Source organism: Pseudomonas brassicacearum (genome assembly GCF_003732175.1).
In the GTDB taxonomy this organism is placed as follows: Bacteria; Pseudomonadota; Gammaproteobacteria; order Pseudomonadales; family Pseudomonadaceae; genus Aquipseudomonas; species Aquipseudomonas brassicacearum_G.
Genome location: NZ_MOBI01000016.1, coordinates 171,436 through 229,106 on the forward strand (window position 1 = coordinate 171,436; position 57,671 = coordinate 229,106).

Here is a 57,671-nt window from a genome sequence, read left to right on the forward strand (position 1 = left end):
TTCTTCGTCAGTCATGTCCGGTGCAATCTTGATTGCCAGCGGTACACGCTTGCCGTGGCGTTGAGCCAGATCTTCCTGACGCTGACGCAAGGCTTCGAGCAGTTGCTTGAGCGAATCACCAAATTGCAGGCTGCGCAGGCCCGGAGTGTTCGGCGAGCTGACGTTGACCGTCACGTAACTGGCGTGGGCGTAGACCTTGTCCAGGCAGATCAGGTAGTCGTCGACCGCACGCTCAACCGGCGTGTCGAAGTTCTTGCCGATGTTGATCCCCAGCACGCCCTTGTATTTGGCCGCTGCCACACGTGCCAGCAAATGATCGACGCCGAGGTTGTTGAACCCCATGCGGTTGATGATCGCCTCGGCTTGCGGCAAGCGGAAAATCCGTGGCTTGGGATTGCCCGGTTGCGGACGCGGGGTGATGGTGCCTATCTCAACGAAGCCGAAACCCAACTGCGCAAACCCGTCGATCGCTGCACCGTTCTTGTCCAGACCGGCCGCCAGCCCCACCGGGTTCGGGAAGTCCAGGCCCATGACATTCACTGGCAAATGCGCTGGCGCCTTGCACAGCAAGCCATTGAGACCCAAACGCCCACCTGCGCCGATCAGGTCCAGGGACAGATCGTGGGAGGTTTCCGGGGAGAGTTTGAACAACAGTTGGCGGGCCAGGGTATACATGGGCGGATTTGACTCGATTGGCGGCGAAATTAGGCGGCGATTATAGCCGTGCATCGGGGTCGCAAGCGAGGTGCGCGATGAAATCAGCCATCAGTGCAGGCCGTGTGAAAACGTAGCGAGCGAAGGCAAGACAAGGCAAAAACAGGCGAGGAACGGCTGGGGTCGCACCCGACTTTACGGGTTGTAAATGAGCATTCCGAGCCTGTTTTTAACGCAGGATTGTCGAGTGCAGTAGTTTTCACACAGCCTGCATGGCATATGCCTTGCACTGGTACTCACATCTGCACCCATGCCAATGGCGGGATGCGTGCCAGGTTGCGATTAAAAAGGACAACGGCGTCGTCACCTGGCCTGGTTTGCACATGGGGCCTGGGTACGGCGCTTTTTTCATGCAAGGTGCTTATGTGATGACTGAACCTGAAGCAGGACCGCTGGCCTGGGTCGACGGCAGCGATGCCCCGGAAAAAACCACAATCAACCTTGGCTTCATGGCCCTGAGCGACTGCGCGTCAGTGGTGGTTGCGGCGACTCAGGGCTTCGCCCAACCCTACGGGTTGACCCTGAACCTCAAGCGCCAGTCGTCGTGGGCCAACCTGCGGGACAAACTGGTCAGCGGCGAACTGGATGCCGCCCACAGCCTCTATGGCTTGATCTATGCGGTGCACCTGGGCATCGGCGGCATCGCCGCGACGGACATGGCCGTGCTGATGGGGCTGAACCAGAACGGCCAGAGCATCAACCTTTCTCATGGCCTACAGGCGCTGGGTGTGACCGGTCCTGAAGCGCTGGACCGTCACGTGCACCAAAGTCGCCCAAAACTCACCTTCGCCCAGACCTTCCCCACTGGCACCCACGCCATGTGGTTGTATTACTGGCTGGCGAGCCAGGGCATCCATCCGTTGCAGGATGTCGACAGCGTCGTGGTGCCACCGCCACAAATGGTCGCGCACTTGCAGGCCGGACGGATCGACGGTTTCTGCGTCGGCGAACCCTGGAGCGCCAGTGCGGTGAAGCAAAACCTCGGTTTCACCCTGGCAACGAGCCAGACCATCTGGCCCGACCACCCGGAAAAAGTCCTCGGCTGCACCCGCACCTTCGTCGAGCAATACCCGAACACCGCACGCGCGCTGGTCATGGCAATCCTGGAGGCCAGTCGCTTCATTGAACAAAGCCCGGAGAACCGCCGCAGCACCGCGCAACTGTTGAGCGCTGCCGAATACCTGGACGCCCCTCTCGACTGCATCGAACCGCGCTTGCTGGGCGATTATGCCGACGGCCTGGGCAATCGCTGGCAGGACCCTCATGCGTTGCGCTTTCACGGCGGCGGCGACGTCAACCTGCCGTACCTTTCCGATGGCATGTGGTTCATGACCCAATTCCGGCGCTGGGGCTTGCTGCGCGAAGACCCGGACTACCTGCAAGTGGCACGTCAGGTCCAGCAACTCGGCGTCTATCGCGATGCAGCCGCCGCGCTGGGCATCGCGGCCCGGGATCAGGAAATGCGCAGCAGCCAGTTGATCGACGGTAAAATATGGAATGGTTCGGACCCGGCGGCGTATGCCCGCAGTTTCAAGCTGCACGCCATGGCCGACACCCCCGCCCTTCTCGCCCGCCGCTGACAGGAGGCTGCAAATATGTTGCGTATCCTGCTGATCAACGACACCGCGAAAAAGGTCGGGCGCCTCAAAGCGGCACTGACCGAGGCCGGGTTTGAGGTGATCGATGAATCTGGCCTGACCATCGACCTGCCTGCGCGCGTCGAAACGGTGCGTCCGGACGTGATCCTGATCGATACCGAGTCACCGAGCCGCGATGTAATGGAGCAAGTGGTACTGGTCAGCCGCGACCAGCCTCGGCCGATCGTGATGTTTACCGACGAGCACGACCCGGACGTGATGCGCCAGGCGATCAAGTCCGGCGTCAGCGCCTACATTGTCGAAGGCATTCATGCCGCACGCCTGCAACCGATCCTCGACGTGGCCATGGCACGTTTCGAAAGCGATCAGGCCCTGCGTGCCCAACTCCAGGCCCGCGACCAGCAACTGGCCGAGCGCAAGCGCATTGAACTGGCCAAGGGGTTGCTGATGAAAATGAAGGACTGCAATGAAGAGCAGGCCTACACCCTGATGCGCCGCCAGGCCATGAGCCGCCAGCAGAAGCTGATCCAGGTGGCCGAACAGATCATTGCCATGAGCGAATTACTGGGCTGAAGCCTTCTGGCGCCTGTAGGGGCGCCAATCGCGAGCAGGCTCGCTCCCACAGGGGAATTGCGTCGTACACAAATCAACTGTGGGAGCGAGCCTGCTCGCGATTGGCCGCGACTCGGTTTCGCCTGTTGGCACAAATCTCGCTACGTAAACCACACAGGTAACCAACGGCGGTTGCCCCACCTACGACAAAGACGTCGCATACCCCTTTCGCGCAAGTGCAGCGGGTTGCGGCGTTTTTTCGTTTTGGCCCCACAGCCCGGGGCCGGTGGTGCGGCCGTCGCGGCGCGCCACCGCAAAGCTCATGACTCCCTTCGAGACTCTTCACAGCTGAGGTGCGCGATGAATTCAAGCTTCTGGAAATCCGGCCATACCCCGACACTCTTCTCGGCCTTTCTGTATTTCGACCTGAGCTTCATGGTCTGGTACCTGCTTGGCCCGCTGGCGGTGCAAATCGCCGCTGACCTGCACCTGACTACCCAGCAACGCGGGCTCGTGGTGGCCACGCCGATTCTGGCCGGGGCGTTCCTGCGCTTCGTGATGGGACTGCTGGCAGATCGTCTGTCACCGAAAACCGCCGGGCTGATCGGTCAGGTCATCGTGATCTGCGCCCTGTTTGGCGCCTGGAAGCTGGGCATCCACAGCTACGAGCAAGCGCTGCTGCTGGGCCTGTTCCTCGGCATGGCCGGCGCCTCGTTCGCAGTGGCCCTGCCCCTGGCCTCGCAGTGGTATCCGCCACAGCATCAGGGCAAGGCGATGGGTATCGCCGGCGCGGGTAACTCGGGCACGGTGTTCGCTGCACTGATCGCCCCGATGCTGGCGGCCTCATTTGGCTGGAGCAACGTCTTTGGCTTCGCACTGATCCCGCTGATCCTGACGTTGATCATTTTCGCCTGGCTGGCGAAAAACGCACCTGAACGGCCCAAAGCCAAATCCATGACTGACTACTTCAAGGCCCTCGGTGACCGCGACAGTTGGTGGTTCATGTTTTTCTACAGCGTGACCTTCGGTGGTTTCATCGGACTGGCCAGCGCCCTGCCCGGCTACTTCAACGACCAATACGGCCTGAGCCCGGTCACTGCTGGCTACTACACCGCAGCCTGTGTGTTCGGTGGCAGTTTGATGCGACCACTCGGTGGTGCACTGGCGGATCGTTTCGGTGGTATTCGCACCTTGTTGGTGATGTACACGCTGGCCGCGACCTGCATTGCTGCCGTGGGTTTCAACCTGCCCAGCTCCTACGCTGCACTGGCGCTGTTCGTCTGCACCATGCTCGGCCTTGGCGCGGGTAACGGCGCGGTGTTCCAGCTGGTGCCACAACGCTTTCGCCGCGAAATCGGCGTGATGACCGGGTTGATCGGCATGGCGGGCGGCATCGGCGGTTTCGCTCTTGCGGCGGGCATGGGTGCGATAAAACAAAGCACCGGCAGCTATCAACTGGCCTTGTGGTTGTTCGCCAGCCTCGGTGTTCTGGCCTGGTTTGGCCTGCACGGGGTCAAGCGCCGCTGGAGAACCACGTGGGGCTCGGCCGCTGTAACCGCCGCGCGGGTATGATGCACCGATGAGCCTGCAATTGAGCTTCGCCGAGGCCAGCGCCATCGGCCCACGGGACGAAAACCAGGACGCCCTGCGCCTGGTCACGCCCGCCGCTGAACTGGCGGCGAGCAAAGGGTTTCTGTTCGCCATCGCCGACGGCGTCAGTCAATGCGCCGATGGCGGGCTCGCAGCCAGGGCAACCTTGCAGGCCCTGGCCCTCGATTACTACGCCACGCCGCAAACCTGGGCTGTGGCGCAAGCGCTGGACCGCCTGCTGCTGGCACAAAATCGCTGGTTGCAGGCCAATGGCGGCGGCCAGCCATTGCTCACCACCGTCAGCGCGCTGGTGCTGCGCGGTCGTCGCTTCACGTTGGCCCATGTTGGAGATTGTCGGGTGTATCGCTGGCACGCCGATCAGTTGCAGCGCATCACTGAGGACCACGTCTGGGAACAACCGGGCATGCAACATGTGCTCAAGCGCGCATTGGGACTGGATCAGCATCTGGTGCTGGACTTTCTCGACGGCGAGTTGCGCGCGGGCGAGAGTTTCGTCCTGCTGAGCGACGGCGTTTGGGCAACGCTGGGCGACACCGCCATCGCCGCCATTCTGCGTGATCAACCCGACCTCGACAGCGCGGCGCAAACGCTGATCAACGCCGCTCACCTGGCTGGTAGTCAGGACAACGCCAGTGCGCTGCTGGTGCGAGTCGACGCCCTCGGCGAAACGAGCATCGGCGATACGCTGATCCAGCTGCAGCAATGGTCATTGCCACCGCCGCTCAAACCCGGTCAGGCTTTCGAAGGCTGGCACATCGAGAGGCTGCTCGGGCAGAGTCAGCAGTCGCTGATTTACCGTGTACGTGACGGGCAGCAACAGCCCTGGCTACTGAAGACGCTCCCCTCATCGTTGAACAACGACACCACGGCCGCCCAGGCGCTGCTCTGTGAAGAGTGGTTTCTCAAGCGCGTTGCTGGTCGAAGTTTTCCGGAAGTTCACCCGGCGGCGCAACGTCAGCACCTGTATTACGTGATGCGCGAGTATCCGGGGGTGACCTTGGCCGAGCTGTTCGCGCAAAACGGCCCGTTGCCGCTGCCCCAATGGCAACAACTGGCCGAACGTTTGCTGCGGGCAGTGGGCATGCTGCATCGGCGGCAGATTTTCCATCGCGACATCAAACCGGAAAACCTGCTGCTGGCAGAGGACGGTGAGTTACGGCTGCTGGATTTCGGCCTGGCGTACTGCACTGGCTTATCCGAAGACCAATCGAACGCGCTGCCGGGCACCCCGAGCTATATCGCCCCGGAAGCGTTCAACGGGAGTCCACCGACACCGCAACAGGATCTGTATGCAGTCGGCGTGACGCTTTATTACCTGGCCACCGGGCATTATCCCTACGGGGAAATCGAAGCCTTTCAACGTCCGCGCTTTGGCTCGCCCGTCGCAGCCAACCGCTATCGGCCGGATTTGCCGGACTGGCTCGGGCAAAGCCTGGAGCGCGCGGTATGCGCCGACCCGGCGCAACGCTATGAAACGGCGGAGGAATGGTTACTGCTGTTGGAACAAGGCGAACGGCGCAGTTTGAGTGTACGGCCCAGGCCGCTGCTGGAGCGTGAACCGTTGAAGGTCTGGCGGACCTTGGCGCTGGGGTCGTTGCTGATCAATCTGGTGTTGTTGTATCTGCTGCTCCATTCCTGAGTCAAACACGACTCCCTGTGGCGAGGGGGCTTGTCGGAACGCCGCACCGCCCCGTTGGGTTGCGCAGCGACCCCAAACCTTCAATCGCGGTGTTTCAGGCAGACCATGGTCTCAGGTTTTACGAGTGCTGCGCACTCGAACGGGGCGGTGCGGCGTTCCGACAAGCCCCCTCGCCACAGGCCCTCACCGCGCTATGACTGTGCGTCGCGCCTTGAATTGGTGCAGAAACTCAAGACACACACTGACTGACAGCACCTGCCCCCCAACAAAGCCGCGCCCTCCCCCGATTTGGCACGACCACTGCATTACCTTTTACACCATACATAAAGCCCGGCCTTCAACGACGAAGGGCGTGCTTCCCGATAGAACGGGACCAGGACAAAGGCGTCCTCGCTAGGCAACTAGCGGGACGCCTTTTTTTGTTTGCGCAAAATTTGTCGAGCCAGCCTGACCGCCCTGATGAGGCAAGCCTGAGCTCCCCGGAGAACCTGATGAAAAAACTAAAACTGGTGATGATCGGCAATGGCATGGCCGGGGTTCGCACCCTGGAAGAATTGCTCAAGCTGAGCAGCGAGCTGTATGACATCACGGTCTTCGGCGCCGAGCCCCACACCAACTACAACCGCATTCTTCTTTCGCCGGTGCTGGCAGGTGAGCAGACCTTCGACGAAATCGTGCTCAACGATCTTGATTGGTACCTGGAAAACAACATCAAACTGCTGCTAAACCGCAAGGTGGTGGAGATCGACCGGGTGAAACGCCGGGTCATCGCCGAAGACGGCAGCGAAGCCGAATACGACCGGCTGCTGATCGCCACCGGCTCGACGCCGTTTATCCTGCCGATTCCGGGCAATACCCTGGAAGGCGTCATCGGTTACCGCGACATCGCCGACACCCAGGTCATGATCGACACCGCCAAGACCCACAAGCACGCGGTGGTCATCGGCGGTGGCCTGCTGGGCCTTGAAGCCGCCAATGGGCTGATGCTGCGCGGCATGCACGTGACCGTGGTGCATCTCGGCGAGTGGTTGCTGGAACGGCAACTGGACAAAACCAGCGGCCAGTTGCTGCAAACTGCCTTGGAAGGTCGCGGCTTGCACTTTCGCCTGTGCGAACAGACCCAGGCCCTGCACGACGCCGGCAATGGCCGGGTCGGCTCGGTGCAGTTCAAGAACGGCGACATCATTCCCGCTGATCTGGTGGTGATGGCCGCCGGCATTCGCCCCAACACCGAACTCGCGGAAAAATCCGGCATCCCGTGCAACCGCGGGATCCTGGTCAACGACACCCTGCAAACCTATGACCCGCGGATCTACGCGATCGGCGAATGCGCCAGCCACCGCGGCATCGCCTACGGCCTGGTGGCACCGCTGTTCGAACAGGCCAAAGTCTGCGCTAACCACTTGGCGCAACTGGGGTTTGCCCGCTATTCGGGCTCGGTGACCTCGACCAAATTGAAAGTCACCGGCATCGATCTGTTCTCCGCTGGCGACTTCATGGGCGGCGAAGGCACCGAAACCATCACCCTCTCCGACCCGATCGGCGGGGTCTACAAAAAACTGGTGATCAAGGATGACGTGCTGGTCGGTGCCTGTCTGTACGGCGACACAGCGGATGGCGGCTGGTATTTCCGGCAGATTCGTGAGAACCACGCCATCGGCGAAATCCGCGATCACCTGATGTTCGGCGAAAACGCTCTGGGCGATGTAGGCCACCAAGGCCAGGACAAAGCCATGAGCATGGCTGACAACGCCGAAGTCTGCGGCTGCAATGGCGTCTGCAAGGGCACCATCGTCAAGGCGATTCAGGAACACGGGCTGTTCAGTGTCGACGAAGTCAAGAAACACACCAAAGCGGCCAGCTCCTGCGGCTCTTGCGCCGGACTGGTGGAACAGATCCTGATCAACACCGTCGGCGGCGCGGCGGACGTCAAACCGAAAAGCGAAAAAGCCATCTGCGGTTGCAGCGACCTCAACCACGGACAGATCCGCCAGGCGATCCGCGAAGAGCATCTGCTGACCATCGCCGGGACCATGAGCTACCTGAACTGGCGCACTCCGAATGGCTGCGCCACCTGCCGTCCGGCGCTCAATTACTACCTGATTTCCACGTGGCCAGGCGAGGCCAAGGACGATCCGCAATCACGACTGATCAACGAACGGGCCCACGCCAACATTCAGAAAGACGGCACCTACTCTGTAGTCCCACGGATGTGGGGCGGTGTGACCAATCCTTCGGAGCTGCGGCGCATTGCCGACGTCGCCGACAAGTACAACGTGCCCATGGTCAAGGTCACGGGCGGCCAGCGCATCGACTTGCTGGGGATCAAGAAGCAGGATCTGCCCGGCGTCTGGAAGGACCTCGACATGCCGTCCGGCCATGCCTACGGCAAATCGATCCGCACGGTCAAAACCTGCGTCGGCAGTGAGTTCTGCCGCTTCGGCACGCAAAACTCCACGCAACTGGGCATCGAACTGGAGCATGACCTGTTCAACATGTGGTCACCGCACAAGGTCAAGCTGGCGGTCTCTGGTTGCCCGCGCAACTGCTCGGAAGCCGGGATCAAGGACGTAGGAATCATCGGCGTCGACTCTGGCTGGGAGATGTACATCGGCGGCAACGGCGGGATCAAAACCGAGGTTGCGGAATTCTTCGTCAAACTGAAAACCGCCGAAGAAGTGCGCGAGTACAACGGCGCGTTCCTGCAGCTGTATCGCGAAGAAGCCTTCTACCTCGAGCGCACCGTGCACTACCTGCAACGGGTCGGCATGGAACACATCAAGAAAGCCGTACTGGAAGACCCGGAGCGTCGCAAAGCGCTTAACGACAGGCTGCAATTCTCCCTGTCGTTCGAGCAGGACCCATGGAAAGAACGCCTTGAGCAGCCGTTGCTGAAGAAGGAGTTCGATGTCATCCCCGTGAAAAACCTGGAGGTGTCGGCATGAACTGGCTGGATATCTGCGCACTGGAAGAAATCAACGCTTTGGGCTCGCGCATCATCAGCGGCCCCAAAGGTGACATCGCGATTTTTCGCACCAGCGACGACGAAGTTTTCGCTCTCGACGACCGCTGCCCACACAAGGGCGGACCGCTGTCCCAAGGACTGATCTACGGCAAACGCGTCGCTTGCCCGCTGCACAACTGGCAGATCGACCTGGAGTCCGGTCAGGCCCTGGCGCCTGATGTCGGTTGCGCCCATCACCATCCGGCGCGGGTGGAGAACGGTCGGGTCATGCTGGCTCTGCGGGAAGCAGGCTGATGAGCCGCCAGACGACCGCCTCGACCTGCTGTTATTGCGGGGTGGGCTGCGGCGTACTGATCGAGCATGACGGCGAGCAGATCCTCGGCGTCAGCGGCGACCCGACGCACCCGGCCAACTTCGGCAAACTGTGCAGCAAAGGCTCGACCCTGCACCTCACCGGCGACCTCGCAGCGCGGGCGTTGTACCCGGAACTGCGTCTCGGCAAAGGGATGGCCCGCAGCCGTACCGATTGGGACACCGCCCTCGATCACGCCACCAGCGTTTTCGCCGACACCATCGCCGAGCACGGTCCTGACAGCGTGGCGTTCTATATCTCCGGGCAACTGCTGACCGAGGACTATTACGCCTTCAACAAGTTGGCCCGAGCGCTGGTCGGCACCAACAACATCGACAGCAATTCGCGACTCTGCATGTCGTCGGCAGTGGTCGGCTACAAGCGCAGCCTGGGCGCCGACGCCCCGCCGTGCAGCTATGAAGATCTTGAGCTGAGCGATTGCGTGATGATTGTCGGCAGCAACATGGCCTACGCTCATCCGGTGCTGTTTCGCCGACTGGAAGAAGCCAAATCCCGCCGACCACAGATGAAAGTCATCGTCATTGACCCTCGACGTACTGACACCTGCGACCTCGCCGACCTGCACCTGGCCATTTTGCCGGGCACCGATGTCGCACTGTTCCATGGGATTTTGCACCTGTTGTTGTGGGAAGACTGGGTCGACCGTGAGTTCATCAAGGCGCACACCGAGGGCTTGGCCGAGCTGAAGAACCTGGTGCGCGATTACACCCCACAAATGGTCGCGCAACTCTGCGGGATCAGCGTTGAACAGCTGCAGCAATGCGCCGAGTGGGTCGGCACCTCAACGAGTTTTCTCTCGCTGTGGTGCATGGGGTTGAACCAGTCCACCGCCGGCAGCGCAAAAAACAGTGCACTGATCAACCTGCACCTGGCCACCGGGCAAATCGGCAGACCTGGCGCAGGCCCCTTCTCGCTCACCGGTCAGCCAAATGCCATGGGCGGGCGTGAAACCGGCAGTTTGTCGAACTTGCTGCCTGGCCATCGCGAAGCGGCCAATGCGCAACATCGCGCCGAAGTGGCGGCTTACTGGGGCGTCGAAAAATTACCTGACACCACCGGGCTAACCGCCATTGAACTGTTCGAACAGGTCCAGAGCGGCAAGATCAAAGCATTGTGGATCGCCTGCACCAACCCGGCGCAGTCGTTGCCGGATCAGCAAACCGTGCGCGCTGCATTGCAGGCTTGCCCGTTCGTGGTGCTACAAGAAGCTTTCCGCACCACCGAAACCGCCCCCTTCGCCGACCTGCTGCTGCCTGCCGCCAGTTGGGGTGAGAAGGAAGGCACGGTAACTAACTCTGAACGGCGGATTTCCCACGTTCGCCGCGCCATCAGCGCACCGGGTGAAGCGCGCCCGGACTGGGCGATCACTGTGGATTTCGCACAACGCCTGGAGTGGCGTCTGCGTCCAGGACAGCCCAGCCTGTTTGCTTTTGAACAACCGGCGCAGGTCTTCGATGAATACAAACAACTGACGCGCGGACGCGATCTGGACCTCTGCGGGATCAGCCATGCGCTGCTCGATCGCCTCGGCCCACAGCAATGGCCGTTCCCGGACGGCGCCTTGAGCGGAACGCCACGGCTTTATATGGACGGGATTTTCCCTACCAAGAGTGGCCGCGCACAGTTTGTCGCCGACCCGTATCGCGCCGCCAAGGAGCAACGTGACGCACGCTTTCCGCTGACCCTGATCACCGGGCGCCTGCGCGATCAATGGCACGGCATGAGCCGCACCGGCACGGCTGCACAATTGTTCGGCCATGTCAGCGAAGCCCTGTTGAGCCTGCACCCTGATGAACTGCGTCGGTATCGGCTGCAGACCGGCGACCTGGTCAACCTCAAAAGCCGTCGAGGCAGCGTGATCGTTGCCGTCGGCAGTGATGACAGTGTGCGCCCGGGCCAGGCGTTTCTGCCGATGCACTGGGGAGATCGTTTCCTCAAGGGCGGCGTCAATACGCTCACACAGCCGGCATTCGACCCCTTGTCGAAGCAACCCGAACTCAAACACAGCGGCGTGCGTATCGAACCGGTAAAGCTGCCATGGCATTTGTTCGCACTGGTTGAGGGTGATGTTCAGCAGCATTTCGAGACCTTACGACCGCTCTGCGAGGACTTTGCCTACGTCAGCCTCAGCCTGACCGGCCGTGAACGCCCAGCGCTGCTGATACGCGCTGCCAGCGCCCAGGCACCTGACCCGCAACGACTGCATGACATCGATCAACAACTGGGACTCAACGATGGTCCTGTCCTGGCTTACGACGATCCACGGCGCGCCATTGGCAAACGCGTACGCATCGAACAGGGCCGGATTACCGCCATTCGCCTGGCCGGTGAAACCCTTGCACAACACTGGCTGCAAAACCTCTGGCTGGAAGGTCGGGCCGACGAACAACTGCGGCGCTGGCTTTTGGCGCCGTTGAGCACACCACCCAGCAGTGCGGGCTCATCCGTCAGCGCCACGAAAACTCTGTGCAACTGCAAGAACGTCAGCGAAAGCACGGTGTGCGCCGGCATTCGCAGTGGCCTGGATTTGCAGGGCCTGAAACAACAACTCGGTTGCGGCACGCAATGCGGCTCCTGCGTCCCGGAAATCAAGCGTCTGTTGGCGGCCAGCGTGCAGCCCATCGCAATCACCTCGTGAGGAATAGAACATGAGCGCAAAAGTCTGGTTGGTGGGTGCAGGTCCCGGTGACCCTGAATTGCTGACCCTCAAAGCTGTACGGGCGCTGAACGAAGCCGATGTGGTACTGATCGATGACCTGGTCAACGACGCGGTGCTGGTGCATTGCCCGCAGGCGCGGATCATTGCGGTCGGCAAACGTGGTGGTTGTCGCTCTACTCCGCAGGCGTTCATTCATCGCTTGATGCTGCGTTATGCCCGCCAAGGCAAGTGTGTGGTGCGGCTCAAGGGTGGTGATCCGTGCATTTTCGGACGTGGCGGTGAAGAAGCGCAGTGGCTGCGCGAGCGCGAGATTGAAGTCGAGTTGGTCAATGGCATCACCGCAGGCCTGGCCGGTGCAACGCAATGCGATATTTCCCTGACCCTGCGCGGCGTTGCCCGCGGCGTAACTCTGGTCACCGCGCACACTCAGGACGACAGCGAGCTTAACTGGCGAGCCTTGGCCCAAAGCGGTACGACGCTGGTGATTTACATGGGCGTGGCGAAATTGAGCTCAATTGGCGAGCAATTGCTCGCCGGTGGGATGGCGGCTGATACGCCCGTGGCGATGATTGAAAACGCTTCATTGCCTCACCAGCGCGAATGTCGGAGCAACCTGACGGCAATGCAGGAAGCTGCCCACAGCTTCCAACTGAAAAGCCCGGCGATCCTGGTGATCGGTGCGGTGGCTGCCAGTGACAATGTTAAAAGATCGCAGCCTGCGGCAGCTCCTGCGGAGGAGTATTGGAACGCCAATCTCGCGTAGGAGTTGCCGAAGGCTCGGGCCGCGTTCGGGCGATCTTTCAAAAAGCTAAATCGCAGACAAAGAAAAGCCCGGCCTAAGCCGGGCTTTTCCGAACTACCAGGCTAATTACTTAGCGGTAGCTTCAACCTGCGCTTCTACGCGACGGTTTGCAGCGCGGCCAGCGTCAGTGCTGTTGTCAGCAATTGGGCGGGACTTGCCATAACCAACCGAGTGAACGCGGTTAGCTTCAACACCATCCTTGACCAGAACTTGTTTCACAGCGTCAGCACGACGCTGGGACAGTTTCTGGTTGTAAGCGTCAGGACCGACGTTGTCGGTGTGACCTTCAACAACGGTGGTGGTGTTCGGGTACTGCTTCATGAAGTCAGCCAGGTTCTTCACGTCGCCGTAGCTGTTTGGCTTAACAACAGCCTTGTTGAAGTCGAATTTCACGTCCAGTTGAACGCGAACAACTTCAGCAACTGGTGCTTCTGGAGCTGGCTCTGGAGCCGGTGCTGCAGCTACTGGAGCTGGAGCAACTTTGCCGCCAGTGCCGCCGAAGTTAACGCCCAGGCCGATCAGAGCCTGGTAGTCCCAACGACCGCTGTCCAGCTTGTAGTCGGCTTCAACGCCAGCACGAGCGTACAGGTTGTCGGTCATGTACCACTTGGCGCCAGCACCAGTGGTCAGGTAGGTGGACTTGTCACGACCAGTGTGGCCGTCAGCAGCGACGTTGGTCATGCTGCCGTGTTGAACACCGCCTTCAACGTAAGGACGGATGGCATCGCCAACAGTACCAAAGTGGTACTGGGACTTCAGACCAAAGTGATCGCCACGGATTTTCTGGCTACCAGTGTCGGAGTCAGAACGAGTGTAGTCATCCGAACGGTAGGTGGCATTCACAGAAACGTCGTCGGTCAAGAAGTAACCGATCGAGTAGCCAGGACCAGTGCGGCCGTTCTCGTAAGAGTCAATACTGTGGTTGAAAGTCTTGCCGTAGAACAGCTCACCTTCGACCGCGCCTTGGCCTTGTGCCAGAGCGCCGAACGAAGTAGCGGCAATAAGAGAACCAATGGCAAAGCCCAAGGTGTTTTTCAGTTTCATCCGTTAAATCCCCATCTGGTGATTGTAAAGCAGTCCCGCAAACCGGGGGACAACTCGGCGGCAAGTCTATCAGAACTTGCCTACACGTAAGAAGTATTTGCGCTGAACTAAGTTTCAGCGATGCCTGCAAATTTCTCACGCAATTTGTCAAGAGCGCGTTTGTACCGCATTTTCGTTGCACTCAAACCCATGTGCATGATGTCCGCGATCTCCTGAAACTCCAGCTCTGCGACAAATCGTAGCACCAGAATTTCTCGATCAATCGGGTTCACATACACCAACCAGCGATCAAGTCCACCCTTTTCCTCAGGTTTCGGCGCCTTCTCTTCAGACGCTTCCTCAAGGGGGTCCAGACTCAAAGCGTCCATCAAGCGACGCTTACGCCGTTCCTTCCGATACTGTGTGATGCATTCGTTGTACGTGATGCTGTAGAGCCACGTTTTGAACTTCGATTTGCCCTCGAAGTTCTTCAGGCCGTACAACACCTTCAACATCACTTCCTGACAGACATCATCTGCATCACGATCGTTCCCAAGATACCGTGCACAAACGTTAAATAATGTTCTCTGATAACGCCGCATCAGCTCTTCGTAGGCGCGCGTCACGTGAAACAGCTCCGTGTGCGAGCGCGCGACCAACTCCTCATCAGAGAGCTCGCGGGGGTCGTAGCGCATGGATAGCGATTGGGCTTTATTCAAAACAAGTCGGGCCGACAGTCAGGTCAATGTCCGCCGCAGCCCATCGTATCGGGCATTTTGCGGCGGCATACATTAGCAGGGTTTGCCGGGTTAGCGGCTACTAACATGCTGTTCCAGGAGGATCCGATTGGAAAGTGAGACTAGCTCACCCTCATCGGTCAGCAATGTAGTTTTAACCGTGCCGATCTCTTCGATCTGACCTTCGACCTCACCAACACGCACTTGTTGCCCAACCTGATACAACTCACGCACATAGATTCCAGCAAGAATCTGACCGGCGATATCCCGGCTTCCCAACCCCATGGCCAAGGCAACTGCCAGACCAACGGTAATCAAGACAATCACGATCACATGGTTCAGCAGGTCTGTTTTGACCTCAAGCTGACTGATCGCGACCGAAATACTGATGATGATCACCAGGCCTTGAGCGATACGCCCAAGGCCCGATGCGTAATCCAGGCCTACGCCTTCTGCAGCGCCGCGCACCAGCCCGTTGGCCAATTGTGCGAGCAACACGCCCACCAGCAACACCAGCGCGGCACCAAATACTTTCGGTAAATACAGTGCCAGCATGTCGAGCGTAGCCGAAACTCGCTCCAAGCCAAGGGATTCTGCAGCAGAAACCAGAAAAATAAGCAAAACGAACCAATAAACGATCTTGCCGATCAAGGTAGAGATCGGCACCTGCAGCCCTGCGCGGGACAGCAGCTTGGTCAAGCCGGTACCGCCCATCAAGCGGTCCAGGCCCAGTTTTGCGAGCAATTTCGACAGCAGGGTGTCGAGCAGCTTGGCCACGACAAACCCCAGCAGAAGCACTACCAGTGCGCCAAACAGGTTCGGAATGAAGTTCGCTACCTTGGTCCACAACGCGGTCATTGCCGTGACGAGGCTCTGAGTCCAGAGATCAAGTTCCATATTCAATCAGCCTTATCAGCAGTGCGGGCAGCAGGTTTATGACGGGAAACCGGCATGACATGGGCCGATCCGTTATTCAGGGCGATCATCAGCGCGGGCAGCCAGCGGCCCAGCAGGCTGAACAGATCACCGGCACCAACCTGGCGGTTGGCGGTTTTCAGCACACGCCCCAGACAGGCATCGTCGTCACGGGTGGACGGTGATGCCTTGAGCATGTCGCGCAAGGACTGTTCAAACGGATCGTGCATACGCACCTCTCGTGATATCTGTGAAAGACGCGATCAAAATTCTTCGGGTCACATGGCTCTCCCTCATACCCAGCGCAAACGCCGGAACAACCACCATTGCCCCACCGCCACTGTCACCATCATCAGGCAGGCAATCACGAAGCCATAAGGGTTCCCGGAAAAAGGAATTCCACCGACGTTTATGCCGAGCAAACCGGTCAGAAAACTCATCGGCAAAAAGATCCCGGTGATGATCCCGAAGCGGTACATGATGCGATTCATGCGCACGCTCAAACGTCGGTCTTCGGTCTCAAGCACCAGCCCCACGCGCTCTCGGGTCAATTCCAGCTCTTCCAGATAACGCGTCAGGCTGTTGTTCAATTCATTCCAGTAGTCGCTGTCATCGTCGACAAACCATGGCAGTTTTATCCGCGTCAGCTGACCGAAGATATCCCGCTGCGGTGCAAGGAAGCGCTTCAGTCCTGCCGCTCGCCGGCGGATCTGCAAAATGGCGCCATGCTCCGGAGTATACCGTTCGTCGGAATCCAGCTTTTCTTCTTCATCATCAACGATTTCGGAGAGATCGCTGACCAGATCCTGCACTTTATGGGTGAGGTACTGAGCCATATAAAGGACCAGTTCGGAGGTGGTTTTCGGCCCCTTGCCCTCAGTCAGTTGCACCAGCAACTCATCGGTGGCGCGCAACGGGCGTAAACGCAGGGAAATGACCCGCTGAGCTGAGGCGAAGATCCGCACCGACACCATGTCTTCAGGCTCGGCACCCGGGTTGAGGTTGATTCCGCGCAAAAACAGCAACAACTCGGAGTCCGGCAGCGCCAACAGGCGCGGCCGGGTGTTCTCTTCGAGTAGCAGGTCACAGCTGAACTCACTCAGACCGCTGGATTTACGCAACCAGGTCTGAGTTTGCGGGTGACTACGGTCCCAGTGCAGCCAAAGGCTTTCATGGGGTTGCAGTTGCAGGTCATCCAGTTCAGTCCGGGCAAGCCAACGCGCACCACCTTTACCATCCAGCACCAGGGCATGCACCAGCCCCCACTGCGCGTTTTCTTCCTCGAACATCCTCACCCCTGGCTTGAATCAGCTGTTTATTCTGGCATTTTCAACGGACTTGGCGAGACGATCACGCCGTTATTGTCCGCGTAGATGTATTCACCCGGACGGAAAGTCACGCCGGCGAAGGTTACCGCAATGTTCAGCTCACCGACGCCACGCCTGTCGGTTTTCATCGGGTGACTGGCCAGCGCCTGCACGCCCAGGTCGGTTTGCGCGATAACGTCGACATCACGGATGCAGCCATAGATGACCAGGCCTTCCCACCCGTTTTTCACGGCTTTCTCGGCGATCATGTCGCCCAGCAATGCGCGGCGCAGCGAACCACCGCCATCGACCACCAGCACCTTGCCATTCCCTTTGTGCTCGACCTGCTCCTTGACCAGCGAGTTGTCTTCGAAGCACTTGATGGTAACGATTTCGCCGCCAAAGGAGTCACGGCCACCAAAATTGCTGAACATCGGCTCAATCACCTGCACCAGTTCCGGGTAGGCATCACACAGGTCGGGAGTAAGGTAATGGTTCATCGAGAAACTCCTGTAAGAGAAAGAACAGATCTTGGGCTGTCGAAAATCGCAGGGGTTACGGTACTGAACGGGAAGAGGTACGAACATAAGGTCGACTCAACAACCGTTTGTGACCAGAACAGTTCAATGCGTCATATGTTAGCCGTTCGCTGATCGGAGCGAAACGCTCTTGTCAGAGCATCCGTACTCAAACGGCTGTCGCCAAACTCGGCTTGTCAGCCAACAACGGCGCCTGCGGATCTGTCAGCCAGCGCTGCACCAACGGCCATACTTCGGCCTGAGCAGCTTTGCTGACAAGCATTTCAACATGCCCGAAATTGTCCGAAAAACCCTGCTCGCGCCCTAGGCAGATGAACTGCTTGTGCTCGGAACCGATCTGATCGAACAGCTTGCGACACGCCCAATCCGGGTCCTGATGATCGCTGGTCGCGCTGACGCCCAAGACCGGCACCTGAACCTCGGCCAGCCCGGCCCACCAGTCTTTCTCGGCATCACCAAAGCGCCCGAACAAGCCGTACCAGCGCATGCCCTCCAGCGCCAGGCCTATCGGCTCGTCCTCCGGACCACGCTTGAGGCGAGAGCCCGAAATTTGTGCGAAACGCTTCAGGATGAACCGCCCGCTCCACTCCACCGGGGGAATTTTCAGCGGCCAATAGGTGCGACTGACCTGCGTACCAAAAAATGCCGCAGAGGCCACGGCAGGCTCACCCAGGTACTGACCACCCAGCGCTGCCGCCAGAGTGATGCCGCCCAGTGAATGACCAATCCAGTGCGGAACCTGAGCGCTTTGCTCACGAACGAACGCAGCAATCGCCGGCAGATCGTAACGGGCATAGTCGGCAACGCGGTTCTTTCGATAGTTCTGGTTGCGCTGGGACAAGCCGTGACCGCGCATTTCCGGTATCCACACATCAAAGCCGGCGCGCGCCAGATAGGCGCCCAGACCAAGGCCTTTGGGGGAAAACCAGAAACGCCGGTTGGAAAAGCTGCCATGAAGCAAAATCACCGGAACGCCACGCACGGCGGGCTCATCGGCCATACCCAGGCGGGTAACCGCCAGTTCGACGGTGCCGTCCGGGCTGTTGCCGGGTTTCAAACGATAGACGTCCTCGCTCAGATCGCCGCGACGCTCGGCGCTGATCAAGGCGACAGGAAATAGGTTGCTGCTGCTTTGCATAATGCTCTTGCACAAAAAAGGGCGGGCTCCATCTGGATGCCGCCCTACTCGAATCTTAAAGCCCCGGTCAGCGGCAAGCCTGACCGGGACTTCATTCACGGATCAGACCGCAGCCTGACCTTCAGCCAGGAAGAACCAGGTTTCCAGTACGGAATCGGGGTTCAACGAAACGCTTTCGATACCCTGTTCCATCAGCCACTTGGCCAGGTCTGGGTGGTCGGAAGGGCCTTGGCCGCAAATACCAATGTATTTGCCAGCCTTGTTGCAGGCCTGAATCGCGTTGGACAGCAGCTTCTTGACCGCAGGATTACGCTCGTCGAACAGATGCGCGATGATCCCGGAGTCACGGTCCAGGCCCAGGGTCAGCTGGGTCAGGTCGTTGGAACCGATGGAGAAACCGTCGAAGAACTCGAGGAACTCTTCAGCAAGGATCGCGTTGGACGGCAGTTCGCACATCATGATGACGCGCAGACCGTTTTCGCCACGCGCCAGGCCGTTCTCGGCCAACAGCTCCACAACCTGGCTGGCTTCGCCCAGGGTACGGACGAACGGCACCATGATTTCGACGTTGGTCAGGCCCATCTCGTTGCGCACGCGTTTCAGCGCGCGGCATTCGAGCTCGAAGCAGTCACGGAACGACTCGCTGATGTAACGCGAAGCGCCACGGAAGCCCAGCATCGGGTTTTCTTCTTCCGGTTCGTAGAGCTTGCCACCGATCAGGTTGGCGTACTCGTTGGACTTGAAGTCCGACAGACGCACGATGACCTTTTTCGGCCAGAACGCAGCGGCCAGGGTGCTGATGCCCTCGACCAGTTTCTCGACGTAGAAGCCGACCGGATCGTTGTAACCGGCAATGCGCTTGTCGACGCTTTCCTTGATTTCCGACGGCAGGCCGTCGTAGTTCAGCAGTGCTTTAGGGTGCACGCCGATCATGCGGTTGATGATGAACTCCAGACGGGCCAGGCCCACACCGGCGTTCGGCAACTGCGCGAAATCGAAGGCGCGATCCGGGTTACCGACGTTCATCATGATTTTGAACGGCAGTTCCGGCATGGCGTCGACGGAGTTTTTCTTGATGTCGAAGCCCAGCTCGCCTTCGAAGATGAAGCCGGTGTCGCCTTCAGCGCAGGAAACGGTCACGCCCTGGCCGTCTTTCAACAGCTCGGTGGCATTACCGCAACCCACGACGGCCGGGATCCCCAGCTCACGCGCAATAATCGCCGCGTGGCAGGTACGGCCGCCACGGTTGGTGACGATGGCGCTGGCGCGCTTCATGACCGGTTCCCAGTCCGGGTCGGTCATGTCGGAAACCAGAACGTCGCCCGGCTGGACTTTGTCCATCTCGGAAACGTCTTTGATGATGCGGACTTTACCGGCGCCGATGCGCTGGCCGATGGCGCGACCTTCCACCAGCACGGTGCCGGTTTCTTTCAGCAGGTAACGTTCCATGACGTTGGCGTGGGTACGGCTTTTCACGGTTTCAGGGCGAGCCTGAACGATGTACAGCTTGCCGTCGTCGCCGTCTTTGGCCCACTCGATGTCCATCGGGCACTTGTAGTGCTTCTCGATGATCATCGCCTGCTTGGCCAGTTCGCTGACTTCAGCATCGGTCAGGCAGAAACGTGCGCGCTCGGCCTTGTCGACATCCACAGTCTTGACCGAACGACCGGCCTTGGCTTCGTCGCCGTAGATCATCTTGATGGCTTTGCTGCCCAGGTTGCGGCGCAGGATCGCTGGGCGACCGGCTGCCAGCGTGCCTTTGTGGACGTAGAACTCATCCGGGTTCACCGCGCCCTGTACGACGGTTTCGCCCAGGCCGTAGGCACCGGTGATAAACACCACGTCACGGAAGCCGGATTCGGTATCGAGTGTGAACATCACGCCGGCAGTGCCGGTTTCCGAACGGACCATGCGCTGCACGCCAGCCGACAGGGCAACCAGTTTATGGTCGAAGCCCTGGTGCACGCGGTAGGAAATGGCACGGTCGTTGAACAGCGAAGCAAACACTTCCTTGGCAGCGCGAATGACGTTTTCGACGCCGCGGATGTTCAGGAAGGTTTCCTGCTGACCGGCGAAGGAAGCGTCCGGCAAGTCTTCGGCCGTTGCCGAGGAGCGCACGGCCACAGCCATGTCCGGGTTACCGGCCGACAGCGTGGCGAACGCGGTACGGATTTCGGCGTTGAGCTTCTCCGGGAACTCGGCTTCCATGATCCATTGACGGATTTGCGCACCGGTTTTCGCCAGGGCGTTCACGTCGTCGACGTCCAGCGCGTCGAGGGCTGCGTGGATCTGGTCGTTCAAACCACTTAATTCGAGAAAATCACGATAAGCCTGAGCCGTCGTGGCGAAGCCACCCGGGACCGATACACCGGCACCTGCAAGATTACTGATCATCTCGCCCAGGGATGCGTTCTTGCCCCCCACATGCTCTACATCATGGACGCCGAGCTTATCGAGGGAAACTACGTACTCTACCAAGGTGATCTCTCCACTAACTGTGTTGGAAAAGCTCAGGGCGCCGGCAGCTCATCAGGAGCATTTGCCAGCAATATGGCCTGGACCTGGAAAATAAGTGAGAATGCGGGCCAATCCAGGCCGACAAACCGCGCCTATCATATCCAAGAATCGTCACCAGCTTAAGGCCCAAGGCGCAAATGAAACGATCTGCTTTCTTTATCTCCGATGGCACGGGCATTACAGCCGAAACCCTGGGTCAAAGCCTGTTGGCGCAGTTCGAAAACATTACCTTCAGCAAAGTCATACGACCGTACATCGACAACGTGGACAAAGCGCGGGCCATGGTACAACAAATCAATATGGCCGCCGAAAAGGACGGATTTCGTCCGATCATCTTCGACACGATCGTCAACCAGGATATTCGTGAGATCCTCGCGACCTCCAATGGTTTCATGATCGACATTTTCTCGACCTTCCTCGCGCCGCTCGAGCAGGAGTTGAGCGAACACTCGTCGTATTCGGTCGGCAAGTCCCACTCCATTGGCCACAACTCCAATTACATGGAGCGTATCGAGGCAGTGAACTTCGCCCTCGACAACGACGATGGCGCCCGCACCCACTATTACGACAAGGCCGACCTGATCCTGGTCGGCGTGTCGCGCTGCGGCAAAACCCCGACCTGCCTGTACATGGCGATGCAATTCGGTATTCGCGCGGCCAACTACCCGCTGACCGAAGACGACATGGAGCGCCTGCAACTGCCAACGGCATTGCGTGCCCACAAGCACAAGCTGTTTGGCCTGACCATCGATCCGGACCGCCTCACCGCGATCCGCAACGAACGCAAGCCCAATAGCCGCTACTCGAGCTACGCCCAGTGCGAGTTCGAAGTGCGTGAAGTCGAAAACCTGTTCCGCCGCGAGAACATCGCGCACATCAACTCCACGCATTTTTCCGTGGAAGAGATTTCGGCGAAGATCCTGGTGGAAAAAGGCGTCGAGCGGCGCTTCAAGTAGTTCCTTGTTGCCAGGTCTACCGCCATCGCGAGCAGACGGAACGCCGCCCGGCTGCTCCCACAGTTGATCTTCAGTGAACACGTTACTTGTGTACGACAATGTGGGAGCGAGCCTGCTCGCGATGAACGATTACACGGTCTGGCTAGATCACCCACAAATCGACAAAACGGTTAACCGGCGTGACCTCAAGTTTCGCCTGATCCTTGCACAAGGCAAAGATCTGCGCCGACCGTTGCGCGGTGAATCGGGTTGCCAGATTGGCCTTGAACTTGTCTTCCAGCAACGGGATACCCTCGGCGCGACGCCGCCGGTGGCCGATAGGGTATTCGACCACCACTTGTTCGGTGCTTGAGCCGTCCTTGAAGAACACTTGCAGGGCGTTGGCGATAGAGCGCTTGTCGGCCTCCAGATACTCGCGGGTGTAGCGCGGGTCTTCGACAATGACCATCTTCTCGCGCAACTCGTCGATGATCGGGTGCGCCGCGTGAAACTCATCTTCGTACTGTTCAGCCACCAAAGTGCCAAAGGCCAGCGGCACGGCGGTCATGTACTGGATGCAGTGGTCGCGATCCGCGGCATTGGCCAGTTGGCCGACCTTGGAAATGATACGAATCGCGGACTCGTGAGTGGTGATAACGATCTTGTCGATTTCATCCAGACGATTGCTCACCTGTGGGTGCAGGGTCACCGCCGCTTCGCAAGCGGTTTGCGCGTGAAACTCGGCCGGGAAACTGATCTTGAACAGCACGTTTTCCATCACGTAAGTGCCGTATTTCTGCGAGAGGCTGAATGTACGCTTATCTGCGGGCTTGAGCGCCAGATCCTTGTTCGTATGGCTGAACAGCACGTCGTAGAACCCCCATTGCGGCGCCGTTAATACGCCCGGAATGCCCATCTCGCCACGCATGGCGATGTCAGCCAACCGCACGCCACGACTGGAGGCGTCGCCCGCCGCCCAGGACTTGCGTGAACCGGCGTTCGGCGCATGACGGTAAGTTCGCAGCGCCTGACCGTCGACAAACGCGTGGGACAGCGCCGCCAGCAGTTGCTCGCGATTGGCGCCCATCAGTTTCGCGGTCACCGCCGTCGAGGCGACTTTGACCAGCAGCACATGGTCCAGGCCGACCCGGTTGAAGGAATTCTCCAGGGCAATCACGCCCTGAATCTCATGAGCCATGATCATTACGTCCAGCACCGCTCGCATGGTCAGCGGTGCATCGCCGTTTGCCACGCACTTCTGCGACAGGTGATCGGCAACCGCGAGTATTCCGCCGAGGTTGTCCGACGGATGGCCCCACTCGGCAGCCAGCCAGGTGTCGTTGTAGTCGAGCCAGCGGACGATGCAGCCGATGTCCCACGCCGCTTTCACTGGATCGAGACGAAAACGGGTGCCGGGAACACGTGCGCCAAAAGGCACGAGCGTGCCTTCAACGATAGGGCCCAGGTGTTTGGTGCATTCAGGAAAGCGCAGGGCCAGCAGGCCGCAACCAAGGGTGTCCATCAGGCAATTGCGGGCGGTGTCCAACGCCTCTTTGGACTCGATCTTGAAATTGAGAACGTAATCGGCAATGCCCTGCAGGACCTTGTCGTAGTCGGGACGAATGTTCAGGTCGACGTTGGCGCTCATGTTCGATTCACTCTGGTAGTGGTTCGTAAATGGGACCTCGGTTCAGGATCAATCTCGGGGGCTAATCTTTCTTATTGTAGGAATGCGATCAAATGTGGGAGCGAGCCTGCTCGCGATAGAGCCAGCACAGTCAACATTGATGTCGCCTGACACAACGCTATCGCGAGCAGGCTCGCTCCCACATGGGCTCGGTGTCGGGATCAGAAAGAGTCACCCGGGACGCGCACCCAGCCTTCCATCAACACCCGCGCACTGCGGCTCATGATGGCTTTGGTCACGGTCCATTCGCCATCGACCAGATTGGCCTCGGCGCCAACGCGCAAGGTGCCTGACGGATGGCCGAAGCGCACCGCGTTGCGTGGAATACCACCCGCGGCGAGGTTGACCAGCGTGCCATCAATCGCTGCCGCGGTGCCAATCGCTACGGCAGCCGTGCCCATCATCGCGTGGTGCAACTTGCCCATGGACAGTGCACGGACCAGCAGGTCGACATCGCCTGCTGCCACCGGCTTGCCACTGGAAGCGAGGTAATCGGCAGGCCGTGCGACAAACGCCACCTTGGGGGTGTGCTGACGCTTGGCGGCGTCGTCAAGATTCTGGATCAGTCCCATGCGCAGCGCCCCATGCGCACGAATGGTCTCGAACATCGCCAGCGCTTTCAGATCGCCGTTGATATCGCCCTGCAACTCGGTGCCGGTGTAGCCGATGGCTTCGGCGTTAACGAAGATGGTCGGAATACCGGCGTTGATCATGGTCACCTTGAGCGTGCCGACACCGGGCACTTCCAGGTCATCGACCAGGTTGCCGGTCGGGAACATCGAGCCGCCTGCACCCTCTTCCTCGGCCGCTGGGTTCATGAATTCAAGCTGCACTTCAGCGGCCGGAAAGGTTACGCCATCGAGTTCGAAATCACCGGTTTCCTGCACCGCGCCGTCAGTGATCGGCACATGGGCGATGATGGTCTTGCCGATATTGGCCTGCCAGATGCGCACCACCGCCACACCGTTACGCGGAATGCGACTGGCCTCGACCAGACCGCTGCTGATAGCGAACGAACCGACCGCCGCCGAGAGGTTGCCGCAGTTGCCGCTCCAGTCGACAAAAGGCTTGTCAATGGAGACCTGACCAAACAGGTAATCAACATCGTGATCGGCCTTGATACTCTTGGACACGATCACCGTTTTGCTGGTGCTGGAGGTCGCCCCGCCCATGCCGTCGATTTGCTTTTCATACGGGTCAGGGCTGCCGATCACTCGCAACAACAGCGCGTCGCGGGACGGGCCCGGCACCTGTGCCGATTCAGGCAGGTCTTGCAGGCTGAAGAACACGCCTTTGCTGGTGCCGCCCCGCATATAGGTGGCAGGGATCTTGATCTGAGGTACGTGGGCCATATTATTCCTTCATGCGCCGGAGCAGGACGTCACCACCCTGCCCCGGCAAGTCGCGTTAGACAGCAACAGCCGATTCAAGGAAGTCCTGGGCGAAACGCTGCAACACGCCGCCGGCTTCGTAGATCGAGACTTCTTCAGCAGTATCGAGACGGCAAGTAACCGGCACCGACACCTGCTCACCGTTCTTGCGGGTGATGACCAGGGTCAGCGTGGCCCGCGGCGTGCGCTCGCCGATCACATCGAAAGTTTCAGTGCCGTCGATGCCCAGCGTCTTGCGGTCGGTGCCCGGCTTGAACTCCAGCGGCAACACGCCCATGCCCACCAGATTGGTGCGGTGGATGCGTTCGAAACCTTCGGCAGCGATGGCTTCGACTCCGGCCAGACGCACACCTTTGGCAGCCCAATCGCGGGACGAACCCTGACCGTAGTCGGCTCCGGCGATGATGATCAGCGGCTGCTTGCGTTCCATGTAGGTTTCGATGGCTTCCCACATGCGCATGACCTGGCCTTCCGGCTCGACACGCGCCAGCGAACCCTGCTTGACCTTGCCATTTTCCTGAACCATTTCGTTGAACAGTTTCGGGTTGGCGAAGGTCGCGCGTTGCGCGGTCAAGTGGTCACCGCGATGCGTCGCGTAGGAGTTGAAGTCCTCTTCCGGCAAGCCCATTTTCGCCAGGTATTCGCCAGCGGCACTGTCGAGCATGATGGCGTTGGATGGCGACAGGTGATCGGTGGTGATGTTGTCCGGCAGCACCGCCAACGGGCGCATACCCTTGAGCGGACGCGCCCCGGCCAGGGCGCCTTCCCAGTACGGCGGACGACGGATGTAGGTGCTCATCTCGCGCCAGTCGTACAGCGGTTTGACTTTCGGGCCGGTGTCTTCCTGGATGGCAAACATCGGAATGTAGACCTGACGGAACTGCTCCGGCTTGACCGATGCCTTGACCACCGCGTCGATCTCTTCGTCGCTTGGCCAGATGTCCTTGAGGCGAATTTCCTTGCCGTCAGACGTCAGGCCCAACACGTCTTTTTCGATGTCGAAACGGATGGTCCCGGCAATCGCATACGCCACCACCAACGGCGGCGAAGCAAGGAAAGCCTGCTTGGCGTACGGGTGAATCCGCCCGTCGAAGTTGCGGTTACCCGACAACACGGCGGTGGCGTACAGATCGCGGTCGATGATCTCTTGCTGGATCACCGGGTCCAGCGCACCGGACATGCCGTTGCAGGTGGTGCAAGCAAATGCCACCACGCCGAAACCGAGTTGCTCCAGCTCGGTGGTCAGGCCGGCTTCATCGAGGTACAACGCCACGGTTTTCGAACCCGGCGCGAGGGACGATTTGACCCACGGCTTGCGGGTCAGCCCCAACTTGTTAGCATTACGCGCCAACAGGCCGGCGGCGATGACGTTGCGCGGGTTGCTGGTGTTGGTGCAGCTGGTGATGGCAGCAATGATCACCGCGCCGTCCGGCATTTGGCCGGGCACATCGTCCCACTGGCCGGAGATGCCTTGAGCCGCGAGGTCAGAAGTAGCGACACGGGCGTGAGGATTGCTCGGCCCCGCCATGTTGCGCACCACCGAAGACAGGTCGAAGGTCAAGCCGCGCTCGTATTGCGCGCCCTTCAGGCTATCGGCCCACAGGCCTGTGGTCTTGGCGTAATTTTCGACCAACTGCACCTGCTCGTCTTCGCGACCGGTGAGTTTCAGGTAGTCGATGGTCTGCTGGTCGATGTAGAACATCGCTGCGGTGGCGCCGTATTCCGGGGCCATGTTGGAAATGGTTGCACGGTCGCCGAGGGTCAGCGCGGAGGCGCCTTCGCCGAAAAATTCCAGCCAGGCCCCAACGACTTTTTGCTGACGCAGGAATTCGGTCAGCGCCAGCACCATGTCGGTGGCGGTGATGCCCGGTTGCAGCTTGCCGGTCAGTTCGACGCCGACGCTTTCCGGCAGACGCATCCAGGAGGCGCGGCCGAGCATCACGCTTTCCGCTTCCAGACCACCGACACCGATGGCAATCACGCCCAGGGCATCGACGTGCGGGGTGTGGCTGTCGGTGCCGACGCAGGTATCCGGGAAGGCCACGCCGTCACGCACCTGGATCACCGGCGACATTTTCTCCAGGTTGATCTGGTGCATGATGCCGTTGCCTGGCGGAATCACGTCGACGTTCTTGAAGGCCTTCTTGGTCCAGTTGATGAAGTGGAAACGGTCTTCGTTGCGACGGTCTTCGATGGCGCGGTTCTTTTCGAACGCTTCCGGATCAAAGCCACCGCGCTCGACGGCCAGGGAGTGGTCGACGATCAATTGCGTCGGTACCACCGGGTTCACTTGTGCAGGATCGCCACCTTGCAGGGCAATGGCATCACGCAGGCCAGCGAGGTCGACCAGTGCGGTCTGGCCAAGAATGTCGTGGCACACCACGCGGGCCGGGAACCACGGGAAATCGAGGTCGCGTTTGCGCTCGATGAACTGTTTCAGGGATTCGGTGAGCGTGGCCGGGTCGCAGCGGCGCACCAGGTTTTCTGCCAGTACGCGGGAGGTGTACGGCAGGGTGTCATAGGCGCCGGGCTGAATGGCCTCGACTGCCGCGCGGGTGTCGAAGTAATCCAGATGGTTGCCGGGCAGCGATTTGCGGAAATCTGTGTTCATCGTCAGGACTCGGTCACGGTAGTTACAAAAAGTGGGGCCTGGCACCGGATTTGAAGTAGTACCCAACCACTGTGGGAGCGAGCCTGCTCGCGATAGCGATGCAACTGGCAACATCAATGTCGAATGTCAGTCCGTCATCGCGAGCAGGCTCGCTCCCACAGGGTTCTCCGTCGCTCCAAAAATCGGCGGTCAGGCCTCCACCATTCAGCGTTGTTCGATTGGCACGAACTTGCGCTGTTCGACGCCGACGTATTCGGCGCTCGGGCGGATGATGCGGTTGTTGGCACGTTGTTCGAACACATGCGCCGCCCAGCCGGTCAGGCGTGAGCACACGAAAATCGGCGTGAACAGCTTGGTCGGAATGCCCATGAAGTGGTACGCCGAGGCATGGTAGAAGTCCGCATTGGGAAACAGTTTCTTCTGCTCCCACATGGTCTTGTCGATGGCTTCGGAAACCGGGAACAACACGGTGTCGCCGACTTCGTCAGAGAGTTTTTTCGACCAGCCCTTGATCACTTCATTGCGCGGATCGTTGTCTTTGTAGATCGCGTGACCGAAGCCCATGATCTTGTCTTTGCGCTCGAGCATCGCAAGAGTGCCTTTGATCGCCTCTTGCGGCGACGCGAAGCGCTCGATCATTTCCATCGCCGCTTCGTTGGCGCCGCCATGCAGCGGGCCGCGCAGGGAACCAATGGCTGCGGTAACGCAGGAGAACAGGTCGGACAAGGTCGATGCGCAAACGCGGGCGGTGAAGGTCGACGCGTTGAACTCGTGTTCCGCATAAAGGATCAGCGAAACGTTCATCACCTTGACGTGCAACTCGCTCGGCTTCTTGTCGTGCAACAGGTGCAGGAAGTGCCCGCCAATCGACTCTTCATCGGTCACGCAGTTGATGCGTTTACCGTCATGGCTGAAGCGATACCAGTAGCACATGATCGCCGGGAACGCGGCCAGCAGCCGGTCGGTTTTGTCGTGTTGCTCGGAGAAGTCATGCTCCGGTTCAAGGTTGCCGAGGAACGAGCAACCAGTGCGCATCACGTCCATCGGATGCGCGTCGGCCGGGATGCGTTCGAGCACTTCCTTCAGGGCTTGCGGCAGGTCACGCAGCTTGCTCAGTTTGTTGATGTAGGCGGCCAGTTGCGCCTTGTTCGGCAGTTCGCCGTACAGCAGCATGTACGCCACTTCTTCGAAATGCGCCTGGGCCGCCAGTTCGCGAACGTCATAGCCGCGATAGGTCAGGCCTGCGCCTTCTTGGCCCACGGTGGACAATGCGGTTTGCCCGGCCACCTGGCCACGCAGCCCGGCGCCACTCAATACTTTTGCTTCGGCCATTGCTGTCTCCAATCTTGAATTTGTTAGGGAAACTTGTGGGAGCGAGCCTGCTCGCGATGGTGGATGGCTCACCTCGGTGCATCAGGAACACCGCGTTATCGTTAACGTCCATCGCGAGCAGGCTCGCTCCCACAGGGTTTGATTCAGTTCTTCTTCTGGGCAAACAACGCATCGAGCTTCTGCTCGAAGGTGTGGTAATCGATGCGATCGTAAAGCTCCATGCGGGTCTGCATGGTGTCGATAACGTTCTGTTGCGTACCGTCGCGACGGATCGCGGTATAGACGTTTTCCGCCGCTTTGTTCATCGCGCGAAAGGCCGAAAGCGGGTACAGCACCAGCGACACATCGGCAGCTTTCAGTTGCTCGGTGGTGTACAGCGGCGTGGCGCCGAACTCGGTGATGTTGGCCAGGATCGGCGCTTTGACGCGGCTGGCGAACAGCTTGTACATCTCAAGCTCGGTGATGGCTTCCGGGAACACCATGTCGGCGCCGGCTTCGATGCACGCCGCGGCGCGATCCAGTGCCGACTCCAGACCTTCCACCGCCAGGGCGTCGGTGCGAGCCATGATCACGAAGCTGTCATCGGTGCGCGCATCGACTGCCGCCTTGATCCGGTCGACCATTTCCTGCTGGGAAACGATCTCTTTATTCGGGCGGTGACCGCAGCGCTTGGCGCCGACCTGATCTTCGATGTGAATCGCTGCCGCGCCGAACTTGATCATCGACTTCACGGTGCGCGCGACGTTGAATGCCGAGGAACCAAAACCGGTGTCCACGTCCACCAACAGCGGCAGGTCGCAGACGTCGGTGATCCGGCGTACGTCGGTCAACACGTCATCGAGCCCGGTAATCCCCAGGTCCGGCACACCGAGAGAGCCGGCAGCGACCCCGCCACCAGACAGATAAATAGCCTTGAAACCGGCGCGCTTGGCCAGCAGCGCATGGTTGGCGTTGATCGTGCCGACCACTTGCAAAGGATGCTCGCTGGCAACCGCATCGCGGAAACGCTGGCCTGGTGTGCTCTTGTTCGAACTCATGACTCACCTCGTGGAGTGGCTGTCTGATGGGCACCGTCCTGATAGTGACGGGCGATATTGCGTTTTGAAGCGCCGATGTGACGACGCATCAACAACTCGGCCAATTCACCGTCACGGTCGGCGATGGCATCGAGAATCCGGTGGTGCTCGGCAAACGCCTGGCGCGGCCGATTGGGCGTGGCGGAAAACTGGATGCGGTACATGCGCACCAGTTGATACAGCTCGCCGCAGAGCATTTGCGTCAGTGTGCGGTTGCCGCTGCCTTGAATGATTCGGTAGTGGAAGTCGAAATCGCCTTCCTGCTGGTAATAGCCGACACCGGCCTGAAACGCCGCATCGCGCTCGTGGGTTTCCAGCACCCGACGCAACTCATCGATTTCTTCGGTAGTCATGCGCTCGGCGGCCAGACGACAGGCCATGCCTTCCAGGGACTCGCGAATTTCGTAGAGTTCAAGCAGTTCGGCATGACTCAGCGACACCACCCTGGCCCCTACGTGCGGGACGCGGACCAGCAGGCGCTGACCTTCGAGACGATGGATCGCCTCACGCAACGGCCCACGGCTGATGCCGTAAGTGCGCGCCAGTTCGGGCTCGGATATCTTGCTGCCCGGGGCGATCTCGCCTTTGACGATGGCCGCCTGAATGCGCCGGAAGACGTTTTCGGAAAGGGTTTCCGAATCGTCTGACGCCATCACCGGGGGATCGAGTTGATCCAGCATATTGTCGACACCTCATAAGCCAATGCGCCAAAAACTAACCAATATCGCGCAACCAGTCAAAGGGAAAAGAACTATTGTCGACAATCGTCTAATAAACGCCATAAGTAAAACCTAAGTAAAGGACAGACCCGCGGCTGGCGCCATAAAACCACCGTGCTAGAATGCCGCCCGCATTTGTCTGTCATCTTTTTATGGCAGGCACGAGAAGGAGCTTGTGCAGCAATGCCAGTCGCCTTGAACTGAAGAACGGACGGCACCGCGCCAGGATCTATGAGACTCAAGCCCTTCACCCTGTTGATCTGTCTACTCTGCCTGTCTGGACTCGCTATCGCGGGCGAAAAGACCGTGTATGGTCTCAACGAGTACGCTCAGCTGGCCGGGATTAACCTGGAAGTCGCAGCCAAACTCGACACCGGGGCCAAAACCGCTTCCCTCAGTGCCCGCGACATCAAGCGCTTCAAACGCAATGGCGAATCGTGGGTGCGCTTTTATCTGGCCATCGACACCGCCCACTCGCACCCGATTGAGCGCCCGTTGGCACGCGTCAGCAAAATCAAACGCCGCGCTGGCGACTTCGATCCCGAGGAAGGCAAGCAGTACACCGCTCGCCCGGTGATCGAGCTGGATATCTGCATGGGCACGGCGCTTCGCAGCATAGAAGTGAACCTGACCGACCGAAGTGCATTCCAATACCCGCTCTTGATCGGTTCCGAAGCCTTGAAACGCTTTGATGCGCTGGTCGACCCCAGTCTCAAATACGCTGCTGGCAAACCCGCCTGCGCCACCGACGCTCATACCGCAGAGTAATGCCCATGCGCTCCCTTACCCTCCACCTGAAAATCCTGATCGCCATATTGGTGGTGCTGGGCATTTCAGTTACGGCCTATCAGATTTTCGTGTTGGGCATTCCGGTAACCGAAGACGCCACCGACGACTTGTGGAACATCGACGCCAAGGTCGAGTTCGTCGCCAGTGCCAAGGACCCGGTCAAGATCCAGATGTTCGTGCCACCGCTGAGCCGCGACTACGTCAGCCTCAATGAAAGCTTTATCTCCAACAACTATGGCGTTGCGGTCAACCGCGTCGACGGCAACCGCAAGGTCACCTGGTCGGCACGTCGGGCCAAGGGCAACCAGACGCTTTACTACCGCCTGGTACTGACCAAGCGCTACACCGGTGAAAAATCCAAAGTCAAAGGCCCGACCTTCCGCGATAGCATCGCCGTCGAAGGCCCGGAGAAAGTCGCCGCCGATGCCCTGCTCGCCCCGATTCGCCAGCACTCGGCAGACGTCGAGACCTTCATCGGCGAAGCGATCAAACGCGTGAACAACGCCAATGACGACAACGCAAAACTGCTGCTGGCCGGTGACCCGTCACCGGCGCACAAAGCGAAAATCGTCGAGCTGCTGCTGTCCATTGCCCACGTACCGATGGAAAAGGTCCACACCATCCGCCTGGTCGCCGATCAACCACAAACCCCGGAGCTCTGGCTGCGTAGCTTCAACGGCACTGACTGGCTGTACTTCAACCCGGAAACCGGCGAGCAAGGCCTGCCCACCGATCGCCTGCTATGGTGGACCGGCGATGACAACCTGATCACCGTCGAAGGCGGCAAGAAAGCCAACGTCACCTTCAGCCTGAACAACAGCGAAATGAACGCCATTCGCCTGGCCAAGCTGACCGACGAAAACACCGACGCCAGCTTCCTTGATTACTCGCTGTACGGCTTGCCGCTGCAAACCCAGCAAACCTTCATGATCATGGTGATGATCCCGATCGGCGTACTGGTTATCCTGATCCTGCGCAATCTGATCGGCTTGCAGACCCTCGGCACCTTTACCCCGGTGCTGATTGCCCTGGCCTTCCGCGAAACCGGGTTGGGCTTCGGGATAGCACTGTTTACAGTGATCACGGCACTGGGGCTGTCGCTGCGCTCCTACCTTGAGCACCTTAAGCTGCAAATGCTCCCGAGATTGTCGGTAGTGCTGACCTTCGTCGTGGTGTTGATTGCCGCCATCAGCCTGTTCAGCCATAAACTGGGCCTGGAGCGCGGGCTATCGGTGGCGCTGTTCCCGATGGTGATCCTGACCATGACCATCGAACGCCTGTCGATCACCTGGGAAGAACGCGGCGCCGGCCATGCGTTGAAAGTCGCGATCGGCACGCTGTTCGCCGCCTCTCTGGGACACCTGATCATGAGCATTCCGGAACTGATTTATTTTGTGTTCACCTTCCCGGCGATCCTGTTGATCCTGGTAGGTTTCATGCTGGCCATGGGTCGCTACCGCGGCTATCGCCTGACCGAGCTGATGCGCTTCAAAGCCTTCGTCAAGGCCGATTCGTAATGTTCGGTTTCTGGAAGACCTGGAAGGCCCTGCACGCCCGGGGCATCATGGGTATCAATCGGCGCAACGCTGACTACGTACTCAAGTACAACAAGCGCAGCCTGTACCCGATTGTCGATGACAAGATCATCACCAAGGAACGCGCAATCAAGGCCGGCATTCACGTGCCGGAGATGTACGGTGTGATCTCCACCGAGAAAGAAATCGAAAAACTTGGCGAGATCATCGGCAACCACAGCGACTTTGTGATCAAACCGGCACAGGGTGCCGGCGGTGACGGCATCCTGGTGATCGCCGACCGCTTCGAAGGCCAGTACCGCACGGTTTCCGGAAGGATCATCAGCCATGAAGAAATCGAGCACCAGATCTCCAGCATCCTGACCGGCCTGTATTCCCTGGGCGGTCACCGCGACCGTGCACTGATCGAATACCGGGTGATTCCCGATCAAATCTTCAAAAGCATCAGTTATGAAGGCGTGCCGGACATCCGCATCATCGTGCTGATGGGTTACCCGGTGATGGCCATGCTGCGCTTGCCCACCCGGCAATCCAGCGGCAAGGCCAACCTGCACCAGGGCGCTATCGGCGTCGGTGTCGACCTGGCCACCGGCATGACCTTGCGCGGTACCTGGCTGAACAAATTCATCCTCAAACACCCGGACACCACCAACGCGGTAGATGGCGTGCAACTGCCCTACTGGGACGGTTTCATGAAACTCGCCGCCAGCTGTTATGAGCTGTGTGGCCTGGGCTACATTGGTGTCGACATGGTGCTGGACCAGGAAAAAGGTCCGCTGATTCTCGAACTCAACGCGCGGCCCGGGCTGAATATTCAGATTGCCAATGACTGTGGGTTGACCTCGCGCACTCATGCCGTCGAGGCTCGTCTGGAAGAGCTGAAGGCCAGAGGGATTACCGAAACGCCGCAAGAACGGGTCGAGTTTGTTCAGGAGATGTTTGGGCGCGTTCCCTCGGTTGACGGCTGATTCGAGACCGAGGCGAGCTCATCGCGAGCAGGCTCGCTCCCACAGTGGATTTTCGGTGTTCACAAACCCCTGTGGGAGCGAGCCTGCTCGCGATGGCGGCCTGATATTCACCAAAGCCTTCAGCCCTGCCTCCAACCTGCCAATCACCAACATCCCCTCTAGGAGCAAATCCCGCAGAGGACTACAATCGCCACCCCGCCTCGATGGCTGATCTGCCCCGCTCATGTTGACCTGCTCCGTATACCCGCTTCCCTATCGCGCCAACCCCGCCGAGTATTTCGCGGCGATTCGTCATGCCCCGGGCAGCGTGCTGCTCGACAGTGGCCGACCGAGTGCCGAGCGCGGACGCTATGACGTGCTCAGCGCCTGGCCTCTGGCAACACTGGCGGTATCGCCTGACGAAAGTGGCGGCGCATTCCTGCAACGCCTGCGCGCCACGCTGGCCCGGCTCGGCGATGCAGCGATCCCGGCTCCCTACGAATTACCGTTCGCGGGCGGCTTGATCGGCTACCTCAGTTACGATTTCGGCCGCCACCTGGAGGCCCTGCCCTCCCAGGCTCTCGATGACCTGCAACTGCCCGATGCGCGCTTCGGCCTGTATGACTGGGCATTGATCAGCGATCACCTGATCGGCAGCAGTCAGTTGGTGTTCCATCCCAACCTGATCGAATCCGAGCGCCAACGTCTGATCGAACTCTTTAGCCAGCCAGCGACTGCGGCTGCCGCGCCGTTCACCCTGAACGGCGCCATGAATCCCGACCTCAGCGCCAGCGACTATCAGCAGGCGTTCGTGCGTATTCAGCAGTACATCCAGGCCGGCGACTGCTATCAGGTCAACTTCGCACAGCGCTTTCGCGCACAGTGTCAGGGCGATCCGTGGGCCGCGTATTGCGCGCTGCGGGCAGCTTGCCCAACACCGTTCTCTGGTTTCCAGAGCTTGCCCGACGGCGGCGCGGTGCTGAGCCTGTCACCAGAGCGTTTCGTCAAAGTCAGCAAAGGCCACGTGGAAACCCGCCCAATCAAAGGCACCCGTCCGCGTGGGCAGAACGCCACCGAAGACGCGGCCAACGCCGCCGAACTGTTGGCCAGCCCCAAGGATCGTGCGGAAAATCTGATGATCGTCGACCTGTTGCGTAACGATCTGGGCCGCACCTGCCGCATCGGCTCGGTGCGCGTACCCGAGTTGTTCAGCCTGGAAAGCTACCCCAACGTGCATCACCTGGTGAGTAGCGTCACCGGCGAATTGGCTGACAACAAAGACGCCCTGGACCTGATCGCCGGCAGTTTCCCCGGTGGCTCGATCACTGGCGCGCCGAAAATCCGCGCCATGCAAATCATCGACGAGCTGGAACCAACCCGCCGCGGCTTGTACTGCGGTTCGCTGCTGTACCTGGACGTACGCGGGGAAATGGACAGCTCGATCGCCATCCGCAGCTTGCTGGTCAAGGATGGTCAGGTCTGCTGCTGGGGCGGTGGCGGGATCGTCGCCGATTCGGACTGGCAGGCCGAGTATCAGGAATCGATTACCAAAGTGAAGGTGTTGCTCGAAACCCTGCAAAACCTCTAGCAGATGATCGTTCCCACGCTCCCGCGTGGGAATGCAGCCCGTGACGCTCCGCGTCACATTCAGAAGCGGACGCAGAGCGTCCATTGAGGCATTCCCACGCAGAGCGTGGGAACGATCTTCAGGTGTTTACAGGCTCAACTCGCGGTTCGAGGCCTTGAGGAATTCCTGCTTCAGCTCGGCAAAGCTGTGCACCGCCGGGAACTGCGGGAATTCGCGGATCACGTTGTCTGGCGCGTGGAACAGGATCCCGGCGTCCGCCTCGCCCAGCATGCTGGTGTCGTTGTACGAATCACCGGCGGCGATCACCCGATAGTAGAGGCTCTTGAAGGACAGTACCGACTGACGCTTGGGATCTTTCTGACGCAGTTGATAACCCGTCACTCGACCCGCGTCATCCGTAATCAGACGATGGCAGAGCAAGGTCGGGAAGCCCAGGTGACGCATCAGCGGTTGGGAAAATTCGTAGAATGTGTCGGAAAGAATCACCACCTGGAAACGCTCGCGCAGCCAGTTGACGAACTCTATGGCACCGTCCAGCGGCTTCAGGGTGGCGATCACCTCCTGAATGTCGGACAGCTTCAAGTCGTGCTCGTCGAGGATGCGCAAGCGCTGCTGCATCAGCACGTCGTAATCGGGGATATCCCGGGTGGTTGCCTTGAGGGATTCAATCCCGGTTTTTTCGGCAAAGGCGATCCATATCTCCGGGACCAACACACCTTCCAGATCGAGACAGGCAATTTCCACAAGACACTCCCATTTGTACTGATTATTGAGTTGAGCGAGCAAAAGGACTGCCGAACTCTAGCGAGTCGTACCGAGCGACGCAACGCAGACGAGCGCCCCCGTCTTCTCGGGATTTTGCTACCATCGCCACCATATAGAGCGCTTAGCGCCACCGACCTGTAGGAAACCGCCCTGATGAGCCCATCGTTCGACGTCACTGAACTTGCCGCGACCTATGCCACCAAATCCGCCCAGGACATTCTCAAACTCGCCTTTGCCGAGTTCGGGGACGACCTGTGGATCTCCTTCAGCGGCGCCGAAGACGTCGTGCTGGTGGACATGGCCTGGAAAATCAACAAGAACGTCAAGGTCTTCAGCCTCGACACCGGACGCCTGCATCCGGAAACCTATCGCTTCATCGATCAGGTACGCGAGCACTACAAGATCGAGATCGAACTGGTCTCGCCGGACCATACAAAGCTTGAACCGTTCGTCAAAGAAAAAGGCCTGTTCAGCTTCTACAAGGATGGCCATGGCGAATGCTGCGGCATCCGCAAGATCGAACCGCTACGGCGCAAGCTGTCCACTGTCAGCGCCTGGGCCACCGGCCAGCGTCGCGACCAGAGCCCGGGCACCCGTAGCCAGGTTGCCGTGCTGGAAATCGACAGCGCGTTCTCGACGCCAGAGCGCACCCTGTACAAATTCAACCCGCTGGCACAAATGACCAGCGAAGAGATCTGGGGCTATATCCGCATGCTGGAGCTGCCGTACAACAGCCTGCATGAACGCGGCTTTATCAGCATTGGCTGTGAACCGTGCACCCGCCCGGTGCTGCCAAACCAGCACGAGCGCGAAGGTCGCTGGTGGTGGGAAGAAGCCACGCAGAAAGAATGCGGCTTGCACGCGGGCAACATCATCCAGAAAGCCTGATCCCCGCCCTGCGAAATTCCCCCTGTGGGAGCCACGCTCCCACATCAGCTCCGTGTCGTATGCAAAATTTGCAATCAATGGAGATCCCATGTGGGAGCGTGGCTTGCCCGCGATGGCAGCACCTCGATCCTGCACCAAGCTCAAACAGCACTGAACCGCTGCGCCAACTGCTGCTCGGCGAACTGCTCGATGATGAAATCCACGAACGCCCGCGTCTTGCCCGGCAACAGTTTGTGTTCGGCGTAGTAGATCGAGATATTGCCGTCATCGACGTACCAGTCCGGCAGCACGCGCTGCAAAGTGCCGGCATTCAGGTAGCCGACCGCAAACGGCATGCTCACCAGTGCAATACCCAAGCCTTGCGCCGCAGTGGCGCAAGCCGCTTCGGAGTCACTCATGGTCATCCGCGCCTTGAGGCTCAGCGGGCTGTGTTCCTGACGACGGCTGGTCAGTTGCCAGGAGCGCACGCGGCCCGTCTGCGGTGAACGAATCAGAATCCCGTCGCAGTCGCTTAAATCATCCGGCTCGCGAATCGCCTCGCGTTGCGCCAGATAGTCCCTGGATGCCACCAACACTCGATGGGCCGGCGTCAGCTTACGCACCACCACTCCTGGCGGCAGTTCAAAACCGCCACCAATCGCCGCGTCAAAACCTTGGCCGATCAAATCGACCTGGCGGTTATCAAAATGCCAATCCGGATTGATCGCCGGAAAACGCCGCAGAAACTCACCCAGCAGCGGCACGATGTACAGCCGCCCAAACACCGTGCCCATGCTGACTTTCAGCGTCCCGGCCGGACGCCCTTCGGCACTGGCCAGATTGGCCACCGCGTTCTGAATGGTGTGCAGACTGGCACTGACTTCGCCGAGAAACAGCTGACCGGCTTCGGTCAACGTCAGGCTGCGTGTACTGCGCTGAAACAGCCGAACACCCAGGCGCGACTCAAGCTTGGCGACACTTTTGCCGACCGCCGCCGGGGTCAGGCTCAAGCGCCGCGCGGCTTCGGCGAAGCTGCCGACCTCGGCGCTGCGCACGAAGCATTCGATACTGCTGAAGGTTTCCATGGCCGCCACTATAAACTTTTGGTTTACACAGACTATAGCAATGACCGTCTACACAGGGGGTAATCCAGTATCGATACTAGGCTCCATCAACCGAGACATCTCGCCTCGGGACTTTGGAGATCGACATGACCACTCAGAACCTTAGCGGTAAAGTAGCGCTGATCCAGGGCGGCTCCCGCGGCATCGGCGCCGCCATCGTCAAACGCCTGGCCGCTGAAGGCGCTTCGGTTGCCTTCACTTATGTCAGCTCGGCAGCCAAGGCTGAAGAATTGCAGAACAGCATCATCGCTACCGGTGGCAAAGCCCTGGCCATCAAAGCCGACAGCGCTGATGCAGCAGCCATTCGCAATGCCGTCAACAGCACCGTCGAAAGCTTTGGTCGCCTCGATATTCTGGTCAACAACGCCGGTGTGCTGGCCGTCGCCCCGCTGGAAGACTTCAAACTCGAAGACTTCGACCAAACCCTGGCGATCAACGTACGCAGTGTGTTCATCGCGACTCAAGAAGCGGCCAAACACATGACCGCAGGCGGTCGCATCATCAACATCGGCAGCACCAACGCCGACCGCATGCCCTTCGCCGGTGGCGGCCCTTACGCCATGAGCAAGGCGGCGCTGGTCGGCCTGACCAAAGGCCTGTCCCGCGACTTGGGCCCGCGAGGCATCACCATCAATAACGTGCAGCCTGGTCCGGTCGATACCGACATGAACCCGGCTCACGGTGAGTTCGCCGAGAGCCTGATCCCGTTGATGGCCGTTGGTCGTTATGGCACCGCCTCCGAGATTGCCAGTTTCGTTGCTTACCTGGTCGGCCCCGAAGCCGGCTACATCACCGGCGCCAGCCTGAGTATCGACGGTGGTTTTGGCGCCTGATTCAGCGTTTTGGCAGCATAAAAAAACGCCGGGCAACCTTTGATCAGGTTGCCCGGCGTTTTGTCGTTCAGCGTTTGCCCGTTACATCTGTTCAAGTGCCGGCAAGCCATACGCGTGCGGCTGGAACGCTTTCAACGTACGAAGAATGCTGTCGGCATGCGCGTATTTTTCGTCGGCCATGGCCGCATCCGGCACAGCAATTGCGGTCATCCCCGCCGCTTTTGCTGCTGTGACGCCAAACGGCGAGTCTTCAAACACCAGGCAATCGCGCGGCGCCACACCCAAACGTCGCGCGGCGGTGAGGAAAATATCCGGCGCTGGTTTCGCCGCGCCGACCTCAGGGTCATCAGCGGTCACAATGGTGTCGAATAGCGCAAACCAATCGCCATGCAATGTGGTTTTCTGCCCGAAGGACTGACTCGAAGAGCTGGTGCCCACGGCAATCGGAATATTGTTCGCCTTCAAATGCTCAACCAGCTCCCGCGCTCCCGGCATCGCCAGCGCACGCGGGAAACGTTCACGCATCAACGGCTCGCGGATCAGCAGAAACTCTTCGGCACTGATCGGCAGCTCCAGCGCCTCGACGACATAGCGCGCCAGATCACCAGCACCGCGGCCGATGATGTTCTGCTTGATGTGCCAGTCGAAGGTTCGGCCGTAGCGTTCGGCAATGATTTGCGTGACCTCGGTGTAGATACCCTCGGTATCGAGCAGCAAACCATCCATATCGAAAATCACGGCCTTGATCGGGCCGAAGTCGAGCGGTGCATTCATCGCATCTGATCCGTTATCAACACAACATTCCGGGAGGCGGCTCAGGTACGGCCAGTGCCTTGATCGATCAAAGACGGATCAATCGAAGGGCTCAGCAGCATAGCGAGCGCTGTTCACATGCGGCAACTGTTTGCCGCCCCCCGCCCTCGGATCACGACCTAGGGTGTGTAGTGAGCGCAAGGGAAGCGCCACGCGGTTACTTATAGAAATATAAGAAAACCATTGCATAACTTATGGAAGACTTATTAAGCTCTCATGAACGAAATCTACTGGACCCGCAAAGCCGTAAAGCAATTGCTCAGGGTACACACGGAGCACCGGGCACAAATCCGCGATGCCGTGACGCAACTGGAGCGCATGCCCGACGTAGTCAACGTCAAGGCGCTGGCCCTGCACGATTGCGGGTATCGCCTGAGAGTCGGTAGCTACCGGGTTCTGTTTGACTGGGACGGCTCAGTCCAGGTAGTCAGCATTCAAGAGGTCAAAAAACGTGACGAACGCACCTACTGACATACAAATCATCAACGGCCCGGACGGTGAGCCGGCCTTTGTGGTCATCCCCTACCAGCAATATGTCGCTCAACACGGCGGCACCGAGCTGATTCCTCATCAGGTGGTCAGCCGTATTGTCGACGGTGCTACCCCAATCCGCGCCTGGCGTGAACACTTGAACCTGACTCAGGAAGAAGTGGCAAAGCGGATGGGGATTTCACAACCTGCGTTCGCCCAGCAAGAGGCGGTGAACAAACCGCGTCGCGCCACTCGGGAAAAGATCGCCATGGCGTTCGGGATCAGGGCTGATCAGCTGGAGTTGTGAAGTCCGGGTCATTGCAGGTTCTGAATTCAGGCAGCGCACTAGCATGGGGTGCCAGGGGTCGAGTGCCCCAGAATGAAAAAGCCCGGCAATCAGCCGGGCTTTTTCAAATCGTACCGCTGGTATCAGTGCGCTTACTTGCCCATGAGCGCGCCGCCGGCTGCGCCACCAAGGCCTGCACCGATGGCGGAGCCGGTCTTGCCGCCCAGCGAGTTGCCGATGACCGAACCACCCGCCGCGCCTACACCACCGCCGATTGCAGCTTTGGCTCGGTGACCTTTGCGTGCGCCGGCAGCACTGCCTGCCGCGCCTGCAACGCCAGCACCGATCGCCGCGCCGGTGCTGCCACCGAGCTTCTGACCGACCACATTACCCAGCGCACCACCCAGGCCGCCGCCGAGCGCTGCGCTGCCATCACCAGCCATTGCGCCTTGAGCGACCAGAAGACCCAGAACCAGAGCAGGCAAAGTTAAACGCATGACATGAACCTCAAAAAGGGTACTGATTAGTAAAAAACCGGATGCTTAAAAAGGCCGTCGGTTCAGTCGAAGAACCGGCCCAACCCTCATGAGCGCGAGGGTTGGACAGTTTATACGCAAAGAGTTTTATCGCAGGCAAAAAAAAGCCCGCTGGGGAGACGGGCTAATGGAATTGCTTTTTAACGGATCAGTTGAGCCTACGGATAGGCTTGTGAAAGAAGCGTGAAAGAAACGCCCGAGAATCAATAATGTTGATACCGCGCATGACACGTCGCAAGCCTCCACTCCCCCTGCGCCACGCCGCACGCTCATACATCACTCACAAAAAACCCCGTTCAATGGCGGGGTCTGCATACCTTTCGATTACTTGCGTACAGGCACTGAGACCTTGGGCATGAACGGCTTTGCGGTGGTTTTTGTCACCGCCGGCAGCCTGGCCTTGCCCGGCTTGGTCGGCGTTTCACCAAACCCCGCCACATAATCCGTCTGACCACATTGCACACAATTGTTGACCGGATACTCAGCGCCATCATCTTCAATGTAAGGAATGCTCATCTATCAGTCCCTCCAGACAGATCGATACCGGCAAGCAACTGATTGCCTAAAAAAAATACCGACCTTCAAGGTTTCTGAGACTAGTCGGTCATTCCCAGACCAATAATTCAATTGTCCAACACCCGACGAACGGCCAGGAAAAGCCTCTGACTTCCTCGACCTGTTTCTGACAGATAAAACGTCAATCAGCCTATTTGAGCGTCACCGCCGTTCCGGTCACAAACACCACCAGCATGCTGCCCCTGCCCGAGGGCATACTGATCTCGAAGTCCACCCCGACCACCGCATCCGCCCGAAGACTCTGTGCACGCTCCTTGAGCTCTTCCGTTGCCTGGGCTCGCGCCTCCTTCAACGCCCTTTCCAACGTCTGGGAACGCCCGCCGAAGAAATCCCGCATTCCGGCGAACATATCCCGCACAACGTTGATGCCCTGCACGGATTCGGCGCTGACAATGTCCAGGTAGGCTGCGATCTGACGGCCTTCGATGGATTGGGTGGTGGTGATGATCACGTGGCATTCCTTTATTGACTGAGTATCAGCCATGCTGCTGACTGAGGCTGGAGAGACATACATACTAAGGACTAAGTTCAACCCGCGGTTTTGATGTTGGGTGCACAGGAGGCTGTATGACGGTATTTTTACTGCTGTACCTATGCACTGACGCCACCCGCACTGACTGCCAGGTGATACCCGTCGAACACTGGGTACGCGCTGACGCTTACAAACAATGCCTTGCTGCTGCCAAAAAGCTGACGGTAGATCTCACGGCCAAGAATCGAAAGAGCAATTACTTTGTCTGCGAAACTCAAGTCGGTCAGTGACCACCAATGAAGACACCTGTTAGCGCTCTTGCATCAGGAAAAAGTCGCCAAGCCGTCTCGTCGAATACACCCCATGCCCACCAACGCCGCTTCGACAGCCTCATCCAACGGCGTATGCGGTTCGCTCCCCAGCACCTCGATCAATCGCGCATTGTCCATCTGCAACGGTGTGCTCCACAAATAACGCATCTCCAGCATTTCACGGAAGGTCACAACAAAAGGCGAAGCCATTTTCAGCAACCACCACGGAAACGCTGTCACACGCGGCTCGATGCCCGTGTGCCGATAAACAACACGCTGGATAGCACGGCTCATTCGGGTACCGTCGGTATCCAGATGACCAGCCATATGAAATCTTTCAAAGGCTTGAAGTGTGGTGCGGCGCTCCAGCAACTCGACTATGGTCCGCGCGACGTCAGGCAGATAGGCCCACTGATGAGCAACGCCCTGCTCGCCAGGATAACTCACTGCTTTGACGGGCTTCCCCGGCTTGATCAAGCCTAGGGAAAACCAGTTGCTACCGGCTCGCGGCCCGAAAAAATCTCCGGCGCGAACGATCAGCGCACGAGCACCATTGTCAGCAGCCTCGCGCAAGCGTTGCTCCATCTCCACCCGAATAGCACCTTTTCGGGTAAGCGGCTGCTGCGGTGAGCTTTCATGCACTACCGGAAAAGCATCAGGGCCAAAGTTATAAACCGTGCCGGGCAGCACGATGGTTGCACCCTCGACCACGGCCGCAGCGATGGTGTTGTCGAGCATCGGCAACACCAGTTCCGGCCATCGACGATAGCCCGGTGGATTGACCGCATGCACAATCACCGAGCAGCCCTTCGCGGCCTCGATAACATCCTGCCGATTCAGCGCATCACCGCGTAACCACGTGATGTCCGCTTGTTGATTGACAGCCTTTTCGAGATGACGTGTTAGCGCGCACACCTCCCAACCGGCGTCTTTCAATTGACGCGCCACTTCCCCGCCAATCCCTCCTGTCGCTCCCAGTACCAGCACTTTATTGCTGTTCATGCCTGACGCCTCAAGGTTATAGAGGGCTTGATCCTGAGCGAATGGACGCTATAGATAAATTGCAGAAGATCAGTGAGACGCTATACATTTATGCATGGCATCGAATATTGGTTGGGAGCTCTATCGATCCTTCCTGGGCGTACTCAATGAAGGATCGCTGTCGGGCGCGGCGCGCTTGCTCGGCATCACACAGCCAACGGTCGGCCGGCACATCGCCGCGCTCGAAAAGGCGCTGGGTGTTGTTTTGTTTACACGATCACAAACAGGGCTGATACCCACTGAAGTGGCACTGACCCTGCGCGCCCACGCACAAACCATGGAAAATACAGCGGCCTCGATTGAGCGAGCCGCCTCAAGTCAGGGCGCGGCTGTACACGGGATTGTCCGTATTTCAGCCAGCGACGTGATTGGCGTCGAGGTGTTGCCGCCTATCATCACCCGGCTTCGCCAACAGCACCCGGCGTTGAAAGTAGAACTCGTACTGACTAACCGCGTGGTCGATCTCTTGCAGCTCGAAGCGGACATCGCCGTGCGCATGATGCGCCCCCGCCAAGAGCAACTCGTGGCACGCCGGATCGGTCAAATCGAACTCGGGCTGCATGCGCGCGCCGAGTACTTGAGCCAACATGGCATGCCGCGCGACCTCAACGAACTGGCCGGCCATTCGATCATCGGCTACGACCAGCCGAACGCCTTTATCCGCAGTATCAGCAAGTCCATCAAAGGCATTGACCGCCAGCTCTTCTCACTGAGCAGCGACAGCGATCTGGCGCAGTTAGCATTGATACGCGCGGGGGCCGGTATCGGCTTCTGCCAGGTTCCGCTGGCCAAGCGTGATGCAGCATTGCAACGCGTGCTGTCGACGTCGTTTTCGCTGGGACTGGAAACCTGGGTCACCATGCACGAGGACTTGCGCAATAGCCCGCGATGCCGCACGACCTTCGACGCATTGGTTGAAGGGTTGCAGCACTATGCCAATCAGGACGCTCTGGATTATTGAATTGCTAAAGGGGACGGCTTACTCGGTGTAGCTTTTAATAAGCACTGACGTTACTGACGTACTTCAAATCGCAACTGGCAAACCCTGCTCGCGCAGAATTCACCAGCCTTCAGCACACTATCCGACGGGTTAAGCTTTAGTGTTGATGAGCTCGCCGGTTATCTGCCCATTACCATTCACAACCCCGGTAGCAGGCGCTTTGGACGGCGTTGCAGCACCTACGTGCAGGTGTTTGTGTTGATGCTTCTGCATCAATAGTTGAGCTTGATGATCACCATGCCCAGCCTCTTGAGCAGTTTGTGCTGCGGTCTCGTTGGCTTCTTTCGATGCTGCCGCAACGTTACTGGCAACGCTGGTGGAGCTGGTGGATGCAGTTGCCTGATCGGCTTGCGCCTTGGGCTGACTTTGGGCAGAACTGAGCCCGTTGATAGTCACTGGGTTGGAAGCCGAAATTGCTCCGATGGACATAGGTAACTCCTGAATAAGTGGATTACACACGCGTGAATCGTTAAGGCGATTTGCGTCAACGTTACCCTTTGAGTCCTGCCCTTTGCCTGTACCTCCTCACTCTCAGTCAACGGCGCCGCAGAGCTTGGGTTTCGGGTTGTAGGGTTAGCGTCGGATAGAGGTGAAAACTTCGTGGTTTCCCGAATAAAAAATCCGAAAGCGGCGCATTGAGGTAGCGCCTTTGACAAACACTACCGTTACAATTTGACACTTATTCACTCCCCAAAGATCAAAGTCATGACTGAAGACTTCGAAGTCCCTAGTCCGCACGAAAAGCATCTGGAACACGCTACCGAACACGCCCAGGCCCGCGGGGACAGTTTCGCCAGCAAGATTGCGGTGATGACGGCAATCATGGCAACCATCGGTGCCATGCTCAGCTATCAGGCGGGCTCCACGGAAAGCGAAGCGGCCATGGACAAGAACAACGCCGCCATCAAGAAAACCGAAGCCTCCAACCAATGGAATTACTACCAGGCCAAATCCAGCCGACAAAACCTGTCTGAACTGGCGATACACATCCCCGGCCTCGATGCTGCGCACTACACCGCCGAAGCGCAACGCTACAAAACTGAAAAAGAAGCGGTGCGCAAGCAGGCGGAGATACTCGAAGCGGAAGCTCGCGAGTGGGATGCAAAGTCAGAATTGGTATTGCACCAGCATCACCGCTGGGCACAGGCGATGACGGCGATTCAGATTGCCATATCACTGGCGGCGATCACCTTGTTGACGCGCAAGGAATGGCTGAAACGGGTGGCGTACAGTGCAGCAGGCATTAGCGTCGTGCTGGGTTCGCTGGCGTGGTTGCATCTATAAGTTTTTGAGGGGGGCGACGTCAGCTCCCCCCGCCACCCTGACTTTTGAGCGCCTATCGAACGATTTCGTGGGAAACAAGGCGCCCAGGATCGAGATCACGGACTCCTTGTCGCTGCATAAGACTTATGAGCTACAAACAGTCGTGCACCGACTTCATCAGCGCACTGGACTTGGCCCACGGCGGGCCTTGATACAGCGAAATGCGGCTCCCATTCTTGTACTTCACGATATCCAGCGTCTCATCGGCCGTCACAACGCTTGGCGCAGTAATCCTGTAGCCGTTTGAAATCGTAGTCTGTGTGGTTTTAGGGATCTCGCGCTGCCAGGCCGGCAGAACGCACTGGGCGTAATCCTTGGGAACCTTGGCAGTGATCTCGCTGACATTCGGTTCTCCCGGAACCAAGGAGGCCGGCAAAGAGCACCCAGCCAACGCTGCAACAGCAAGCGCACCTATCAAAACTCGCATAATTATTCTCTGCAATAAAATGTGGCAAATGTAACGCGAGGCCGGGTAGACATCCAGCGTAATTGAGGGAACGCTCTGTTGCAAAATTGAGAACAAATCTATCGAAAAGGAACCTTTTCGCGCGCATCTGAAAGTCGTTCCTGCTCCTTTTCGCAAGTCCCGCATTCTGGCTTGACGCTTCGTCGCCTCGTCGTTGATAGCCTCTGGGCCCAGGAGCACACTCCAAATCGCTGACGGAACCAGCCCCCAAACAAAAAGCCCACCACGCGTGGGCTTTCTGTTATCTGCCTTTCCCTCGCACGCCAATGCCTCAGCCCTGAGAATATTTGGCGCGCACCGCCGAACTTGACTTTACTTCTATTGATGCACCCAGGAGTTTCTTCACGACACTCATTATCGGGAGCCCAGTCATGAACACCCCTCTATTTGCGCTGGTCGTCGTGCTGTCCGCGGTGGCTGGATGCAGCTCCGAGACATCGGTCTATCGAGAGCAACCGCTGGTCGCAAAGGTAGAAATGGGCATGAGCAAGGATCAAGTCCAGCAAATCGGTGGCAAGCCTTTATCAATCAGTGATCGCACCGTCGAGCCTGGCACCTGTTTTGACTACATGCTCACGCAAGCCGGCCAAAAGCACACGTTCAATGTCAGTTTTGATGGCCGAGGCAAAGTCGACCACAAGAGCTTTATGACGTGCGCGGAATGGAGTCATGTGCAACAAAAAGCCAGAGAGCCATCCGGCAGCATGGGAGGCGGTGGCGGGTACTAAAGTTGATGCAATGCAGCAACACCTGCCCCAACAAAAGTAGCGCAGGGTTTCGGCCGGACGCTTGATCGGCTCCGGCCTTTTACATTCTGGTCCTGTGCAATCCCTGCCGTTCATGGGTGGCCTTGAGGTCGTGCCCTCGGCCAGTGACCGGTTCGAAAATCTGAGCATGCAGCGATCCGCCCGGATCAACTCGACATTGGCAGGAAAGGGGTAGGAAAGCTGATTCGATGAGGTGACGTAACTCAATGATGACGCCTTTCAGAACAGGAGCCAGCCGAGGTGCTCTTGTTTGATGTTGTGGCAGGGGCCAGAAGCATTAATGCCTGAACACAGACCTCAAACCACCGTGCGCAGTGACGGTGTTTTCAATCTACGCCTCGAGTAGCCGACTGTTAGACCGTTTCGCAGTGGTGGGTAACCTTAACGTCTACGCTTATCGCAGGTGGACGGCATTCATCTTCGACGGTGTCCCTCAATCCACACTCCGCCCGTCACAGTACTATCGAGGTGTATCAATGGAAGTCGAGAGCACTCAGCGCGCGAATGTCTTTCGGGTTCTGTGGGGACGCCTGAAAGAACATCCTCTGGCGAAGCTGGGGCCTGGACTCATTACCGGCGTGGCCGATGACGACCCCAGCGGCATCGCCACCTACTCACAAGCGGGCGCTCAATTCGGCCTGAACATGCTGTGGACAATGCCACTAGCCTTTCCTTTGATGGCCGCCGTTCAATCGATGTGCGCAAACCTCGGCCGAGTGACCGGAAAGGGACTCGCCGCCAACATCAAAACAGCGTTTTCGCCGACCGTACTACAAAGCGTGGTGCTGCTACTGCTCATCGCCAATACGCTGAACATTGCCGCCGACGTGGCTGCCATGGGAGAAGTTGCGGAGCTGGTCAGCGGCGTCAATCGACACCTGATGACTGCAATCTTCGTGTTCGGGACGCTGGCGCTACAAATGTTCGTCCCTTACCACCGCTACGTTTTTTTCCTGAAGTGGCTGACGCTTTCGCTGCTGGCTTACGCAGCCGTGCTGTTTACGGTGCATATCCCGTGGGAGCAGGTCGCCTTGCGCACGGTCTGGCCCAGATTCACCCCGGACGCTACCGCCGCCGCAGTCGTCGTGGCGCTTTTCGGCACGACCATCAGCCCTTATCTGTTTTTCTGGCAGACCTCTGAAGAGGTCGAGGACATGCAGAGAACCCCTCGCAGTGCACCGCTCAATCAAGACCCGCGCAGCGCGCGCAAGGAACTGCGACGCATCCGCTGGGACACCTGGAGCGGCATGCTCTACTCCAACATCACCGCCTACTTCATCATTCTCGCGACGGCCGTGACCCTTAATGTGGCGGGCGTGACCGACATCAACACTGCGGCGCAAGCAGCCAGCGCATTGCGGCCACTCGCCGGCGACTTCGCCTACCTGCTCTTCGCCCTTGGCATACTGGGCGTGGGCATGATCGGCGTGCCGGTGCTGGCGGGTTCTGGCGCCTACGCCCTTTGCGAAGCGATGGGTTGGAACGAAGGCCTCGAACGCAAAGTGCGCAACGCCCGAGGCTTCTACAGCATCATCGCCATCAGCGTGCTTGCTGCACTCGCCATCCAGTATTCGCCCATCAGCCCCATGAAAGCATTGTTCTGGAGTGCCGTGATCAACGGGATCGTTGCGGTACCGCTGATGGTCGTCATCATCATGACGGTTTCGAAGAAGTCGGTGATGGGTGATTTCACGGTGAGCCGGCCGTTGACCGTTCTGGGCTGGGTTGCGACGGCTGTCATGGGTGCGGCGGCGGTGGCAATGTTTATACCGGGGTGAGTCTGGCCGGGGTGTGGCGAAGGGGTTGGTTGCGCGGCCATCAACGGCGACATAACCCGCCAGCATTAAGGGACGTGGATCAATAGGGCCTGATAGTGTTTAGAGAAGCTTGATCAACACCGCAGTGACTGCCGCCACCGTGCCGATCAGGCCCGTCGCAACAGCTACCGGATACCAAAAAGTTTCACGGGTCATCTTGCCGGCCTCGGCGTTCAGCTTGCGCTGCTCAGCCATCAGCTTGACGATTTCCACATGTACCTTTTCCAGCTCGGCCTGTTGCAGGGTCAGTTTCTGCATAACGTTCGTCCTTTCGGGTGGCGGATTGCGTCGGGTGTGCTGCGCTTTGATTCATTTTCTACCCTGAAGGTGTGAAATGAATACCCCCTCCCCGGCTTGCTTCGTGTGAAGCGCTGAAGCCCATGGAAGCGCACAAGCACCTGGCTTTGCAGCGTTGCTTCCTACACCGCCATCATTTGCCCTACAGCAATTTCGGAAGCACCTTCGCCTATACCGTGAACGTATTTACCAAGAAATATATCCGTTCCCATTGTTTGAGTGCGGATAGCAGGGAGACCGGGTTTGACGACCCGATCCATGCATGAATCAATCCATGGCACTCCATCGCGCAATCCAAACGAATCTGCCCTGCGCGTCTTGTGCCACGCCAACCCCACCTGCTTCGGGATCGGCGTGGCACTGTTGCCATATACGCAGAGAATCAGGCTATCGATTGAACCGCTCGACCAGTGAGTACTGGGTGGCCGCCGTTTTCGTCAGCTCGTTGCTGAGCTCTGCCGAGTGATGGGCTTGCTCTGACGTCTGATCTGCCAGGTGTGCAATGGTGCTGATATTGCGGCTGATTTCCTCGGCAACGGCGGTTTGCTCTTCAGTCGCAGCCGCAATCTGAGTGGTCATGTCGGTGATATTGGCTACCGCTTCACTGATACCCACCAACGCCTTGTCTGCCTCAAGTACCCACGCCACGCCCTCTTCGGCCTGACGATGACCGTTTTCCATGGTCTGCACAGCGTTATTGGAGGACGCCTGGAGCTTGGTGATCAGGCCATGGATCTGTGTCGTCGACTCGGTCGTGCGCTGCGCCAACTGACGAACCTCGTCAGCCACCACGGCGAAGCCTCGACCCATATCGCCGGCACGTGCCGCTTCGATCGCGGCATTCAGGGCCAGCAGGTTCGTTTGATCGGCAATGCCCTTAATCACGTCGACGACTGTTCCGATTTCATTGCTGTCCTTGGCCAACTGCGCCACCGTTTGCCCGGTTTCACCCACCACGGCGGAGAGTCGCTCGATGGCTTCGCGGGTGTCTCTGGCCACATCGCGTCCGCGCCCGGTCAGCTGGTTAGCCTCCTGGGTGGCATCAGCGGTGCGCTGGACATGGCTCGCGACTTCCTGTGTGGTCGCCGCCATTTGATTGACCGCGGCGGACACTTGCTCGGTTTCGACACGCTGACGATCAAGACCTTGTGAGCTATCGGACGCCAGAACGTTGGATCTCCCGGCAAGCCCGCTGAGTTGCTCTGCAGTGTCTTGAAGGCGTGTCAGGCAGGTTTTCAGGCGCGCATCCTGGCTGACAAAAGCCGTTTCCAAACGTGCTTGAGGTCCACACTCATCGCTGTACATCTGCGCGATGAGTTGATCGGACGTGGAAGATTCAGCCATCTGCAACAGATGCAGAGTGCCTCGCTTTTGCCAGCGGGACGTCATCAGGCCGAGCGGAACCGAGACGCCTGCCGCGACGACAAAAGCCAGCGTGGAATTGAGCAACATCCCCCCCAAAGTGCCCGCCAGCCCCATAACCAGATACGGCAGGCAATCCTGGAGGACAGGTTGCCATTTGTCTCGAGCGGGAATGGCCGGTTTCCCCTGACTGATGCGCTTGTAGAGAGCTTCGGCGCGGCGGATCTGTTCGGCGGTGGGTTTGACCCGGACCGACTCAAAACCAACCACTTGGCTGCCTTCAAAAATCGGCGTGACATAAGCGTTGACCCAGTAGTGATCGCCATTCCTGGAACGGTTCTTGACGATCCCCATCCAGGGATTCCCTTGCTTGAGAGCACCCCACATATGGGCAAAAACGGCGGGTGGCACATCAGGATGGCGAACGATGTTTTGAGGGGCGCCAATCAGATCGGCGCGGTCGAAACCACTGATCTCGACGAAGGCGTCATTGCAGTAAGTGATGACGCCTCGGGCATCTGTTGTCGAGATCAGTTTTTGTTGCGGTGCAAGCGCGATTTCACGTTGCGTAACGGGTTGGTTGTTTCTCATTCCTGCAGCTCCCTGTGTCCTGTAAAAGTGCCATCGGCAGACACCAGGAAAAGGTTAGCTGTGCTTTATTAAAAATCCCTTTAATAACAATGAGTTGCATTATACCAACTCAGTTAGATCGGATCCAAATCAGCATGTCGCTATATCGTTGAATACCCTGGATAAATAGCATTTCAAACAGGCTGGAGACTTTCATGGACGACCTGAAAGCTCGCCTCATCTCTAACAACGCGGAATGAGATATCAGCCCTGCCCACCAAATAGTTGCGAGCGCGTGACGCGTGGGGCGACGCATTGGAGTGACAGTGATCAGAGTAGGATAAGATGCCTGTAAATCAGGCTCGCTATGAGTAGCCCCGCATGACAGATAACAGTCGGAACACCACCCGTCTGATCAAGAAGTACCCGAATCGCCGTCTATATGACACGCACACCAGCAGTCATTTGACCCTTGCGGATATACGCCAATTGGTCGTCGATAAAATCCCGTTCGAGGTGGTCGACGCCAAGACCGGCGAGGATCTGACCCGAAGTATTTTGCTGCAGGTCATTCTGGAAGCCGAAAGTGGCGGTGAGCCGATATTCTCCAGTGAGATGCTCATGGGGATTATTCAGTTCTACGGTCCCTACCAGAGCGTCCTCGGCAGCTACCTGGATAAAAGCATCCAGACGGTTATCGACATCCAGTCCCAGACCGGAGCTCAGTCCTCTGAAGCCTGGAGCGAGTTCATGCACCAGCAAGCACCGGTCATGCAGGATTTGATGCGCCAGTATGTCGACCAGTCAAAAGCCCTCTACCTGAACACTCAGAACCTCTTCGGCCTGTTCGGCGGCATGCCACCAGGCAAGCCAGCTGCCGGTGGCGGGACGAAAAAAAATGGCGATGGGGAGTAAACCCATCGCCATCAGTTCAACCGCTCTAATGTGACTTACTTGTTGCCGCTTGTGGCCTTGGCACCTGGAGCGGTTTTGCCGGCTGCTGCGGTCGCTGCGTCAAAACCGCTCTGGGCAACGTCAGCAGCCTGTTTTACGGCTTTCTGTGCGCTTTCAAAAACGGTACCGGCATTCGCCAGCGACGACTTGAATGCGGCCACAACAGGCTCGGAGCCAGCCGGTGCATTCTTGCTGATCACGTCAACGAACTCTTGCACCTGCTGGGTGCCCGCCTCGACCTGACGCGAGGTCAGTTTGGTGATTTCCGAGTGAGTGCCGACAATCAACGCTTGCACTTGGCGATTGAACTCAGCCAAGCGTTCGGCTTGCACATTTGGCTGGGTGAAAGAAGCCTGGAGCTCAGCGAACCCTTGTGGATCACGGACTGCCAGCAGCTTGCGAAAGACGTCGAATTGTTCCTCGGTGGAGGCCTGCAGTGTCTTGAACTGCAGTTGGCTGAGCTGTTCAACACTGGAGAAGATTTTGCCGCTGATTTGCTGCAGGAGGTCTAGGTTGGCTTTCTGAGCGTCTTGCAATTTTTCCGAGTTGAAAAAAGACATGCTTGAATCTCCTGATTCTGGAAGGCCGACACGGGCCTGAGGACGCGATAGCGATCCTGCTGGTCATCGCGCTAGATTTAATTTTGCAGCGCACATTTTTTTTTGGCAATGGTTTTTTGTGCAGCGCACAAAAGTTTTTCCTCTACTGCCGATATTCGCTATAGACTCCTGACATCAAGCGGACAGCCAAGGTTTCATTCATCAATGAGCCGCAGGCCGCTGCTTCGCACGCATAACCCCAGGAGATCACCATGGGCCAGGAAGATATTATTGCATCGCAATATGAAAAACTCTCCTCTCAACGCGGCCTGTTCGAACACCTGAGTCATCTGCAGCGCCTCAATGCCCTGAACATCCTTGATGCTTTGCGCCAGCGCCAGGAAAAAACCCTCGCTCCGCTGAAGCAGGGTCAACTAAGACAACCTACGCCCGCTGAATGGCAGGAATATGTCACCGACCTTGGCCAACGTTGCCTGCTGTTCTGGGACACCCTGCGCCTGCGCGGCGACAATACGCTGGCGCATGAACGCGCCGGGTATCCGCTGCTGCTCAAGTTCGATCATGAAACCCTGATCGCAGGCTCCAATCTCCCACGCCCGGTCAACTATTCACTGCTGCGAATCCTCCCCGGACCAGAGCAAAGAATCGACAGCAACGGCCAGCCGGTGATCATCATTGACCCACGCGGCGGCCACGGCTCCGGAATCGGCGGCTTCAAACAGGATTCGGTATTAGGTGAAAGCCTCAGAGCCGGCCACCCCACTTATTTCATCTCTTTCAGCCACTCACCACAGCCTGGGCAAACCCTGGCCGATATCGTCGAAGCCCAGGCCCGGTTCATCGAAGTCGTCAGCGCCCTTCACCCGGCCAACAGCAAGCCGATCATTATCGGCAACTGCCAGGCCGGCTGGGCCTTAATGGGATTGGCGGCAACACGGCCGGAACTGCCGGGATTGATCATTATCAATGGTGCCCCCTTGTCGTACTGGGCCGGTGTCAATGGACGCAATCCGATGCGTTACACCGGTGGCCTGCTGGGAGGCGGCTGGATGGCTCGCCTGGGCAGCGATTTGGGCAACGATCGTTTCGACGGCACCTGGCTGGTCAGCAATTTCGAAAACCTGGACCCGGCCAACACCTATTGGGGCAAGTACTACCAGTTGTTCAGCCAGATCGACAGTGAGGCTGCGCGCTTTCTCGACTTCGAACGCTGGTGGGGCAGCCCGACCCTGCTCAATGGCGAAGAGATCGAGATGATTGTCGATGACCTTTTCATCGGCAACCAGTTGTCTGGCGGCCTTGGCCGCAAGAGCTCCGGTATTGACCTGAAACGGATCGAAGTACCGGTGGTGGTGTTCTGCTCCTACGGAGACAACATCACCCCTCCCCAGCAGGCGTTGAACTGGATCGCCGATGTCTATCCCAGCGATCTCGCTTTGCATGATGCAGGACGTACCATCGTCTACCTGCGACACGCCAGCATCGGCCATTTGGGCATCTTTGTTTCCGGCAAGGTGGCGCGGCGTGAACACCGTGGATTGCTCGGTGCGGTCGAAGCCATCAATGCGCTGCCGGCAGGGTTATACGAAATGCTGATCGACGATCTGCCGGCCCCCTCAGGCAGCGGTGACGTGCAATACAGCGTGAGTTTCGAATCAAGGCGAATCGCTGATATCCATGAAGACGTCGAGCCAGCCCGTGATGACGACCGCGAATTCTCTCTGGTGGAGAATGCCTCTGAAATCAACAGCGAGTTTTACGACATGTTCATACGCCCGTGGCTGCGTCAGGTCGTCAATGAGCCCATTGCCGAACTGATGCGCAGGACGCACCCCTTCCATCAGCAACAAGTACTATGGAGCAGCCTGAATCCGGCGCTGTGGTGGTTAGCTGGGGCCGCCTCCCAAGTGAGCAGTGATCGTCGTCCCGCACATCAGGACAACCCGTTACTGGGGTGGCAGGAGCTGTTCTCCAACCAGATACAAGACGCCCTGAATGCTTATCGCGATGTGCGTGACGCCACTCAGGAGCTGTGTTTTTACGGTATCTACGGCGCACTGGGTGCCCTCACCAGCAACAAGCCGGTGCGAAATCTCCAGGCACATGCCGACCAGCAGGACCTGGCCCTGATCGAACGCCTGCAGGATGCGCTGCCCCATGGCGGCCCCTTGGAAGCGTTGGTGCGGATTCTGTTTTTGCTGGGCCGCGACAGCGACAAGGCGGGCAAGGAAAGCATAGAGAAACTGATCCAGCAGGTGCACTTGCTGGTCCAGGACTACAGCACTGAGCCCACAGCCCTGCGCGAAGCCATCCGATTGCAGAACCTGCTGGTTTTTGCCCACCCGCAAGAAAGCTTGCGCAGCCTGCCCTTGTTGCTACCCGAGGCCAAGGAACGCCAACAGGTGCTGACAGCCGTTGGGCAATTAATGCCTGAATTGCTCTCGACTGCTGGAACCGAAGGCGAATTCTGGCGTGAACTGCACACGCTGCTCGAAGTCCCCCTGCCCGGTTTCAGCCTCACCCAACCGCCCAGTGAAACAGATGTCATCCCGCGGGAGGCCCCTGCACAGCCATCCCCGTTTGTAGTAACACCGCCGCCGGAAATCACACCGACACCCGCTCCCGCCATCGTCGTTAAAGCCCCAAAGCGCAAAGGGACAAAAGGTCCAACGCCTCAATGACCCTCCACAGGAGATTAGCGGTGTATCCGTTCGGCGTAGGTGCTGGCGAAGCCTGCGACCTTATGGTCTCTGCGCAGACCGACGGAGTTCATGGCTCGGACGGGCACGGGCACGACTTCCTCGAGCGCAATCAACGACTCATCGGTTCGATACTGACCGGGGGGCATGCCGAACCAACGGGTGCATGCCTTATGGAAGCTGCTGTGATCATGAAAGCCGAGCAGATACGTCACATGCTTCATGTTGAAACGAGAATGGCGCAAATAGAAGTCGGCCAACTGCCGGCGCACATCGCTCAGGACATCCTTGAATTGCGTGCCATCCTTCTCAAGGCCTCGCTGAAGCGTTCGCTTGCTGATGTTCAGTGCCGCCGCAATCGATTCCATATCACATTGCCCTTGGCCCTGCCCCTGGCTCAGGCGCTCGATAATCAGCGCGCGAATCCTGCCAACAATAGAGCCGCCGGACAACTGGTCCAATTGAGCCTCGGCATAACTGTCATGGAGTATGGCGAGCGCCTCGTTGGCCATACTCAAAGGACTCAGAAGCTCCTCGCCATCAAACAGGATGCTGTCATAAGCTGCCCCGAAACGCAGCGGACAGCCAAAAAGCCGCTGATGCTCCGACGTGTCTTCAGGCTCGGGATAAGTGAACTCTACACTCAACGGTTGCGGCGACTTGCCACCCCCCAGCCAGCGGCAGAAACCCAGCAGCGAGGCCAGGCCTGCATCCGTATATTGCCGGGGTTTGACCGAGCCACGTTGCTGATGATCGAGGCTGGCCAGACGGAAATGTTGCTGCTCCTGGACAAAGAAAAGGCTGAATCCGGTACTTATCAACGGGCTGAAACGAACCAGGCGTTCGAGCGCCCTTTTCAGATTCGAACTGGACATCATCGTGTAGCCCACGATCTGAAAAACGCCGGGGTGGAAACTCCCGTAGGCTTTCAAACCGATGTTCGGATCATCCGAGGCCTGAGCAGCCAGATCCCAAAGACGATAGATAACGCTTCGCTCGCAGTATGCTCCAGGTTTATTCACGAGCTCGACGTCCAGTCCCGCCTCCTGGCACAGACCGGCAACGTCCAGCCCCTGAGCCAACAGCGTATTCGCCAGCATGCCTGCATAACCTGAACTCATTCTATACATAGCGCCCTCAATAACCTGTGGAACCGAACATCCTGTCCGGAGCCGATATTGACCTACGCTGAACATATTTCAGCCATGTTGCACGAATATTAATTATCCGTTCCGTTTCAAGTATTGATCCCAGTATAGGTACTCCTCATTTTTTGCAAGCGGTCTAAAACGCCTGTGTGGCACCGATGGACACGAATACGTCACCTACAAACACTTCCGCACGAACCGTTGATATCGAACAATCTTCTCTCCTGCAGCGCAAAAAAAAAGGGAAGTAGAAATATGGAGTCGCGTAGTCGTATTGCGGTAGTAACAGGTGGTATGGGCGGCATTGGTACAGCCATCAGCCAACGTCTGTACAAGGAAGGCTTCAAGGTTATTGTCGGCTGCAGTGCCAATTCCGGCCGCAAGGATGACTGGATGGCAACACAGCTTGCAGCAGGCTATCAATTCGAATGCGTCGAAACCGACATCACCGATTGGGAATCGACCCGCAAGGCCTTTGAGATGGTGCGGGAACACTTCGGGCCGATCGACGTACTGGTCAACAATGCAGGCATCACTCGTGACGCGTCCTTCCGCAAGCTCACCCCGGAAGACTGGAACACGGTGATCGGGACCAACCTGAACAGTTTGTTCAACACCTCCAAGCAAGTCATCGAAGGCATGCTCTCCAAGGGTTGGGGGCGGATCATCAACATCTCGTCGATCAACGGCCAGCGTGGCCAGTTCGGTCAGACCAACTACTCGGCAGCCAAGGCTGGCATCCATGGTTTCACCATGGCACTGGCCCGGGAAGTTTCCGGCAAGGGCGTGACCGTCAACACCGTCTCCCCAGGCTACATCCAGACCGACATGACTGCGGCAATCCGCAAGGACATTCTGGACGGCATGATTGCCGGCATTCCGGTTGGTCGCCTTGGCCAACCCGAAGAGATCGC

General features: G+C 58.6%; 53 protein-coding genes (2 of these 53 only partly in view). 24 read left to right on the plus strand and 29 right to left on the minus strand.

The window, feature by feature from the left end; all coding sequences use genetic code 11:
• Positions 1-675: the 5' portion of a quinone-dependent dihydroorotate dehydrogenase gene (locus BK658_RS15230; RefSeq protein WP_123582987.1), read on the minus strand. The gene continues 345 nt to the left of window position 1, outside the view; 675 of the gene's 1,020 nt are visible here — the first part of the coding sequence; it begins with the start codon at positions 673-675; its stop codon lies beyond the left edge, outside the window.
• A gap of 407 nt (positions 676-1,082) precedes the next feature.
• Between BK658_RS15230 and BK658_RS15235 the strand changes: the two genes are divergently transcribed.
• The 8 genes from BK658_RS15235 to cobA all read left to right on the plus strand — a co-directional run bounded on the left by BK658_RS15235 (position 1,083) and on the right by cobA (position 12,874).
• On the plus strand, positions 1,083-2,294 hold the full coding sequence (locus tag BK658_RS15235; RefSeq protein WP_123583102.1) for a CmpA/NrtA family ABC transporter substrate-binding protein: 1,212 nt from the start codon (positions 1,083-1,085) through the stop codon (positions 2,292-2,294).
• Positions 2,295-2,309: 15 nt separating this feature from the next.
• Entirely contained in the window at positions 2,310-2,885 is a 576-nt protein-coding gene (locus BK658_RS15240; RefSeq protein WP_019689484.1) for an ANTAR domain-containing response regulator, read from the plus strand.
• Between the two features lie 339 nt (positions 2,886-3,224).
• On the plus strand, positions 3,225-4,436 hold the full coding sequence (locus BK658_RS15245) for a nitrate/nitrite transporter (RefSeq protein WP_054593243.1): 1,212 nt from the start codon (positions 3,225-3,227) through the stop codon (positions 4,434-4,436).
• 7 nt (positions 4,437-4,443) lie between these two features.
• Positions 4,444-6,114 carry a bifunctional protein-serine/threonine kinase/phosphatase gene (locus BK658_RS15250; RefSeq protein ID WP_123582988.1) on the plus strand — a complete coding sequence of 557 codons (1,671 nt, stop codon included), beginning with the start codon at positions 4,444-4,446 and terminating at the stop codon, positions 6,112-6,114.
• Positions 6,115-6,605: 491 nt separating this feature from the next.
• Complete coding sequence (nirB, locus tag BK658_RS15260) at positions 6,606-9,059, plus strand: nitrite reductase large subunit NirB (RefSeq protein WP_123582990.1); 2,454 nt, start codon at positions 6,606-6,608, stop codon at positions 9,057-9,059.
• The gene (gene nirD / locus BK658_RS15265; protein WP_019689480.1) at positions 9,056-9,373 is read left to right on the plus strand and encodes a nitrite reductase small subunit NirD; all 318 of its coding nucleotides are present in this window, start codon (positions 9,056-9,058) and stop codon (positions 9,371-9,373) included. The genes nirB and nirD overlap by 4 nt, the downstream gene beginning before the upstream one ends.
• Positions 9,373-12,090 (plus strand): nitrate reductase, encoded by a 2,718-nt coding sequence (locus tag BK658_RS15270; protein WP_123582991.1) that lies wholly within the window; start codon positions 9,373-9,375, stop codon positions 12,088-12,090. Before nirD ends, BK658_RS15270 begins: the two co-directional genes overlap by 1 nt.
• 10 nt (positions 12,091-12,100) lie before the next feature.
• Entirely contained in the window at positions 12,101-12,874 is a 774-nt protein-coding gene (cobA, locus tag BK658_RS15275; RefSeq protein WP_123582992.1) for a uroporphyrinogen-III C-methyltransferase, read from the plus strand.
• A gap of 105 nt (positions 12,875-12,979) precedes the next feature.
• On the opposite strand, the gene BK658_RS15280 is transcribed toward cobA, so the two are convergent.
• From BK658_RS15280 to ppsA, 8 genes are all read right to left on the minus strand, one after another.
• Positions 12,980-13,957 carry an OmpA family protein gene (locus BK658_RS15280; protein ID WP_123582993.1) on the minus strand — a complete coding sequence of 326 codons (978 nt, stop codon included), beginning with the start codon at positions 13,955-13,957 and terminating at the stop codon, positions 12,980-12,982.
• A gap of 107 nt (positions 13,958-14,064) precedes the next feature.
• Complete coding sequence (gene sigX, locus BK658_RS15285; RefSeq protein ID WP_075949123.1) at positions 14,065-14,655, minus strand: RNA polymerase sigma factor SigX; 591 nt, start codon at positions 14,653-14,655, stop codon at positions 14,065-14,067.
• A 90-nt stretch (positions 14,656-14,745) separates the two neighbouring features.
• Complete coding sequence (locus tag BK658_RS15290; protein ID WP_053260260.1) at positions 14,746-15,570, minus strand: mechanosensitive ion channel family protein; 825 nt, start codon at positions 15,568-15,570, stop codon at positions 14,746-14,748.
• A gap of 2 nt (positions 15,571-15,572) precedes the next feature.
• Entirely contained in the window at positions 15,573-15,818 is a 246-nt protein-coding gene (locus BK658_RS15295) for a hypothetical protein (protein WP_054593251.1), read from the minus strand.
• 63 nt (positions 15,819-15,881) lie between these two features.
• Complete coding sequence (locus tag BK658_RS15300; RefSeq protein ID WP_123582994.1) at positions 15,882-16,877, minus strand: zinc transporter ZntB; 996 nt, start codon at positions 16,875-16,877, stop codon at positions 15,882-15,884.
• Positions 16,878-16,903: 26 nt separating this feature from the next.
• On the minus strand, positions 16,904-17,395 hold the full coding sequence (rraA, locus tag BK658_RS15305; RefSeq protein ID WP_123582995.1) for a ribonuclease E activity regulator RraA: 492 nt from the start codon (positions 17,393-17,395) through the stop codon (positions 16,904-16,906).
• A 187-nt stretch (positions 17,396-17,582) separates the two neighbouring features.
• Positions 17,583-18,572, minus strand: a complete 990-nt coding sequence (locus BK658_RS15310; protein ID WP_054593255.1) for an alpha/beta fold hydrolase — start codon at positions 18,570-18,572, stop codon at positions 17,583-17,585.
• A 102-nt stretch (positions 18,573-18,674) separates the two neighbouring features.
• Positions 18,675-21,050: a phosphoenolpyruvate synthase gene (ppsA, locus tag BK658_RS15315; protein WP_123582996.1), complete on the minus strand. Its 2,376-nt coding sequence runs from the start codon at positions 21,048-21,050 to the stop codon at positions 18,675-18,677.
• A gap of 176 nt (positions 21,051-21,226) precedes the next feature.
• Here ppsA and ppsR point away from each other — a divergent pair, with 176 nt between their 5' ends.
• A complete protein-coding gene (gene ppsR, locus BK658_RS15320; RefSeq protein WP_123425621.1) occupies positions 21,227-22,045 on the plus strand; it encodes a posphoenolpyruvate synthetase regulatory kinase/phosphorylase PpsR in 819 nt (272 codons plus the stop codon).
• A gap of 142 nt (positions 22,046-22,187) precedes the next feature.
• On the opposite strand, the gene prpD is transcribed toward ppsR, so the two are convergent.
• From prpD to BK658_RS15365, 6 genes are all read right to left on the minus strand, one after another.
• Entirely contained in the window at positions 22,188-23,672 is a 1,485-nt protein-coding gene (prpD, locus tag BK658_RS15325) for a 2-methylcitrate dehydratase (RefSeq protein ID WP_123582997.1), read from the minus strand.
• A 200-nt stretch (positions 23,673-23,872) separates the two neighbouring features.
• A complete protein-coding gene (gene prpF, locus BK658_RS15335) occupies positions 23,873-25,063 on the minus strand; it encodes a 2-methylaconitate cis-trans isomerase PrpF (RefSeq protein WP_123582998.1) in 1,191 nt (396 codons plus the stop codon).
• Between the two features lie 55 nt (positions 25,064-25,118).
• Complete coding sequence (acnD, locus tag BK658_RS15340) at positions 25,119-27,713, minus strand: Fe/S-dependent 2-methylisocitrate dehydratase AcnD (RefSeq protein WP_123582999.1); 2,595 nt, start codon at positions 27,711-27,713, stop codon at positions 25,119-25,121.
• Between the two features lie 204 nt (positions 27,714-27,917).
• On the minus strand, positions 27,918-29,045 hold the full coding sequence (prpC, locus tag BK658_RS15350) for a bifunctional 2-methylcitrate synthase/citrate synthase (protein WP_123583001.1): 1,128 nt from the start codon (positions 29,043-29,045) through the stop codon (positions 27,918-27,920).
• A gap of 143 nt (positions 29,046-29,188) precedes the next feature.
• The gene (gene prpB / locus BK658_RS15360) at positions 29,189-30,082 is read right to left on the minus strand and encodes a methylisocitrate lyase (protein WP_123583003.1); all 894 of its coding nucleotides are present in this window, start codon (positions 30,080-30,082) and stop codon (positions 29,189-29,191) included.
• The gene (locus tag BK658_RS15365; RefSeq protein ID WP_123583004.1) at positions 30,079-30,801 is read right to left on the minus strand and encodes a GntR family transcriptional regulator; all 723 of its coding nucleotides are present in this window, start codon (positions 30,799-30,801) and stop codon (positions 30,079-30,081) included. The genes prpB and BK658_RS15365 overlap by 4 nt, the downstream gene beginning before the upstream one ends.
• A gap of 270 nt (positions 30,802-31,071) precedes the next feature.
• Between BK658_RS15365 and rloA the strand changes: the two genes are divergently transcribed.
• The 4 genes from rloA (at position 31,072) to pabB (ending at position 35,699) form a co-directional block, all read left to right on the plus strand.
• Positions 31,072-31,608 (plus strand): retropepsin-like aspartic peptidase RloA, encoded by a 537-nt coding sequence (rloA, locus tag BK658_RS15370; protein WP_123583005.1) that lies wholly within the window; start codon positions 31,072-31,074, stop codon positions 31,606-31,608.
• Between the two features lie 5 nt (positions 31,609-31,613).
• The gene (gene rloB, locus BK658_RS15375) at positions 31,614-33,146 is read left to right on the plus strand and encodes an osmotic stress tolerance membrane protein RloB (protein WP_123583006.1); all 1,533 of its coding nucleotides are present in this window, start codon (positions 31,614-31,616) and stop codon (positions 33,144-33,146) included.
• Complete coding sequence (locus BK658_RS15380; RefSeq protein WP_123583007.1) at positions 33,146-34,132, plus strand: alpha-L-glutamate ligase-like protein; 987 nt, start codon at positions 33,146-33,148, stop codon at positions 34,130-34,132. Before rloB ends, BK658_RS15380 begins: the two co-directional genes overlap by 1 nt.
• Before the next feature lie 223 nt (positions 34,133-34,355).
• A complete protein-coding gene (gene pabB / locus BK658_RS15385) occupies positions 34,356-35,699 on the plus strand; it encodes an aminodeoxychorismate synthase component I (RefSeq protein ID WP_123583008.1) in 1,344 nt (447 codons plus the stop codon).
• A gap of 126 nt (positions 35,700-35,825) precedes the next feature.
• Here pabB and thrH read toward each other — a convergent pair whose 3' ends face one another.
• On the minus strand, positions 35,826-36,443 hold the full coding sequence (thrH, locus tag BK658_RS15390) for a bifunctional phosphoserine phosphatase/homoserine phosphotransferase ThrH (RefSeq protein ID WP_123583009.1): 618 nt from the start codon (positions 36,441-36,443) through the stop codon (positions 35,826-35,828).
• 174 nt (positions 36,444-36,617) lie between these two features.
• On the opposite strand from thrH, the gene BK658_RS15395 reads away from it, so the two are divergent.
• Positions 36,618-37,352: a phosphoadenylyl-sulfate reductase gene (locus BK658_RS15395; protein WP_054593268.1), complete on the plus strand. Its 735-nt coding sequence runs from the start codon at positions 36,618-36,620 to the stop codon at positions 37,350-37,352.
• 140 nt (positions 37,353-37,492) lie between these two features.
• On the opposite strand, the gene BK658_RS15400 is transcribed toward BK658_RS15395, so the two are convergent.
• On the minus strand, positions 37,493-38,416 hold the full coding sequence (locus BK658_RS15400) for a LysR family transcriptional regulator (RefSeq protein ID WP_123583010.1): 924 nt from the start codon (positions 38,414-38,416) through the stop codon (positions 37,493-37,495).
• 125 nt (positions 38,417-38,541) lie between these two features.
• Between BK658_RS15400 and BK658_RS15405 the strand changes: the two genes are divergently transcribed.
• On the plus strand, positions 38,542-39,288 hold the full coding sequence (locus BK658_RS15405) for a 3-oxoacyl-ACP reductase family protein (protein ID WP_123583011.1): 747 nt from the start codon (positions 38,542-38,544) through the stop codon (positions 39,286-39,288).
• A gap of 81 nt (positions 39,289-39,369) precedes the next feature.
• Here the strand turns inward: BK658_RS15405 and BK658_RS15410 are convergent, their stop codons facing one another.
• Positions 39,370-40,062 (minus strand): HAD-IA family hydrolase, encoded by a 693-nt coding sequence (locus BK658_RS15410; protein WP_123583012.1) that lies wholly within the window; start codon positions 40,060-40,062, stop codon positions 39,370-39,372.
• Between the two features lie 255 nt (positions 40,063-40,317).
• Here BK658_RS15410 and BK658_RS15415 point away from each other — a divergent pair, with 255 nt between their 5' ends.
• Entirely contained in the window at positions 40,318-40,572 is a 255-nt protein-coding gene (locus tag BK658_RS15415) for a type II toxin-antitoxin system RelE family toxin (protein ID WP_123583013.1), read from the plus strand.
• Positions 40,553-40,879: a helix-turn-helix domain-containing protein gene (locus tag BK658_RS15420; protein ID WP_019689429.1), complete on the plus strand. Its 327-nt coding sequence runs from the start codon at positions 40,553-40,555 to the stop codon at positions 40,877-40,879. Before BK658_RS15415 ends, BK658_RS15420 begins: the two co-directional genes overlap by 20 nt.
• A gap of 131 nt (positions 40,880-41,010) precedes the next feature.
• Here the strand turns inward: BK658_RS15420 and BK658_RS15425 are convergent, their stop codons facing one another.
• From BK658_RS15425 to BK658_RS15445, 4 genes are all read right to left on the minus strand, one after another.
• Positions 41,011-41,355, minus strand: coding sequence for a hypothetical protein (locus BK658_RS15425; RefSeq protein ID WP_019689428.1), 345 nt, complete (start codon positions 41,353-41,355; stop codon positions 41,011-41,013).
• Between the two features lie 363 nt (positions 41,356-41,718).
• The gene (locus BK658_RS15430; RefSeq protein ID WP_123583014.1) at positions 41,719-41,910 is read right to left on the minus strand and encodes a hypothetical protein; all 192 of its coding nucleotides are present in this window, start codon (positions 41,908-41,910) and stop codon (positions 41,719-41,721) included.
• 190 nt (positions 41,911-42,100) lie between these two features.
• Complete coding sequence (locus BK658_RS15435) at positions 42,101-42,421, minus strand: YbjQ family protein (protein ID WP_123583015.1); 321 nt, start codon at positions 42,419-42,421, stop codon at positions 42,101-42,103.
• A gap of 344 nt (positions 42,422-42,765) precedes the next feature.
• Positions 42,766-43,755 (minus strand): SDR family oxidoreductase, encoded by a 990-nt coding sequence (locus tag BK658_RS15445; RefSeq protein ID WP_123583017.1) that lies wholly within the window; start codon positions 43,753-43,755, stop codon positions 42,766-42,768.
• 94 nt (positions 43,756-43,849) lie between these two features.
• Between BK658_RS15445 and BK658_RS15450 the strand changes: the two genes are divergently transcribed.
• Entirely contained in the window at positions 43,850-44,755 is a 906-nt protein-coding gene (locus BK658_RS15450) for a LysR family transcriptional regulator (RefSeq protein WP_123583018.1), read from the plus strand.
• Positions 44,756-44,884: 129 nt separating this feature from the next.
• Here BK658_RS15450 and BK658_RS15455 read toward each other — a convergent pair whose 3' ends face one another.
• Entirely contained in the window at positions 44,885-45,223 is a 339-nt protein-coding gene (locus tag BK658_RS15455; RefSeq protein WP_123583019.1) for a hypothetical protein, read from the minus strand.
• Between the two features lie 276 nt (positions 45,224-45,499).
• Between BK658_RS15455 and BK658_RS15460 the strand changes: the two genes are divergently transcribed.
• Positions 45,500-46,078, plus strand: a complete 579-nt coding sequence (locus BK658_RS15460) for a DUF4337 domain-containing protein (RefSeq protein WP_123583020.1) — start codon at positions 45,500-45,502, stop codon at positions 46,076-46,078.
• 130 nt (positions 46,079-46,208) lie between these two features.
• Here the strand turns inward: BK658_RS15460 and BK658_RS15465 are convergent, their stop codons facing one another.
• Positions 46,209-46,544, minus strand: a complete 336-nt coding sequence (locus BK658_RS15465; RefSeq protein WP_123583103.1) for a hypothetical protein — start codon at positions 46,542-46,544, stop codon at positions 46,209-46,211.
• Positions 46,545-46,954: 410 nt separating this feature from the next.
• On the opposite strand from BK658_RS15465, the gene osmE reads away from it, so the two are divergent.
• Positions 46,955-47,311, plus strand: coding sequence for an osmotically-inducible lipoprotein OsmE (gene osmE, locus BK658_RS15470; protein WP_123583021.1), 357 nt, complete (start codon positions 46,955-46,957; stop codon positions 47,309-47,311).
• A 79-nt stretch (positions 47,312-47,390) separates the two neighbouring features.
• Here osmE and BK658_RS15475 read toward each other — a convergent pair whose 3' ends face one another.
• On the minus strand, positions 47,391-47,615 hold the full coding sequence (locus tag BK658_RS15475) for a DUF1652 domain-containing protein (RefSeq protein ID WP_311196263.1): 225 nt from the start codon (positions 47,613-47,615) through the stop codon (positions 47,391-47,393).
• A gap of 211 nt (positions 47,616-47,826) precedes the next feature.
• Here BK658_RS15475 and BK658_RS15480 point away from each other — a divergent pair, with 211 nt between their 5' ends.
• The gene (locus BK658_RS15480; RefSeq protein WP_123583022.1) at positions 47,827-49,128 is read left to right on the plus strand and encodes an NRAMP family divalent metal transporter; all 1,302 of its coding nucleotides are present in this window, start codon (positions 47,827-47,829) and stop codon (positions 49,126-49,128) included.
• A 99-nt stretch (positions 49,129-49,227) separates the two neighbouring features.
• Here the strand turns inward: BK658_RS15480 and BK658_RS15485 are convergent, their stop codons facing one another.
• Positions 49,228-49,425, minus strand: a complete 198-nt coding sequence (locus tag BK658_RS15485) for a hypothetical protein (RefSeq protein ID WP_123583023.1) — start codon at positions 49,423-49,425, stop codon at positions 49,228-49,230.
• A gap of 426 nt (positions 49,426-49,851) precedes the next feature.
• Positions 49,852-51,417, minus strand: coding sequence for a methyl-accepting chemotaxis protein (locus BK658_RS15490; protein ID WP_123583024.1), 1,566 nt, complete (start codon positions 51,415-51,417; stop codon positions 49,852-49,854).
• A 360-nt stretch (positions 51,418-51,777) separates the two neighbouring features.
• On the opposite strand from BK658_RS15490, the gene phaR reads away from it, so the two are divergent.
• Positions 51,778-52,311: a polyhydroxyalkanoate synthesis repressor PhaR gene (phaR, locus tag BK658_RS15495; protein WP_123583025.1), complete on the plus strand. Its 534-nt coding sequence runs from the start codon at positions 51,778-51,780 to the stop codon at positions 52,309-52,311.
• 35 nt (positions 52,312-52,346) lie between these two features.
• On the opposite strand, the gene phaP is transcribed toward phaR, so the two are convergent.
• Positions 52,347-52,910, minus strand: a complete 564-nt coding sequence (phaP, locus tag BK658_RS15500) for a TIGR01841 family phasin (RefSeq protein WP_123583026.1) — start codon at positions 52,908-52,910, stop codon at positions 52,347-52,349.
• A gap of 251 nt (positions 52,911-53,161) precedes the next feature.
• Between phaP and BK658_RS15505 the strand changes: the two genes are divergently transcribed.
• Complete coding sequence (locus BK658_RS15505; RefSeq protein WP_123583027.1) at positions 53,162-55,591, plus strand: DUF3141 domain-containing protein; 2,430 nt, start codon at positions 53,162-53,164, stop codon at positions 55,589-55,591.
• Positions 55,592-55,605: 14 nt separating this feature from the next.
• On the opposite strand, the gene BK658_RS15510 is transcribed toward BK658_RS15505, so the two are convergent.
• Complete coding sequence (locus BK658_RS15510) at positions 55,606-56,739, minus strand: AraC family transcriptional regulator (RefSeq protein WP_123583028.1); 1,134 nt, start codon at positions 56,737-56,739, stop codon at positions 55,606-55,608.
• 273 nt (positions 56,740-57,012) lie between these two features.
• On the opposite strand from BK658_RS15510, the gene phbB reads away from it, so the two are divergent.
• Positions 57,013-57,671, plus strand: partial view of an acetoacetyl-CoA reductase gene (phbB, locus tag BK658_RS15515; protein WP_123583029.1) — the 5' portion only. It continues 88 nt past the right edge of the window; 659 of the gene's 747 nt are visible here — the first part of the coding sequence; the start codon lies at positions 57,013-57,015; its stop codon lies beyond the right edge, outside the window.

Coding starts and splice junctions, on each gene's coding strand:
- BK658_RS15235 (WP_123583102.1), top strand. CDS start 1,083: ATGACTGAACCTGAAGCAGGACCGCTGGCCTGGGTCGACGGCAGCGAT.
- BK658_RS15240 (WP_019689484.1), top strand. CDS start 2,310: ATGTTGCGTATCCTGCTGATCAACGACACCGCGAAAAAGGTCGGGCGC.
- BK658_RS15245 (WP_054593243.1), top strand. CDS start 3,225: ATGAATTCAAGCTTCTGGAAATCCGGCCATACCCCGACACTCTTCTCG.
- BK658_RS15250 (WP_123582988.1), top strand. CDS start 4,444: ATGAGCCTGCAATTGAGCTTCGCCGAGGCCAGCGCCATCGGCCCACGG.
- nirB (WP_123582990.1), top strand. CDS start 6,606: ATGAAAAAACTAAAACTGGTGATGATCGGCAATGGCATGGCCGGGGTT.
- nirD (WP_019689480.1), top strand. CDS start 9,056: ATGAACTGGCTGGATATCTGCGCACTGGAAGAAATCAACGCTTTGGGC.
- BK658_RS15270 (WP_123582991.1), top strand. CDS start 9,373: ATGAGCCGCCAGACGACCGCCTCGACCTGCTGTTATTGCGGGGTGGGC.
- cobA (WP_123582992.1), top strand. CDS start 12,101: ATGAGCGCAAAAGTCTGGTTGGTGGGTGCAGGTCCCGGTGACCCTGAA.
- BK658_RS15280 (WP_123582993.1), bottom strand. CDS start 13,957: ATGAAACTGAAAAACACCTTGGGCTTTGCCATTGGTTCTCTTATTGCC.
- BK658_RS15290 (WP_053260260.1), bottom strand. CDS start 15,570: ATGGAACTTGATCTCTGGACTCAGAGCCTCGTCACGGCAATGACCGCG.
- BK658_RS15295 (WP_054593251.1), bottom strand. CDS start 15,818: ATGCACGATCCGTTTGAACAGTCCTTGCGCGACATGCTCAAGGCATCA.
- BK658_RS15300 (WP_123582994.1), bottom strand. CDS start 16,877: ATGTTCGAGGAAGAAAACGCGCAGTGGGGGCTGGTGCATGCCCTGGTG.
- rraA (WP_123582995.1), bottom strand. CDS start 17,395: ATGAACCATTACCTTACTCCCGACCTGTGTGATGCCTACCCGGAACTG.
- BK658_RS15310 (WP_054593255.1), bottom strand. CDS start 18,572: ATGCAAAGCAGCAGCAACCTATTTCCTGTCGCCTTGATCAGCGCCGAG.
- ppsR (WP_123425621.1), top strand. CDS start 21,227: ATGAAACGATCTGCTTTCTTTATCTCCGATGGCACGGGCATTACAGCC.
- prpD (WP_123582997.1), bottom strand. CDS start 23,672: ATGAGCGCCAACGTCGACCTGAACATTCGTCCCGACTACGACAAGGTC.
- prpF (WP_123582998.1), bottom strand. CDS start 25,063: ATGGCCCACGTACCTCAGATCAAGATCCCTGCCACCTATATGCGGGGC.
- acnD (WP_123582999.1), bottom strand. CDS start 27,713: ATGAACACAGATTTCCGCAAATCGCTGCCCGGCAACCATCTGGATTAC.
- prpC (WP_123583001.1), bottom strand. CDS start 29,045: ATGGCCGAAGCAAAAGTATTGAGTGGCGCCGGGCTGCGTGGCCAGGTG.
- prpB (WP_123583003.1), bottom strand. CDS start 30,082: ATGAGTTCGAACAAGAGCACACCAGGCCAGCGTTTCCGCGATGCGGTT.
- BK658_RS15365 (WP_123583004.1), bottom strand. CDS start 30,801: ATGCTGGATCAACTCGATCCCCCGGTGATGGCGTCAGACGATTCGGAA.
- rloA (WP_123583005.1), top strand. CDS start 31,072: ATGAGACTCAAGCCCTTCACCCTGTTGATCTGTCTACTCTGCCTGTCT.
- rloB (WP_123583006.1), top strand. CDS start 31,614: ATGCGCTCCCTTACCCTCCACCTGAAAATCCTGATCGCCATATTGGTG.
- BK658_RS15380 (WP_123583007.1), top strand. CDS start 33,146: ATGTTCGGTTTCTGGAAGACCTGGAAGGCCCTGCACGCCCGGGGCATC.
- pabB (WP_123583008.1), top strand. CDS start 34,356: ATGTTGACCTGCTCCGTATACCCGCTTCCCTATCGCGCCAACCCCGCC.
- BK658_RS15395 (WP_054593268.1), top strand. CDS start 36,618: ATGAGCCCATCGTTCGACGTCACTGAACTTGCCGCGACCTATGCCACC.
- BK658_RS15400 (WP_123583010.1), bottom strand. CDS start 38,416: ATGGAAACCTTCAGCAGTATCGAATGCTTCGTGCGCAGCGCCGAGGTC.
- BK658_RS15405 (WP_123583011.1), top strand. CDS start 38,542: ATGACCACTCAGAACCTTAGCGGTAAAGTAGCGCTGATCCAGGGCGGC.
- BK658_RS15410 (WP_123583012.1), bottom strand. CDS start 40,062: ATGAATGCACCGCTCGACTTCGGCCCGATCAAGGCCGTGATTTTCGAT.
- BK658_RS15415 (WP_123583013.1), top strand. CDS start 40,318: ATGAACGAAATCTACTGGACCCGCAAAGCCGTAAAGCAATTGCTCAGG.
- BK658_RS15425 (WP_019689428.1), bottom strand. CDS start 41,355: ATGCGTTTAACTTTGCCTGCTCTGGTTCTGGGTCTTCTGGTCGCTCAA.
- BK658_RS15430 (WP_123583014.1), bottom strand. CDS start 41,910: ATGAGCATTCCTTACATTGAAGATGATGGCGCTGAGTATCCGGTCAAC.
- BK658_RS15445 (WP_123583017.1), bottom strand. CDS start 43,755: ATGAACAGCAATAAAGTGCTGGTACTGGGAGCGACAGGAGGGATTGGC.
- BK658_RS15450 (WP_123583018.1), top strand. CDS start 43,850: ATGGCATCGAATATTGGTTGGGAGCTCTATCGATCCTTCCTGGGCGTA.
- BK658_RS15455 (WP_123583019.1), bottom strand. CDS start 45,223: ATGTCCATCGGAGCAATTTCGGCTTCCAACCCAGTGACTATCAACGGG.
- BK658_RS15460 (WP_123583020.1), top strand. CDS start 45,500: ATGACTGAAGACTTCGAAGTCCCTAGTCCGCACGAAAAGCATCTGGAA.
- BK658_RS15465 (WP_123583103.1), bottom strand. CDS start 46,544: ATGCGAGTTTTGATAGGTGCGCTTGCTGTTGCAGCGTTGGCTGGGTGC.
- osmE (WP_123583021.1), top strand. CDS start 46,955: ATGAACACCCCTCTATTTGCGCTGGTCGTCGTGCTGTCCGCGGTGGCT.
- BK658_RS15480 (WP_123583022.1), top strand. CDS start 47,827: ATGGAAGTCGAGAGCACTCAGCGCGCGAATGTCTTTCGGGTTCTGTGG.
- BK658_RS15485 (WP_123583023.1), bottom strand. CDS start 49,425: ATGCAGAAACTGACCCTGCAACAGGCCGAGCTGGAAAAGGTACATGTG.
- BK658_RS15490 (WP_123583024.1), bottom strand. CDS start 51,417: ATGAGAAACAACCAACCCGTTACGCAACGTGAAATCGCGCTTGCACCG.
- phaR (WP_123583025.1), top strand. CDS start 51,778: ATGACAGATAACAGTCGGAACACCACCCGTCTGATCAAGAAGTACCCG.
- phaP (WP_123583026.1), bottom strand. CDS start 52,910: ATGTCTTTTTTCAACTCGGAAAAATTGCAAGACGCTCAGAAAGCCAAC.
- BK658_RS15505 (WP_123583027.1), top strand. CDS start 53,162: ATGGGCCAGGAAGATATTATTGCATCGCAATATGAAAAACTCTCCTCT.
- BK658_RS15510 (WP_123583028.1), bottom strand. CDS start 56,739: ATGTATAGAATGAGTTCAGGTTATGCAGGCATGCTGGCGAATACGCTG.